The organism is Cellulomonas sp. P2_F12 (assembly GCF_056403775.1).
On the sequence record NZ_JBFUEV010000010.1, the window covers coordinates 56,599 to 112,705 of the forward strand.

At 73.9% G+C, this 56,107-nt stretch carries 53 protein-coding genes and 1 tRNA gene (2 of these 54 running past the window's edge); 34 read left to right on the forward strand and 20 right to left on the reverse strand.

Annotated features, from left to right (window positions below):
* From AC1DWH_RS17750 to AC1DWH_RS17770, 5 genes are all read right to left on the reverse strand, one after another.
* A protein-coding gene (locus tag AC1DWH_RS17750) for an alpha/beta hydrolase (protein ID WP_477094801.1) crosses the window boundary here: on the reverse strand, positions 1-712 show its 5' portion. It extends 227 nt beyond the left edge of the window; the window shows 712 of its 939 coding nt (coding positions 1-712); it begins with the start codon at positions 710-712; its stop codon lies beyond the left edge, outside the window.
* 9 nt (positions 713-721) lie between these two features.
* Entirely contained in the window at positions 722-2,029 is a 1,308-nt protein-coding gene (locus AC1DWH_RS17755) for a Fic family protein (RefSeq protein WP_477094802.1), read from the reverse strand.
* Positions 2,030-2,096: 67 nt separating this feature from the next.
* Entirely contained in the window at positions 2,097-2,660 is a 564-nt protein-coding gene (locus tag AC1DWH_RS17760; protein ID WP_477094803.1) for a YbaK/EbsC family protein, read from the reverse strand.
* Complete coding sequence (locus AC1DWH_RS17765) at positions 2,657-3,181, reverse strand: YbhB/YbcL family Raf kinase inhibitor-like protein (protein WP_477094804.1); 525 nt, start codon at positions 3,179-3,181, stop codon at positions 2,657-2,659. The genes AC1DWH_RS17760 and AC1DWH_RS17765 overlap by 4 nt, the downstream gene beginning before the upstream one ends.
* 7 nt (positions 3,182-3,188) lie before the next feature.
* Positions 3,189-3,857: a Pr6Pr family membrane protein gene (locus AC1DWH_RS17770; RefSeq protein WP_477094805.1), complete on the reverse strand. Its 669-nt coding sequence runs from the start codon at positions 3,855-3,857 to the stop codon at positions 3,189-3,191.
* Positions 3,858-4,130: 273 nt separating this feature from the next.
* Here AC1DWH_RS17770 and AC1DWH_RS17775 point away from each other — a divergent pair, with 273 nt between their 5' ends.
* From AC1DWH_RS17775 to AC1DWH_RS17785, 3 genes are read left to right on the forward strand one after another with little or no spacing between them, the layout of a single operon-like run.
* Positions 4,131-4,934, forward strand: coding sequence for a hypothetical protein (locus tag AC1DWH_RS17775; protein WP_477094806.1), 804 nt, complete (start codon positions 4,131-4,133; stop codon positions 4,932-4,934).
* A complete protein-coding gene (locus tag AC1DWH_RS17780) occupies positions 4,931-6,712 on the forward strand; it encodes a DNA polymerase Y family protein (RefSeq protein ID WP_477094807.1) in 1,782 nt (593 codons plus the stop codon). The genes AC1DWH_RS17775 and AC1DWH_RS17780 overlap by 4 nt, the downstream gene beginning before the upstream one ends.
* Entirely contained in the window at positions 6,705-10,286 is a 3,582-nt protein-coding gene (locus tag AC1DWH_RS17785; RefSeq protein ID WP_477094808.1) for a PHP domain-containing protein, read from the forward strand. The genes AC1DWH_RS17780 and AC1DWH_RS17785 overlap by 8 nt, the downstream gene beginning before the upstream one ends.
* 3 nt (positions 10,287-10,289) lie before the next feature.
* Here AC1DWH_RS17785 and AC1DWH_RS17790 read toward each other — a convergent pair whose 3' ends face one another.
* Positions 10,290-11,495, reverse strand: a complete 1,206-nt coding sequence (locus tag AC1DWH_RS17790; protein ID WP_456847217.1) for an AI-2E family transporter — start codon at positions 11,493-11,495, stop codon at positions 10,290-10,292.
* A gap of 146 nt (positions 11,496-11,641) precedes the next feature.
* Between AC1DWH_RS17790 and AC1DWH_RS17795 the strand changes: the two genes are divergently transcribed.
* The 3 genes from AC1DWH_RS17795 to AC1DWH_RS17805 all read left to right on the forward strand — a co-directional run bounded on the left by AC1DWH_RS17795 (position 11,642) and on the right by AC1DWH_RS17805 (position 13,322).
* Positions 11,642-11,724 (forward strand) — tRNA-Leu (locus tag AC1DWH_RS17795).
* Positions 11,725-11,890: 166 nt separating this feature from the next.
* Positions 11,891-12,379: a flavodoxin domain-containing protein gene (locus AC1DWH_RS17800; protein ID WP_477094809.1), complete on the forward strand. Its 489-nt coding sequence runs from the start codon at positions 11,891-11,893 to the stop codon at positions 12,377-12,379.
* Between the two features lie 58 nt (positions 12,380-12,437).
* A complete protein-coding gene (locus AC1DWH_RS17805) occupies positions 12,438-13,322 on the forward strand; it encodes a sialate O-acetylesterase (protein ID WP_477094810.1) in 885 nt (294 codons plus the stop codon).
* On the opposite strand, the gene AC1DWH_RS17810 is transcribed toward AC1DWH_RS17805, so the two are convergent.
* The 3 genes from AC1DWH_RS17810 to AC1DWH_RS17820 all read right to left on the reverse strand — a co-directional run bounded on the left by AC1DWH_RS17810 (position 13,319) and on the right by AC1DWH_RS17820 (position 15,376).
* On the reverse strand, positions 13,319-13,516 hold the full coding sequence (locus tag AC1DWH_RS17810) for a hypothetical protein (protein WP_477094811.1): 198 nt from the start codon (positions 13,514-13,516) through the stop codon (positions 13,319-13,321). The genes AC1DWH_RS17805 and AC1DWH_RS17810 overlap by 4 nt on opposite strands.
* A 137-nt stretch (positions 13,517-13,653) precedes the next feature.
* Entirely contained in the window at positions 13,654-14,745 is a 1,092-nt protein-coding gene (locus AC1DWH_RS17815; RefSeq protein WP_477094812.1) for a DNA glycosylase AlkZ-like family protein, read from the reverse strand.
* Between the two features lie 10 nt (positions 14,746-14,755).
* Complete coding sequence (locus AC1DWH_RS17820; RefSeq protein WP_477094813.1) at positions 14,756-15,376, reverse strand: dihydrofolate reductase family protein; 621 nt, start codon at positions 15,374-15,376, stop codon at positions 14,756-14,758.
* Positions 15,377-15,619: 243 nt separating this feature from the next.
* Between AC1DWH_RS17820 and AC1DWH_RS17825 the strand changes: the two genes are divergently transcribed.
* The 6 genes from AC1DWH_RS17825 (at position 15,620) to AC1DWH_RS17850 (ending at position 22,436) form a co-directional block, all read left to right on the forward strand.
* Positions 15,620-18,334, forward strand: a complete 2,715-nt coding sequence (locus tag AC1DWH_RS17825) for an MMPL family transporter (protein WP_477094814.1) — start codon at positions 15,620-15,622, stop codon at positions 18,332-18,334.
* The gene (locus tag AC1DWH_RS17830; RefSeq protein ID WP_477094815.1) at positions 18,334-20,136 is read left to right on the forward strand and encodes a YhgE/Pip domain-containing protein; all 1,803 of its coding nucleotides are present in this window, start codon (positions 18,334-18,336) and stop codon (positions 20,134-20,136) included. Before AC1DWH_RS17825 ends, AC1DWH_RS17830 begins: the two co-directional genes overlap by 1 nt.
* 127 nt (positions 20,137-20,263) lie before the next feature.
* Complete coding sequence (locus AC1DWH_RS17835; RefSeq protein ID WP_477094816.1) at positions 20,264-20,815, forward strand: DUF1269 domain-containing protein; 552 nt, start codon at positions 20,264-20,266, stop codon at positions 20,813-20,815.
* A gap of 41 nt (positions 20,816-20,856) precedes the next feature.
* Complete coding sequence (locus AC1DWH_RS17840; RefSeq protein WP_477094817.1) at positions 20,857-21,279, forward strand: ChaB family protein; 423 nt, start codon at positions 20,857-20,859, stop codon at positions 21,277-21,279.
* Positions 21,280-21,287: 8 nt separating this feature from the next.
* Complete coding sequence (locus AC1DWH_RS17845; protein WP_477094818.1) at positions 21,288-22,109, forward strand: alpha/beta fold hydrolase; 822 nt, start codon at positions 21,288-21,290, stop codon at positions 22,107-22,109.
* A gap of 33 nt (positions 22,110-22,142) precedes the next feature.
* Entirely contained in the window at positions 22,143-22,436 is a 294-nt protein-coding gene (locus AC1DWH_RS17850) for a YciI family protein (protein WP_477094819.1), read from the forward strand.
* Here the strand turns inward: AC1DWH_RS17850 and AC1DWH_RS17855 are convergent.
* The 4 genes from AC1DWH_RS17855 to AC1DWH_RS17870 all read right to left on the reverse strand — a co-directional run bounded on the left by AC1DWH_RS17855 (position 22,399) and on the right by AC1DWH_RS17870 (position 25,893).
* Positions 22,399-22,791, reverse strand: a complete 393-nt coding sequence (locus AC1DWH_RS17855) for a cupin domain-containing protein (RefSeq protein ID WP_477094820.1) — start codon at positions 22,789-22,791, stop codon at positions 22,399-22,401. The genes AC1DWH_RS17850 and AC1DWH_RS17855 overlap by 38 nt on opposite strands.
* A complete protein-coding gene (locus tag AC1DWH_RS17860; protein WP_477094821.1) occupies positions 22,788-24,143 on the reverse strand; it encodes a DNA polymerase IV in 1,356 nt (451 codons plus the stop codon). Before AC1DWH_RS17860 ends, AC1DWH_RS17855 begins: the two co-directional genes overlap by 4 nt.
* 84 nt (positions 24,144-24,227) lie before the next feature.
* Positions 24,228-24,935, reverse strand: coding sequence for an alpha/beta fold hydrolase (locus AC1DWH_RS17865; RefSeq protein WP_477094822.1), 708 nt, complete (start codon positions 24,933-24,935; stop codon positions 24,228-24,230).
* Positions 24,936-24,987: 52 nt separating this feature from the next.
* Positions 24,988-25,893, reverse strand: a complete 906-nt coding sequence (locus AC1DWH_RS17870) for a matrixin family metalloprotease (protein WP_477094823.1) — start codon at positions 25,891-25,893, stop codon at positions 24,988-24,990.
* 135 nt (positions 25,894-26,028) lie between these two features.
* Here AC1DWH_RS17870 and AC1DWH_RS17875 point away from each other — a divergent pair, with 135 nt between their 5' ends.
* Entirely contained in the window at positions 26,029-26,931 is a 903-nt protein-coding gene (locus AC1DWH_RS17875) for an aminoglycoside phosphotransferase family protein (protein WP_477094824.1), read from the forward strand.
* On the opposite strand, the gene AC1DWH_RS17880 is transcribed toward AC1DWH_RS17875, so the two are convergent.
* A complete protein-coding gene (locus AC1DWH_RS17880) occupies positions 26,932-27,390 on the reverse strand; it encodes an Lrp/AsnC family transcriptional regulator (RefSeq protein WP_456844866.1) in 459 nt (152 codons plus the stop codon).
* Positions 27,391-27,560: 170 nt separating this feature from the next.
* On the opposite strand from AC1DWH_RS17880, the gene ald reads away from it, so the two are divergent.
* The 4 genes from ald to AC1DWH_RS17900 are packed head-to-tail and all read left to right on the forward strand — an operon-like array spanning position 27,561 to position 33,201.
* Positions 27,561-28,679: an alanine dehydrogenase gene (gene ald, locus AC1DWH_RS17885; protein ID WP_477094825.1), complete on the forward strand. Its 1,119-nt coding sequence runs from the start codon at positions 27,561-27,563 to the stop codon at positions 28,677-28,679.
* Between the two features lie 10 nt (positions 28,680-28,689).
* Positions 28,690-29,694, forward strand: a complete 1,005-nt coding sequence (locus AC1DWH_RS17890) for an NAD-dependent epimerase/dehydratase family protein (RefSeq protein WP_477094826.1) — start codon at positions 28,690-28,692, stop codon at positions 29,692-29,694.
* Positions 29,695-29,731: 37 nt separating this feature from the next.
* A complete protein-coding gene (locus AC1DWH_RS17895; RefSeq protein WP_477094827.1) occupies positions 29,732-31,816 on the forward strand; it encodes a M3 family metallopeptidase in 2,085 nt (694 codons plus the stop codon).
* Between the two features lie 38 nt (positions 31,817-31,854).
* Positions 31,855-33,201 (forward strand): M20/M25/M40 family metallo-hydrolase, encoded by a 1,347-nt coding sequence (locus AC1DWH_RS17900; RefSeq protein ID WP_477094828.1) that lies wholly within the window; start codon positions 31,855-31,857, stop codon positions 33,199-33,201.
* Between the two features lie 3 nt (positions 33,202-33,204).
* On the opposite strand, the gene AC1DWH_RS17905 is transcribed toward AC1DWH_RS17900, so the two are convergent.
* Entirely contained in the window at positions 33,205-33,459 is a 255-nt protein-coding gene (locus AC1DWH_RS17905) for a DUF5703 family protein (protein ID WP_456844871.1), read from the reverse strand.
* A 101-nt stretch (positions 33,460-33,560) separates the two neighbouring features.
* Here AC1DWH_RS17905 and AC1DWH_RS17910 point away from each other — a divergent pair, with 101 nt between their 5' ends.
* Positions 33,561-33,857, forward strand: coding sequence for a primosomal protein (locus tag AC1DWH_RS17910; RefSeq protein ID WP_456844872.1), 297 nt, complete (start codon positions 33,561-33,563; stop codon positions 33,855-33,857).
* Here AC1DWH_RS17910 and AC1DWH_RS17915 read toward each other — a convergent pair.
* On the reverse strand, positions 33,854-34,813 hold the full coding sequence (locus AC1DWH_RS17915; RefSeq protein ID WP_477094829.1) for an aldo/keto reductase: 960 nt from the start codon (positions 34,811-34,813) through the stop codon (positions 33,854-33,856). The two genes, AC1DWH_RS17910 and AC1DWH_RS17915, sit on opposite strands and share 4 nt — an antisense overlap.
* Before the next feature lie 78 nt (positions 34,814-34,891).
* On the opposite strand from AC1DWH_RS17915, the gene AC1DWH_RS17920 reads away from it, so the two are divergent.
* The gene (locus AC1DWH_RS17920; RefSeq protein ID WP_477094877.1) at positions 34,892-35,782 is read left to right on the forward strand and encodes an undecaprenyl-diphosphate phosphatase; all 891 of its coding nucleotides are present in this window, start codon (positions 34,892-34,894) and stop codon (positions 35,780-35,782) included.
* Between the two features lie 13 nt (positions 35,783-35,795).
* On the opposite strand, the gene AC1DWH_RS17925 is transcribed toward AC1DWH_RS17920, so the two are convergent.
* Positions 35,796-36,800 carry a CorA family divalent cation transporter gene (locus AC1DWH_RS17925; protein WP_456844874.1) on the reverse strand — a complete coding sequence of 335 codons (1,005 nt, stop codon included), beginning with the start codon at positions 36,798-36,800 and terminating at the stop codon, positions 35,796-35,798.
* 56 nt (positions 36,801-36,856) lie between these two features.
* On the opposite strand from AC1DWH_RS17925, the gene mshC reads away from it, so the two are divergent.
* Positions 36,857-38,116 carry a cysteine--1-D-myo-inosityl 2-amino-2-deoxy-alpha-D-glucopyranoside ligase gene (gene mshC / locus AC1DWH_RS17930; protein ID WP_477094830.1) on the forward strand — a complete coding sequence of 420 codons (1,260 nt, stop codon included), beginning with the start codon at positions 36,857-36,859 and terminating at the stop codon, positions 38,114-38,116.
* Between the two features lie 107 nt (positions 38,117-38,223).
* On the opposite strand, the gene AC1DWH_RS17935 is transcribed toward mshC, so the two are convergent.
* Complete coding sequence (locus tag AC1DWH_RS17935) at positions 38,224-39,081, reverse strand: PAC2 family protein (protein WP_456844876.1); 858 nt, start codon at positions 39,079-39,081, stop codon at positions 38,224-38,226.
* 92 nt (positions 39,082-39,173) lie between these two features.
* Here AC1DWH_RS17935 and AC1DWH_RS17940 point away from each other — a divergent pair, with 92 nt between their 5' ends.
* Entirely contained in the window at positions 39,174-39,866 is a 693-nt protein-coding gene (locus AC1DWH_RS17940) for an HAD family hydrolase (protein ID WP_456844877.1), read from the forward strand.
* Positions 39,867-39,884: 18 nt separating this feature from the next.
* Here AC1DWH_RS17940 and AC1DWH_RS17945 read toward each other — a convergent pair whose 3' ends face one another.
* The gene (locus AC1DWH_RS17945) at positions 39,885-40,754 is read right to left on the reverse strand and encodes a RecB family exonuclease (protein ID WP_477094878.1); all 870 of its coding nucleotides are present in this window, start codon (positions 40,752-40,754) and stop codon (positions 39,885-39,887) included.
* 164 nt (positions 40,755-40,918) lie between these two features.
* On the opposite strand from AC1DWH_RS17945, the gene AC1DWH_RS17950 reads away from it, so the two are divergent.
* The 9 genes from AC1DWH_RS17950 to AC1DWH_RS17990 all read left to right on the forward strand — a co-directional run bounded on the left by AC1DWH_RS17950 (position 40,919) and on the right by AC1DWH_RS17990 (position 50,809).
* On the forward strand, positions 40,919-42,052 hold the full coding sequence (locus AC1DWH_RS17950; protein WP_477094831.1) for a site-2 protease family protein: 1,134 nt from the start codon (positions 40,919-40,921) through the stop codon (positions 42,050-42,052).
* A gap of 11 nt (positions 42,053-42,063) precedes the next feature.
* Positions 42,064-43,077, forward strand: a complete 1,014-nt coding sequence (locus tag AC1DWH_RS17955) for a tRNA (adenine-N1)-methyltransferase (protein WP_456844879.1) — start codon at positions 42,064-42,066, stop codon at positions 43,075-43,077.
* Between the two features lie 149 nt (positions 43,078-43,226).
* Positions 43,227-44,861 carry a proteasome ATPase gene (gene arc / locus AC1DWH_RS17960; protein ID WP_477094832.1) on the forward strand — a complete coding sequence of 545 codons (1,635 nt, stop codon included), beginning with the start codon at positions 43,227-43,229 and terminating at the stop codon, positions 44,859-44,861.
* A gap of 46 nt (positions 44,862-44,907) precedes the next feature.
* Positions 44,908-46,515, forward strand: coding sequence for a depupylase/deamidase Dop (dop, locus tag AC1DWH_RS17965; RefSeq protein ID WP_477094833.1), 1,608 nt, complete (start codon positions 44,908-44,910; stop codon positions 46,513-46,515).
* 167 nt (positions 46,516-46,682) lie between these two features.
* On the forward strand, positions 46,683-46,880 hold the full coding sequence (locus AC1DWH_RS17970; RefSeq protein WP_456844882.1) for a ubiquitin-like protein Pup: 198 nt from the start codon (positions 46,683-46,685) through the stop codon (positions 46,878-46,880).
* A 6-nt stretch (positions 46,881-46,886) separates the two neighbouring features.
* Positions 46,887-47,720 (forward strand): proteasome subunit beta, encoded by an 834-nt coding sequence (prcB, locus tag AC1DWH_RS17975; RefSeq protein ID WP_477094834.1) that lies wholly within the window; start codon positions 46,887-46,889, stop codon positions 47,718-47,720.
* Complete coding sequence (prcA, locus tag AC1DWH_RS17980; protein WP_477094835.1) at positions 47,717-48,418, forward strand: proteasome subunit alpha; 702 nt, start codon at positions 47,717-47,719, stop codon at positions 48,416-48,418. Before prcB ends, prcA begins: the two co-directional genes overlap by 4 nt.
* A gap of 35 nt (positions 48,419-48,453) precedes the next feature.
* Entirely contained in the window at positions 48,454-49,815 is a 1,362-nt protein-coding gene (gene pafA / locus AC1DWH_RS17985) for a Pup--protein ligase (protein ID WP_477094836.1), read from the forward strand.
* Between the two features lie 112 nt (positions 49,816-49,927).
* Positions 49,928-50,809, forward strand: a complete 882-nt coding sequence (locus tag AC1DWH_RS17990) for an FKBP-type peptidyl-prolyl cis-trans isomerase (RefSeq protein ID WP_477094837.1) — start codon at positions 49,928-49,930, stop codon at positions 50,807-50,809.
* Here AC1DWH_RS17990 and AC1DWH_RS17995 read toward each other — a convergent pair.
* Positions 50,806-51,453, reverse strand: a complete 648-nt coding sequence (locus tag AC1DWH_RS17995; protein ID WP_477094838.1) for a TIGR03085 family metal-binding protein — start codon at positions 51,451-51,453, stop codon at positions 50,806-50,808. The two genes, AC1DWH_RS17990 and AC1DWH_RS17995, sit on opposite strands and share 4 nt — an antisense overlap.
* A gap of 188 nt (positions 51,454-51,641) precedes the next feature.
* Between AC1DWH_RS17995 and AC1DWH_RS18000 the strand changes: the two genes are divergently transcribed.
* The 4 genes in view from AC1DWH_RS18000 to AC1DWH_RS18015 are tightly spaced (at most 50 nt apart) and all read left to right on the forward strand, a layout consistent with a single transcriptional unit that may run on beyond the window.
* On the forward strand, positions 51,642-53,438 hold the full coding sequence (locus AC1DWH_RS18000; protein ID WP_477094839.1) for an ABC transporter ATP-binding protein: 1,797 nt from the start codon (positions 51,642-51,644) through the stop codon (positions 53,436-53,438).
* A complete protein-coding gene (locus AC1DWH_RS18005; protein WP_477094840.1) occupies positions 53,435-55,246 on the forward strand; it encodes an ABC transporter ATP-binding protein in 1,812 nt (603 codons plus the stop codon). Before AC1DWH_RS18000 ends, AC1DWH_RS18005 begins: the two co-directional genes overlap by 4 nt.
* 50 nt (positions 55,247-55,296) lie before the next feature.
* The gene (gene hisI / locus AC1DWH_RS18010) at positions 55,297-55,698 is read left to right on the forward strand and encodes a phosphoribosyl-AMP cyclohydrolase (protein WP_456844696.1); all 402 of its coding nucleotides are present in this window, start codon (positions 55,297-55,299) and stop codon (positions 55,696-55,698) included.
* On the forward strand, positions 55,695-56,107 hold the beginning of the coding sequence (locus AC1DWH_RS18015) for an anthranilate synthase component I (RefSeq protein ID WP_477094841.1). 1,156 nt of this gene lie beyond the right edge of the window; 413 of the gene's 1,569 nt are visible here — the first part of the coding sequence; it begins with the start codon at positions 55,695-55,697; the stop codon falls past the right edge of the window. The genes hisI and AC1DWH_RS18015 overlap by 4 nt, the downstream gene beginning before the upstream one ends.

Sequence of the window (56,107 nt, forward strand, 5' to 3'; positions counted from 1 at the left end):
GGCGGTCGGCGGCGACCCGGTGGTAGGCGGCCGAGTCCCACATCTGGTCGTCGCCGGCGGCCACGAGCAGGACGCCGCCGCGGATCCGCTCGACCGGGATGCTCACGCGGTCGAGCGCGTCGTCGTCCGTCGGCAGCGCGGCGAAGCCGTCGCGCAGCGCGACCGGTTCGCCACGCTCGATGGTCTCGACCAGCTCGGCCGTGACCTCGTAGGGCAGGAAGGGCAGCGGCTCTCCGTCGGCGGTCCAGGCGGGGCCTGACGTCCGGAGGATCGCGTCCAGCCGCCCGGCCCGGTAGTCGATGCCCTGCGTGACGACCCCGCTGCCGGCGACGCTGACCACCGAGCCGACGCGCACGTCGCGGCTCCCCACGAGCAGCGCCGCCTCGCCGCCGCGGGAGCCACCCAGCAGCCCGATCGAGCCGGGTGCGAAGCCCTCGGCCTCGAGCAGGTCGATCGCGCGGGTGACGTACTCCAGGGGCACGTCGACGAGGACGGGCGGGACCCCCGGCGCCCCGAAGTAGGCGAGGGCGAGCGCGGCGAAGCCCTCCTCCGCCAGGGCGACGGCGTCCCGCTCGTGCAGCCCGCCCTCGGACCCGCCGAGCACGACGACGGCCCGCTCGGCCCCCGCGGCGGGCCGGGCCAGCACGCCCACGATCCCGTGCGCGCGGCAGCCGGCACGGTCCCGGATGACGCGGTGCGTGGTCCGGCTCATGCCGCGCGCTCAGCGGTGCTGGCCACGGTGGTCCCGAGGGAGGCGGCAGGTGCGTCCGGCGCGGGGGAGCCAGGCGCCGCATGCCGCCTCGGGCTCGAGGGCGGTCGCGGTCACGGGGATGTCGACGGCCGACGACGTCTCGGGGTCGGTCGTCGCGCCGGGTTCCGCGACGAGGTCCAGCAGCTCCGTGGCGACGTAGACCGTGCGGGTCCGGTCCGCCTTCCGGTCGGGCCGGAGCGCCCCTGCCGAGACCACGGAGTCGAGCGCGTTGCGGGCGGCGACCTCCGTGACCCCGTACCTGGCAGCGACCGACGACGCGTCGAGCACGGGATGGCTCGGCAGGTCGGCGATCAGGCGGTGCGCGACCCCTCGCCGGACCCGGCCCGTCGGCGACCGGTCGCGCAGGAACGCGTCCAGCGCGCCGGTCTGTCGGTGCTCCCAGTCCGTCACCTGGCGCGACAGCCGGACCGCGTCATCGGCGGCGCCGGCGACCGCCTCCGCGATCACGGTGACGATCGCGATGCCCTGGTCGCCCTGGCGGAACGTGTCCAGCGCCGCGTAGTAGCGCTCGCGGTCCCGGAACAGCGCGGTGCTGACCGGCAGGGTGATCTGCGGTGCGAGACCGTAGCGGGCCAGGACGGTCCCGAGCAGCACGCGGCCCGCGCGGCCGTTGCCGTCGGCGAACGGGTGGATGGTCTCCAGCTGTGCGTGGGCGAGGGCCGCGGCGAGGACCGGGCCGTGCCGCCGGGACGCGAGGTAGGCGTCGAGGTCGTCGAGGAGCCCCGGCACGAGGTCGTGGGGCGGCGCGTTGTAGTGCGCCTCGAGCGGTGTCCGTCCGCCGATCCACACCGGCTCGGTGCGGACGCCCGCATGCCGGGGCGCGATCAGCCGCTGGAGCTCGACGACGTCCCACACCAGCGACACCGTGGGGTCGAGTGCGCGCTCCACGGACTGGCGTACGGCGTGCAGGTTGCGCGCAACGGTCACGGCGGACTCGCGACCGCGTGCGACGAAGTCGGCGACGGCGACGGCGCGAGGAGTGGGCTCGTAGCCCTCGATCAGTGACGACGCGGCGGCCTCGGAGCGGACCAGCAGGTCGCCGACCTGCCCGAGGCCCGCCGGCTCGACGAGCACGGCGGCTTCTCGGGTACGGCTCTCCGCCTCGTGCAGGAGCGCCCCGAGCGCGGCGTCGACGGCGATCTCGTGGTCGAGGAGCGAGTCCGGGACGAACGCCTGGTACGTGCCGGAGCGCGTGAAGCGGCGCGGCACGCCGTCGGTCGCGCGAGGCGCCCACTGCTGCGCGACGTAGCGACCCATGAGCACCTCCCCGGTAGCGTCGTAAAGTTGCCTCGCGTGCTACTGGAGGAAAGTTTATCGGTCCGCGTCAGCCCAGCGCGAGCCCGTCGATGACCTCGACCCCCGGCGCCCGCGCCAGCAGCGCGCCGGGCAGCGCGATCTTCGACCGTCGCACCCCGCTGCCGATGATGACGGTCGGTCCGGCGGGGTCGTCCGCCGCGACGCGCGCGTCGACCAGCACCCGGTAGCGGCCGGGCAGACCGATCGGCGTGATCCCGCCGTACTCCATGCCCGACTCCTCGACCGCGCGGTCCATCGGCAGGAACGACGCCTTGCGCACGTCGAGCAGCCGCTTGACCGCGTTGTTGACGTCGGCGCGCGTGGTGGCGCGGACGACGGCCGCGGCGACGCGTTCGTCGCCCTCGCGCCGGCCGGCGACGAGCACGCAGTTGGCGGACGCCGCGGGCGGCAGAGCGTACGCCTCGGTGAGCGCCGCCGTGTCGGCGAGGTCGGGGTCGATCTCCGTGACGAGCACGGCGTCGGCGACCGACGGGTCCTGCGCGACCCACAGCTCGATGGCGACCCTGGTCGATGCGGCGAGCAGGTCGGGGCGGTCGAGCGCGCGCACCCAGGTCAGCGTGCCGAGGCTCACCGCTGGTAGGTCCCGACGAGGATCGCCCGCGCGAGCGTGTGGAAGACGACCGCGGTGTTCGCGGCGCCCGGCATCGTGTCCGGGCCGAACCCGAGGGACGGCACGTCGAGCGCGTGCACGACGAAGAAGTACCGGTGCACCTGGTCGCCGGGCGGGGGAGCGGCACCGACGTAGCGGGCCTCGCCGTCGTCGCCGCGCAGCGCGAACGCCCCCGCGGGCAGGTCCGCGCCGGTGGCCAGCGACGTCGTGGTCGCCGGGACGTCGACCACGGTCCAGTGCCACCAGCCGGCGGGGCCGGGGGCGTCGGGGTCGAAGCAGCTGAGCAGGAACGACTGCGTGCCGGCCGGGAAGCCCTCCCAGGACAGCTGCGGCGAGACGTTGCGGCCGGCGTCGGTGTTCGTGTGGACGTCGGGGAGGCGCTCGCCGTGGCGGACGTCGTCGCTGGTCAGCGTGAAGTCGGGGACCGGCGGGAGCAACGAGTACGGGTCGGGGGCGACGGGACGGGTGAGGTTCACGGCCATGGCGACATCATTCCGCGGGGACGAGCGTCACGCGCGGGGTCGGCTCGGGCTCGCGCCGGCCGATGATCGCCCGCGCGGGCAGGAGGCGGTCGATGCCGACGAGGGCGAGGCCGAGGACGAAGAAGCCGATGCCGTAGATCAGCACGTTGAGCAGCAGCCCCCCGTAGCCCAGCTCCGAGACGTCGATGAACCCGTACGGGTAGGGGCTGCCGGGGCTCACGATGCCGCGGATCGTGGTGAACGCGCAGTACGCCACCGGGTAGAGCAGCCACCAGGCGGCGTTCCGGATGCGCAGGCGACGGTGCGGGACCATCAGCAGGTAGTGCACGAACGCCGCGATGGGCGTCAGCCGGTGGACGAGCTGGTCGTGGGTGAGGCCGAGGGCGATGACCTCCTCGCCGGGCGGGGCGGGGTCGAGGATGACGTAGGAGACCAGCCCGGTGATGAGGATGAAGAGCGTCACCGCGCCGAACAGCCAGGGGGCCGGCTCGGTCCGCCGGGCGAGCACGGCGACGCCGCCCCAGAGCATGACGACGGCCAGCAGCAGGTTCGACTGGTTGGTGAAGTAGACGTAGTCCCCGATGTCGAACGTCACGCCCGTGCTCGGTGCCCAGAACAGGGCGACGAACGTGATCGCCGCCAGCGCGAGGCGGTAGATCCCGACGACGACTCCCATGACGTGCCTCCTGATCCGACGCCGGCCACGCTGCCGGGCGACGAGAACATAGCCGAGACCTGCGACGTCGCGCCCGCTGGCACGCCGACCCTCGGCCAGGTGGGCGACGGCGGATTGACACCGTCGGGGATGTCAGCGTGTACTGAGATACTTCGAACAGATGTTCGATGAAGGTCTCGAGAGCACCCTCTCATCGGCCGATCGAGGGGCGGTGTAGGCGTGGGCACAGCGGTGGAGACGGCGGCGGGGACGATGTCACGTGAGGACCGGGTCATGCTCGCTCGGGCCGCCCTCGCGCGCGCCGAGCAGCGCACCGGTGCCCGCAGCATCCTCCCGCTGGGAGGCCTCGCGGCGGTGGAGGCGGAGCCGCACCGGGTCCCCGAGGCCGTCGTCGCCCCGGCACCGGTCGCGCTGGTGCCGGACCTGCCCGACGGACCCCTGGAGCAGCCGGGCACCGGGATCATCACCAGCGAGCGCCCGCCGATGGCCGTCCCGCCGCCGCTGGCCCCGATCCTGCCCGAGGGCCTGCGCCGCGGGGGCACCACGGTGGTCACGGGGTCGGCGTCCCTGGTGCTCGCCATGCTCGCGCACGCGTGCGCCGGCGGGGCGTGGGCCGCGGTCGTCGGTCAGCCGACCATCGGGCTGCTCGCGGCCGCCCAGGCGGGGGTGTCGCTCGACCGGCTGGCGGTGGTGCCGCGGCCCGGTCTCGAGGCGCCGACCGTGGTGGCGGCGCTGCTCGACGGGGTGGACGTCGTGGTCGTCGGCCCCGAGGTCGCCCTGACCGACGCGGACCGGCGCAAGCTGTCCGCACGGGCCAGGGACCGCGGGTCCGTGCTGCTGTCGACCGCCGACTGGCCGGGCGCGGGCGTGGTGCTCACGGTCGAGTCGGGCCGCTGGACCGGGATCGACGCCGGCGAGGGGCGCCTGCGGACCCACGAGATCCGGCTGGTCCGCACGGGCCGGGGGAGCGCAGCCGTGCCGCGCACGCTCGAGCTGACCCTGCCCCTCGGCTCGACCGCACCCGTGGTGAGGGAGACGGCGGCGCCCCCGACCACCGGCCTGAGGCTGGTGGGATGAGCACGCGCACGACCGTCCTGTGGGTCCCCGACTGGCCGGTGGTGGCCGCGGCGACGTCCGAGGACGTGCCGCTGCACCAGCCCACCGCCGTGCACGACGGCCGGCAGCTCACCGCCGTGTCCGCCCTCGCGCGGGCGGAGGGCGTGCGCCGGGGGATGCGACGTCGGCAGGCGCAGGGGGTCTGCCCCGAGCTGGTGCTGCTGCCCGCGGACGACGCCCGCGACGTGCGGCTGTTCGAGCCGGTCGCCGCCGCGGCCGAGACGGTGGTGGCCGGCATCGAGGTGGTCCGCGCCGGTTTGCTGCTGCTGCCCGCGGGCGGCGCGAGCCGGTACCACGGCTCGGAGGAGGCCCTCGCGGAGAAGCTCATCGACGCCGTCGCGGCCGGGTCGGGGCACGAGTGCGCGGTCGGCACGGCGGACGGGCTGCTCGCGGCGGTGCTGGCCACCCGCACCGGCGCCGTGGTGCCGCCGGGGGCGTCGGCGGCGTACCTGGCCCCGCGCGGCATGGGCGAGCTGGTGCACGCGACGGTCACGGACGAGGCGGCCTCCGCGGTGGCCGAGCTGGTGGACCTGCTGCACCGGCTGGGCCTGCGGACGCTCGGGCAGCTCGCGGCGCTGCCGCCCACGGACGTGCACGCCCGGTTCGGGCGGCTCGGCGCGTGGGCGCAGATGCTCGCGCGCGGCGACGACGAGCGCCCGCCCGCGCGTCGTCGGCCCGAGGCGGACCTCGAGGTGGGCACGGACCTCGACCCGCCGCTCGACCGGGTCGACTCGGCGACGTTCGCCGGGCGCCGGCTGGCCGAGGAGCTGCACGCCCTGCTGGTGCAGCACTCCGTCACGTGCGGACGCCTGCAGATCGCCGCGCGCACCGACGAGGGCACCGACCTGGTCCGGACCTGGCGCACCGACCTGGGCGGATGGGGCGGGCTGACGCCGGCCCGGATCACCGACCGGATCCGCTGGCAGCTGGAGGGCTGGCTGGCGTCGAGCGCGGTCGAGACGGCGCGGTCGCGGGCGGCGGACGACCCGGCGGCCCGGGCACGCGCGCGGTCGGCCCGGGACGCGGTCGCGTCGGGCAGGGACCCGTGGGCGCACGACGACCTGCCGACGAACCCGTGGCCCGACGAGGACACGCGGTCGGTCACGCTGGTCCACCTCGCGGTCACCGCGCTCGACGTCGCGCCGGCCGGGGCCGAGCAGGGCCGGCTGTGGGGCGGTCCGTCCGGCGGTGACCTGCGCGCGCACCGGGCGCTCGACCGCGTGCAGGGGATCGTCGGCGGGGCGGGGATCCTCGTCGCCACCCTGCAAGGCGGCCGCGACGTGCGGGACCAGGTGCACCTGCGGCCGTGGGGGGAGCAGACGGAGCCGGCGCGGCCCGTCGACCGGCCCTGGCCCGGGCGGCTGCCCGATCCTGCCCCGGCGACGGTGCTGGACCCGCCCGAGCGGGTCGACGTGCGCGACGCCGCCGGGGTGCCGGTGGTGCTCGACGTGCGCAGCGGGATGCGCGGGGAGCCGGCGTGGGTGCGGTGGCTGCCGCGGGTGCGCGACGAGGACGGTCCGACGGCCCGCGAGCAGCCGCGCAGCCGCCGCAGGGACGTCGGCGACGGGCGTGCGGTGGTCGGCTGGGCCGGGCCGTGGCTGCTCAGCGAGCGCTGGTGGGTGGCCGCCGACGACCGCCCCGGACTGCGGGCGCACCTGCAGGTGACGTTCGACGACGGCCGGGCGGTGCTCCTGGCGTGCACGGCGAGCGGCTGGACCTGCGAGGCCACCTATGACTGAGCGATCGGCACACTTCCCCCCGCGCTACGCCGAGCTGCACGCGCACTCCGCCTTCAGCTTCCTCGACGGCGCCAGCCAGCCCGAGGAGCTCGCCGCGGAGGCGTCCCGGCTCGGGCTGCGGGCGCTCGCGCTGACCGACCACGACGGGCTGTACGGCGTGGTGCGGTTCGCGCAGGCGGCCAAGGCGGTCGACCTGCCCACGGTGTTCGGCGCGGAGCTGCACCTGCCCGCGCCGGACGGTCGTCGGCACCCGCGCGAGAAGGGCCGTGTCACCCCGGGGCCGCCGGTGCTCGACCTGCCGACGGGCATCCCGGACCCGCGGGCGTCGCACCTGCTCGTGCTCGCGCGCGGACCGGACGGCTACCGCGCCCTGTCCCGCGCGATCGCGGAGGCGCACCTGCGGACGGGGCAGAAGGGTGCGGCCGACTACCGGCTGGACGAGCTCGCGGCGACCGCCGCCGGGCAGTGGCTGGTGCTCACGGGCTGCCGCAAGGGGTCGGTGCGGCGCGCGCTCGCCGGCGGGGACCCGTCGGGCGTCGCCGGGGTGAGCCCGTCCGGGATCGACGCCGCGCGGACCGAGCTCGACCGGCTGGTGGCGCTGTTCGGGCGGGACAACGTGGCCGTCGAGATCACCGCGGCGGGCGACCCCTACGACTCCGACCGTGCCGACGCCCTCGCGCGCCTGGCGGCCGACGCCGGGCTCCCGCTCGTCGCCACCGGCAACGTGCACTACGCCACCCCGCGCGACGCCGACCTCGCCGCCGCGCTCGCCGCGGTCCGCGCCCGGTCGTCGCTGGAGGACCTGGACGGCTGGCTGCCCGGGGGGCCGATGGCGCACCTGCGGTCGGCCACCGAGATGCTCGCGCTGCACCGCCGGCACCCCTCCGCGGTGGCGACCGCGGCGGACCTGGCCGACGAGTGCGCGTTCGACCTGTCGCTCGTCGCGCCGCAGCTGCCGCCGTACCCGGTGCCGCCGGGGCACACCGAGGCGACGTGGCTGCGCGAGCTGGTCCGTCGCGGCGCGCTCGAGCTGTACGGACCGCCGGAGAAGGAGAAGGTGCCGGGCGCGTACGCGCAGCTGGCGCACGAGCTGCGCGTCATCGAGGACCTCGGGTTCCCCGGGTACTTCCTGGTGGTCTACGACCTGGTCGACTTCTGCCGCCGCAACGGGATCATGGCGCAGGGCCGCGGCTCGGCCGCCAACTCGGCCGTCTGCTACGCGCTGCGGGTCACCGCCGTCGACGCCGTCCGGCACGGCCTGCTCTTCGAGCGGTTCCTCGCCCCCGAGCGCGACGGGCCGCCGGACATCGACGTCGACATCGAGTCCGCGCGGCGCGAGGAGGTCATCCAGTACGTCTACGAGAAGCACGGACGTACACATGCCGCGCAGGTGGCCAACGTCATCTCCTACCGGCCCCGGTCGGCGGTCCGGGACGCCGCGAGGGCGCTCGGGTACGACGCCGGGCAGCAGGACGCGTGGGCGTCGTCGATCGAGCGGTGGGGGAGCCTGCGCTCGACCACGCCGACCCCTCCGCCCGAGAAGCCGTCCGCCGGACCAGGTCGGCGTGCGCGCCCGCACGTCGGCCACACGGGACCGGTGCCCACCACCGCGCGCGAGGACCGCCGGCGCACGCAGGCCTCGATGTGGGGCAACACGTGGGAGCCCCCGTCGGTGCTGCGCGCGGCGAGGGGGGTGGAGACGCCGGGGCTGGCCACGGCCGACGGGCACGACGTGGTCCCGGCGGTCCGGCCACCGTCGGCGGACGACCTCGACGAGATCCCCGCGCAGGTCATCGACCTGGCGGATCGGTTCCTGCGCCTGCCGCGGCACCTCGGCATCCACTCGGGCGGCATGGTCATGTGCGACCGCCCGGTCATCGAGGTGTGCCCGGTGGAGTGGGCGCGGATGCCCGGCCGGACCGTGCTGCAGTGGGACAAGGAGGACTGCGCTGACGCGGGACTGGTGAAGTTCGACCTGCTCGGGCTCGGCATGCTCACCGCGCTGCGCATCGGGTTCGGGTTCGTGCACGAGCACGAGGGCCAGGAGCTCGACCTGCACGGGCTGCCGGCCGAGGACACGCGCGTGTACGACCTGCTCAGCGCGGCGGACACGGTCGGGGTGTTCCAGGTGGAGTCGCGCGCGCAGATGGGCACGCTGCCGCGCCTGCAGCCGCGGACGTTCTACGACATCGTCATCGAGGTGGCGCTCATCCGCCCCGGTCCCATCCAGGGCGGCTCGGTGCACCCGTACATCGAGCGCGCGCACGGCCGTCAGCCCGTGACGTACCTGCACCCGCTGCTGGAGAAGTCGCTGGCCAAGACCAAGGGCGTCCCGCTGTTCCAGGAACAGCTCATGCAGATGGCCATCGACGTCGCCGACTTCACGCCGGCGGAGGCCGACCAGCTGCGGCGGGCGATGGGCTCGAAGCGGTCGACCGAGCGCATGGAGGCGATGCGCGACCGGTTGATGTCCGGCATGGCCGGGCACGGGATCGACGCGGAGACGGGCGGGCAGATCTTCGACAAGCTCAAGGCGTTCGCCGACTTCGGGTTCCCCGAGTCCCACGCCTACTCGTTCGCGTTCCTGGTGTACGCCAGCGCGTGGCTGAAGGTGTACCACCCGGCCGCGTTCTACGCGGGGCTGCTGGCAGCACAGCCGATGGGCTTCTACTCGCCGCAGAGCCTGGCCGCCGACGCCCGCCGGCACGGGTTGGAGGTGCTGCGCCCGGACGTGCAGCTGTCCGAGGTGCTGGCGCGCGTCGAGCGGCTGGGTCCGACGCCGGACGGTGGCGAGCCGCTCCTCGTCCCCACGCCGAGCGGCACCGGTCCGGTCACCGCGCCGGGCGTGCGCACGGGGGACGGGACGCGTTCGCTCGCGGTCCGCCTCGGGTTGTCGTCGGTCCGGTCGGTGGGGGAGGACGTCGCGCAACGGGTGGTCGACGAGCGCCGCGCGCACGGGCCGTTCGCCGACCTGCGTCAGCTGGTCCGGCGCGTGCAGCTGTCGACCGCGCAGCTCGAGGCCCTCGCCACCGCCGGAGCGCTCGACAGCCTCGACGTGACGCGTCGGGAGGCGCTCTGGGCCGCCGGCGCGCTCGCCCAGGAGGGGCCGGACACGCTGCCGGGGGTCTCGGTGGGGGTGAGCGCACCGATGCTGCCGGGGCTCAGCGACGTCGAGATCGCGACCGCCGACGTGTGGGCGACGGGGGTCTCGGTCGACTCCTACCCGACGCAGTTCGTCCGCGACGGGCTCGACGCGGCGGGGGTGCTCCGGGTCGAGCAGGCGTACACCCACGAGATCGGGCGGCGGGTGGCCGTCGCGGGCGTCGTCACGCACCGGCAGCGGCCCGGGACGGCGGGCGGGATCACGTTCCTGTCGCTCGAGGACGAGACCGGACTGCTCAATATCATCTGCTCGGCGGGGCTGTGGCAGAAGTTCCGCAAGGTCGCCCGGACGTCACGCGCGATGGTGGTCCGTGGCCGGCTGGAGCGGTCGGACGGCGCGACCAACCTGGTGGCGGAGCACCTGAGCGCGATGTCGCTCAAGGTCCGGACCGCGTCGCGGGACTTCCGGTGAGCCTCAGCCCTGCGCGACGGGCGCGTCGTCGTCGATCTGCGCCGCCTCGTCGACGGGCTCGACCGTGTCCGACGCCTCGGACTCCTCCATCGGCGGGTCCAGCGTCCGCAGCCGCGAGAAGATCGCCCACACCACCGCGACCAGCGGCACGGCGATGACGGCGCCGAGGATGCCCGCCGTGATCGTGCCCGCCGTCACCGCCAGGGCGATCGCCACGGGGTGCAGCCGGACCTGACGGCCCATCACGAACGGCTGCAGGATGTGCCCCTCGAGCTGCCCGATGGCCGCGATGCCGATGCCGACGAACGCCGCCGACCACAGCCCGTTGGCCGCGAGGGCGACGATCATCGCCACGACCATGGCCGCCGGTGCGCCCACCAGCGGGATGAACGCGCCGATCATGACGAGCACGGCCAGCGGTGCCGCCAGCGGAACCTGCAGGACCAGCAGCAGGATGAACGCGAGGAGCCCATCGGTCACCGCGATGATCACGGTGCCGCGCGTGTACCCGGAGAACGTGTACCAGCCGGCGCCCGCGGCGGTCTTCCACGAGTCCCGGTTCCGCGTCGGCAGCTGGTTGAGGAACCAGGTCCACATCTCCCGACCGCGGGCCAGGAAGAACACCGTGCAGAAGATCGCGAGCGCGATGGCCGTGAACACCTCGACCACGGACCCGGCACCGGCGGCGGCCTGACCAGCAAGATCACCGGCGTGGTCCTGGACCCACTTCTGCCCGTTGCTGATCCACACGGCGATCTGGTCGTTGGTGATCGTGAACGGCAGCGGACCGTTCTCCAGGAAGTCGGTGATCTGCTTGATGCCCTGGCTGAACTGCTTCGCCAGGTCGGTCCACTGGTTCGCGATCGAGTACCCGACGTAGGTGAGCAGCCCCAGGAAGAAGATGATCCCGCCGAGGATCGACAGAGCCGTCGCCAGCCCGCGTGCCATGAAGCGGTCCAGGAAGTCCACGGCAGGCCGCAGCACGGCGGTGAACACGAACGCGATGAACAGCGCGATGAAGAGCAGCTGCACCTTGGCGGTCGCGTAGAAGATCAGCGCGACCATGAGGATGACGATCAACAGCCGCCACGACATGCCCGCGGCGTTGCGCAACCAGCGCGGCGCCGTCTGCTCGGCCCCGTACACGCTGGGGTTGCGCCGGGCACCCGCGACCTTCCGCGCGGTCGGGCTGTTGCTGCTGTCAGTCATGGGGCTCCCTGCATCACCGCTGGTCGCGCCTGGGCTCGGCGTCTGCGGCCAGTCTGCCCCGGGGGGCCGATGCGTGCCGCCCCGCAACGCCGTGCTATCTTTTCTGCCGCACCTGAGGGAGCCTACGGGCGCCCTGCGGTCCACCTGTCCGGGTGGCGGAATGGCAGACGCGCTAGCTTGAGGTGCTAGTGCCCGAAAGGGCGTGGGGGTTCAAGTCCCCCTCCGGACACTCGTTGAGACAGCGACGAACAAGGCCCTGACCAGCAGAGATGCCGGTCGGGGCCTTCTTCGTGCGGCGACTCGGGACCTCTGGCCCTGGTGACCGGCTGCGGCGCGACGACGATCGAGACGTGAGTCGCCGACGAGGGTGACCACGTCGATCGCTGGAGGGCATCATGACGCGCGTGCTGGTCGCCTACGGGAGCACCCGAGGCGGCACCGAGGGTGTGGCGGAGATGATCGGCGAGGACCTGCGCGAGCACGGTCACGATGCGGTCGTCCGGCCTGCCGCCGAGGTCGAGGGGCTCGCCGACGTCGACGCGGTGGTCGTCGCGGGTGCGCTGTATGCCGGCCGTTGGCACAAGGACGCGCGACGGTTCGTCCACCGGAACGAGCAGAGACTGTCCCAGCTCCCGGTCTGGCTGGTCGCCACCGGTCCGCTCGACGGGTCCGCGACGAGCACGACCATCGGGCCCGTCGGTCAGGTGCGGTCCGCCGCGCAGCGGATCGATGCGCGCGGGACGGTGACGTTCGGCGGGCGGCTCCTCCCGGATGCCACGGGCTTCCCGGCCTCCGCCATGGCGAAGAAGATGTCCGGCGACTGGCGTGACCCGCAGCAGATCGCCCGGTGGGTGGACACCATCGAGGGGCAGATCGGGGCATAGCGCGACGACGCCGCGGCCCCGCGTTGCCCGCACGCCGTCCGCCCGCCAGGCTGCGGGCATGCGCATCGGCCGGCGGGCACTCCTGACCGTGCTGCTCGTCGCGCTCGCCGGCTGCGCGGCGCCGTCCGAGACCCCGTCGGCGTCGCCCTCGGCCCCGGCGGTGGTGGCGTCGCCGGCGGCGGCGAGCCCGACCAGCACCCCGCCGGCGGACGGGTTCGACGTGGTCGCGATCCTCGGCCAGTCCAACGCCCTCGGCTGGGGCAAGGGTGCCGACGAGCCGTCGGCGGACGTGCCCGACCCGCGGATCTGGCAGTGGCCCGGGTCGGGGCCGGACATGGACACGGTCGTGCCGGCCTCGGACCCGCTCGTCGGGCCGTTCACGGCGTCCGGGATCGGCCCGGCGATGTCGTTCGCCCGCGCGTACGTCGCGGGGCAGGACCGGGAGGTGCTGCTGGTGCAGGCGGCCGTCAACGGGACCGGGTTCACGCCGCTGCAGGGGATGACGTGGGACCCCGACCTGCACGGGTCGGTGCGCAACCTCTACGACGAGGCCGTGACGCAGATCCGCGGCGCGCTCGACCAGGCGCCGGGCAACCGGCTCGTCGCCGTGCTCTGGGTGCAGGGCGAGAGCGACGTGGCCGTGCTGACCCCGCAGGAGTACGCCCAGAAGCTCGACGGGTTGGTCGCGCGGCTGCGTGCGGACGTGGGGCCGGCGCCGCTCGTCATCGGGCAGATGGTCCCCGAGTGGATCGCCGGCAACAAGGCGCGCGCGGCGATCGACGCCGTGCACCGACAGACGCCGGACCGCGTGGGGGATGCCGTCTTCGTGCCCGGGCCGTCGGCCATGAACAACGGGCCGGACGACGACATCCACTACGACGCGATGGGGCAGCGCGAGCAGGGGCGACGGATGTACACCGCGTGGGTGGGGCTGACGGGCTAGCGGCGCGCGGCGCGACGCTCCCAGCGGCCGGCCAGGGCGTACAGCGCGGCGGCGACGAGCGCGAAGCCGCCGAACCGGATCGCGGCGCCGGGCCACGAGGTCCAGAGGGGCTCGCGCGAGGCCACGAGCACGACGAGCAGCGCGAAGGCCGCAGCGGGCGCCGCCCACAGCGCGATCAGTCGCGGGTTCGTCATCGTCGACCGCCCAGGTCAGGTCCGGCGACGGTGCCGGCCCCACGCCGGCCTCGGTGCCGTCGTGCCGCCATCGTGCGGCAGGCCGCGGAGATGCACACCCCCGGTCTTGCCATGCGGACAAAACGGACGAAGCCGGGTCAGACCAGGCGCAGGGGGGTGTCGACCACGCCCGCGACGCGCTCGACCTCGTCCCGGAGGTCCGCCCGGGTGGCGGGAGGCGGGTCGGCGAACCACGTCACGTCGATGTCGTCGCCTGTGCGCGACCACGTCCCGCTCACCACGCCGCCGACGATCACGACGTTCGCGCCGCGGCTGACGACGCCCCGCACGGAGGGCGGGACGACGTGCTGGTCGGCGGTGCCGGGACCGAGCACCCACTGGTCGTACCGGGGGAGCAGGCGCACGGTGGTCGTCGGTGACGACGAGCCCAGGTCGTCGAGGTCCTCGCGCAGGACCAGGGTGGGTGCGCCGCCGACGTCGACCGTCGCCAGGCGGTCGCCGAACCCGTCGACCCAGGCCCGGATCCGCTTGCGTCCGGCGCCGAGGCCCTCGCCCAGCCAGTACTGGAGGCGGTCGGGCGTGGTCGGCCCGTACGCGCGGACGTAGGCCTCGACCGCGTGCCGCCCGGCGTCGTCGAGCTCGAGCAGCCCGGTCCAGCGCGGGTTCGTGTCGAGGCGCTGGAAGGTCGCCTCACCGCCGCGGGACGGTCCGAAGCAGAGGTCGCCCTGCCACGCGAGCGGCTTGAGCAGCGTCCACGCGCCGTCGGCGAACCGCTCCCGGAGGTGCCGGTACGCGCTGTGCGCGGTCAGGGCGGCGCCCAGCTCGTCGTGGGTCAGCGGTCCGTCCGCCAGCGCCTCGCGGGCCGCCTCCCGGAAGGCCGGCCAGTCCGCGGGCGTCAGACCGTAGAAGTCCTGCCAGCTGGGCAGCTCCCACATCCGGCTGGCTGCCCGCAGCGCGAGGTACGCGCCGGCGTCCTGCGGCGTCATCACGTGGGTGGCGCCGCGGAAGGCGAACGTGGTGAGGAGCTCGCCGTCCGCCAGGGCCCCCGCGAGGTCGCCGGGTCGCGACCGTCGGCGCCGGCCGTTCACCGCGAGCTCGGCCGCGGCGTCGTGCTGGGCCGGGATCGCCCCCAGCGTGCGCACGACGTCCACGGCCGAGCAGCTGCTCACCGGGTCGAGCAGCTGTCGGCGCATCCGCCAGGCGAGCGCCTGCGCCCAGGTGACGGTCACGGGTGGACGGTCAGCCAATGTCGGCGCCCGGCAGCTTGTCGGTCGCCTCCTCGTACCCCGCGGCGCCGGGCAGAGCGCTCGGCGCGTAGACCAGGCGGACGACGCCCGTCGGGAAGACGTCGGAGCGCAGCAGCGTGAGCGGGTAGATCGGTTCGCCCTCGTCGAAGAGCCGCTCGCCGCTGCGGGCGGCCACGGGGTGCACCAGGAGCCGCAGCTCGTCGAGCACGCCGGCGGCCAGCAGCTGCCGGACCACCGAGATCGAGCCGGGGACGAGGATCTTGCCGACGCCCGGCTCGGCCTTGAGCGCGGTCACCGCCTCGACGAGGTCGCCCTGCAGCGCCTCGGCGTTGCGCCAGCCGAGGTCCTGGCTCCCGCGGGTCGCGACGAGCTTGCGCGTGTCGCCCAGCTGCGCCGCGAAGGTGGCGTCGACGCCCCCGGCGGCCTCCCGGTCAGGCCACGCGCCGGCAAAGCTGTCGTAGGTCACGCGCCCGATGAGCAGCACGTCCGTGTCCTCGTAGTCCTCGCCGACGGCAGCACCCATGTGCTCGTCGAAGTACGGGAAGTGCCACGCGGGGTCGATCTCGACGACTCCGTCGAGCGAGGTGAACAGGGTGGAGACGATCGTCGCCATCGGGGTCCTCCAGGGGTGGGGCGCCGCGCCCCGCGCGCGGCCGCTCGACATGATCAGATCGCATCTCGGACGGGCGCGCGACCCTGGACGCTCGGCCGACGAGCACGGAAGCTGGCGCCGGGACCGGCCTCTCCGAGGCGATCCGGTGCGCCGGTGCGCACCTTGTGCCCGATATGTCCACCGCCCTACGGTGAATGACACCGCCGCCGGCAGTCCGACCGGGGCTGCAGCGAAGTGGGCCGCATGTCCTCCGCGCTCTCCACTCTTGGCCGATGGGCGTTCCGCGCCCGGCGCCTGGTGCTGACGCTGTGGATCGTGGCGCTCGCGGCGCTGGTCGCGGCCGCGGGGTTGCTGGGGACGGGCACCGACAACACCTACCGGATCCCCGGGACCGAGTCGCAGGACGCCCTGGACGCGCTGGCGCGCACATTCCCGCAGTTCAGCGGCACGTCTGCGCAGCTGATCGCGGTCGCGCCGGACGGGGGAGACGTCACGACCGCGGAGTTCCAGGCGGCCGTCGAGAGCGCGGTGACGGCGATCACCGCGATCCCGCAGGTCTCCGGCGCGACGAGTCCGTACGGGTCGGCGTCGAGCCCGAACATCGCGTCCGACGACTCCGCGGTCCTGGTGCCGATCCAGCTGTCGGTGGGCACCACGTCGGTCCTGCCGTCGACGGCGCAGGCATTGCAGGTCGCCGGCGCCTCGCTGCAGGAGGCTCTGCCGGCGGGATCCGAGGTGGCCGTCGGAGGTCAGCTCTTCGCGCAGAGCGCCGCCGGCATCGGCGTCACCGAGCTCATCGGCATCGCGGTGGCGTTCGGGGTCCTGCTGCTGACGTTCGCGTCGTTCGCCGCGGCCGGCATGCCGCTGGTGACGGCGCTCATCGGCGCGGGCGCCTCGCTGGCGATCGTCTTCGTCGGCACCCGGTCGCACACGATCACGTCGACGACGCCACTGCTCGCGCTCATGCTCGGGCTGGCGGTCGGCATCGACTACGCGCTGTTCATCATGTCCCGCCACCAGGACCAGCTGAAGCAGGGCCTCGAGCCCGAGGAGTCGGCGTCGCGCGCGGTCGCCACGGCCGGCTCGGCGGTCGTGTTCGCCGCGACGACCGTGATCATCGCGCTGCTGGGGCTCAGCGTGGCGGGCATCCCGTTCCTCACGACGATGGGCGTGGCGGCCGCGCTGGCGGTGTCGATGGCCGTACTGGTGTCGACCACGCTCACGCCGGCGCTGCTCGGCTTCGCGGGCTGGCGCGTCGCGCCCAAGACGTTCCGTCCCGGGGCTGTGGCCGCCGCCGAGCACGACGACGAGCCCGAGAAGGCGAAGACGCGCCCGCGGACGCGCACGGCCCTGCGCTGGGTGCGGCTGGTGACGCGCCGGCCGATCGTGACGGTCCTCGTCGTCGTGGCGACCCTCGGGGTCGCCGCGATCCCCGTGACGGTGCTGAGGCTCGCGCTCCCCGACGCGGGCTCCCTCGAGGAGTCCGCACCCGCCCGTATCACCTACGACCTCGTCGCCGAGCACTTCGGCCCCGGGTACAACGGGCCGCTCGTCGTGACCGGCCTGGTCATCCAGAGCACCGATCCCGTCGGCCTGGTGAACGACGTCGCGGCCGAGATCACCGCGCTGCCCGGGGTCGCCTCGGTGCCGCTGGCCACGCCGAACGAGGACGGCGACACGGGCGTGATCCAGGTGATCCCCGAGGGCGGTCCGGACTCCGAGGCGACCAAGGCCCTCGTCGGCGAGCTGCGGTCCCAGCACGACCACTTCCAGCAGGCGTACGGGGTGGACCTCGCAGTGACCGGCTACACCGCGGCCGGCATCGACATCTCCGCGCAGCTCGCCGAGGCGCTCCTGCCGTTCGGCCTGCTCATCGTCGGGCTGTCGCTGGCGCTGCTCGCGATGGTCTTCCGCTCGGTCGTCGTGCCCGTGACCGCCGCGCTCGGGTACGTCCTGTCGCTGCTGGCGGCCCTCGGGCTGACGGCGCTGGTGTTCGTCGACGGCGTGCTGGCGGGGCCGCTCAACGTGGCGTCCGTCGGCGCGGTGATCAGCTTCATGCCGATCATCCTCATGGGCGTCCTGTTCGGCCTGGCCATGGACTACGAGGTCTTCCTGGTCAGCCGGATGCGGGAGGACTACGTGCACCACGGCGACCACGAGCAGGCGATCGAGCACGGCTTCGTCGGCTCCGCCCGCGTGGTCACCGCCGCGGCGATCATCATGGTCGCCGTCTTCGCCGCGTTCATCCCGGAGGGCGACGCCTCGATCCAGCCGATCGCGTTCGGGCTGGCGGTCGGGGTGGCCATCGACGCCTTCGTCGTCCGGATGACGTTCATCCCCGCCGTGCTCGCCCTGTTCGGTGACCGGGCCTGGTGGATCCCCGCGTGGCTGGACCGCGTCCTACCGCGCTTCGACGTCGAGGGGGAGGGGCTCGCCCAGGAGCTCGCGCTGGTCGGCTGGCCCGAGGGACCGGAGCCGGCGATCGCGGCGGAGGGCCTGCGTGTCGCCGCCCTGCCCGGGGCCGTCGACGTCCTGGTCCCGCCCGGGGACGTGCTGGTGGTGCGGGGCGGCACGGCGAGCGAGCGGCGCGCGCTCCTCCTCGGGCTGGGCGGACGCGTGCCGGTGGTCGAGGGGCGCGTGCGGGTGGCGGGGCTCGTGCTGCCGCCGCGGGCCGGCGAGGTCCGTCGACGGACCTCCTACGTGGACGTCATGCGGTCGACGGATCTGCGGGCGGCCCTGCGCGGCCCGGCGTCCGTGGTTCTGGTCGACGGGGCGGACGGGCCGGCCGACCCCGACGTCCGCGACACCGTCCGCCAGGCCCTGGCCGACGCCGTGGCCGACCGGGCCGTCACGCTGGTCGTCGCGTGCCGTGCCGACGCGGTGGTCGACGACCTCCTGCCGCCCGATCGAGCCGTGCACACCCTCGTGCTCGCCCCGGCGCCCGCGGCAGTGCCGTGATGAGGCCCGTCGACCGCCTCGGCGCGCTCGCGGTGGTCGGTCTGGTGCTGCTCCCGCTCGCGATCGCCGGACTGCTGACCTGGGCGCTGTCCACGCCGACGCAGCACCTCGCCCGCGTCACGGCGGCGATCGTCAACGATGACGTCCCCGCCACGCTGAACGGCAAGACTCTCCCGGTCGGCCGCCAGCTCGCCGCCGGCCTGATCGAGCAGGGTGGGTACGACTGGGTGCTGACCAACGACGACGAGGCCGCCGACGGGCTGGCCGGCGGCCGCTACGTCGCCGTCGTCACCATCCCGACCTCGTTCTCGGCGTCCGCGACCTCGTTCTCGGGCCCGGCGCAGGACGCGCAGCAGGCCGACATCCGGGTGACGACGGCGCCGTCGTCGGCCCTGCTCGACCCCGCGTTCACCCAGGCGATCACCGATGCCGCCGTCGCGGCGGTGAACAAGCAGCTGATCGCTCAGTACCTCGACCAGCTGCTCACCGGCTACAGCACCCTCAACCAGCAGATCGGGCAGGCGGCTGCCGGGGCGGACGAGGTCGCCGCCGGAGCGGCGTCCCTCGCCGGGGGTGCCCAGCAGCTGGCCACAGGAGCGGACCAGCTGTCCGCGGGTCTGCAGAGCCTCGACGCGGGGGCCGGCGCCCTGTCGGACGGCCTGGCCGAGCTCGACTCCGGCGTGCAGGACCTGCCGGGGCAGTCCGCCCAGCTGGCCAAGGGCTCGGCCGCGGTCGCCGGCGGGCTCGACGCGGTGGCCTCGGGCCTGGACGACGCGATCGCCCAGCTCACGGCCGTCCAGGCGACGGTGTGCGCCAGCCCCGGACCGGCGTGCGACGGCGTCACCCGTGCCCTGCAGAAGTTGCAGGCGCAGGCGCCGACGGTCGAGACGCTCACCGGCGGCGCCGACGCCGTCGCCGCCGGGAACAAGAAGCTGGCCGCCGGCATGCCGCCGCTGGTCGACGGCATCGACTCGGCCGCAGCGGGTGCCGCGCAGGTCGCCGACGGTGCGGGGCAAGCCGTCGGGGGCGCCGAGGCGCTGGACACGGGCAGCCAGAGCCTGGCCTCCGGAGCCGACCAGGTGGACACCGGCGCCGCGCAGCTGTCGGACGGGCTCACGCAGGCCGTCGCCCAGATCCCCGCTTACTCCGCCGACGACGTCGGGATCCTCTCCACCGTCGCCTCCCAGCCCGTGCGGGCCGACCAGCTCACCCCTGCGCCAGGCATGCAGGCTGTCCCGTTCTTCGCGGCGATCGCCCTCTGGATCGGCGCCGTCGTCGTCGCGGCGACCCGGGCGGCCGTGCCGGGCGCTGCCCTGCTCACCGCGGAGACCTCGGTGTCGATCACCCGCCGCGCCGCGCTCCCCGGGGCCGCGATCGGCGCGCTGCAGGGTGTCGTCACCGCCGTCGCCGTGCTGTTCGCCGTGCAGGTCGACGCGTCCGCCCGGGTGGCGTTCGTCGTCGCGAGCGCGGTCGTCGGGCTCGTCTTCGTGGTCGTGAACCAAGGGCTCGCGGCTGCCTTCGGCGGCGTCGGCCGGTTCGTGGCCGTGCTCGTCGCGGTGGTCGCGCTGGTCGTCGGGCTGACCTCGACGGTGCCGCCGACGGTCGCGGGTCTCTCGAACCTGCTGCCGACGGCGCCCGGCTTCGGGGCGCTGCTGGGCGCGTTGACCGGCGACCCCGCGACCGCTCGGACCGCGGTCGTCGGGCTCGTGCTCTTCGGGGTCCTGGGCGTGCTGCTGGTGCTCGCCGGTGTCGCCCTGCGCCGCCGCTCGCGGGCCCGTGACCTGGCCGGTTCGGTGGCCTGACGCGCGCGGAGGCCGCGCCCACCTGCGCAGTCGCCCGAGATTCACACGCAGGGGCCCGCCCACGGAGCCCATCGCTGGGTTACGGTCGAATTGCAGTAATCCAGACATCACACCGAAGGAGCACTCCATGTCGGACGACCAGTCCACCGATGTCGTCGCCGCTGTCAGCGACGGCGCGTACACCCTCCTCGTGGCCGATTTCGCGGACACCGACACGGCGTGGGGGGCGTACGAGAGCCTCAAGGAGGTCGCGGACGGCAAGACGCTGGACATCGAGGGCGTCATCGTCGTCAAGCGCGGCGCCGACGGCGGCCTCGAGGTCCAGAAGGCGACCGACCACAGCACGCGTCGCGGACTCGGCTGGGGCGTCGTCGGGGGTGTCGCGCTGGGCATCATCTTCCCGCCGTCCATCATCGGCAGCGCCGCCGTGCTGGGCGCGGTCGGCGCCGCGACGGGCAAGGCCCGCGAGCTGCACCACCGCAAGGAGCTGACCGAGGAGCTCCAGGACGCCATCGCCCCCGGACACTCGGGCATCGTCGCCCTCGTGTCCAACCCGAGCGTGGTCGAGATCCGCAAGGCGCTGGACAAGGCGGAGGCGATCGTCGAGAAGGCGCTCGACAAGGCCGAGGCCGAGGAGATCAAGGCCGCAGCCGACGAGATCCAGGCCGAGACGAAGTAGCTGCACTGGCGGCGTCCGGGTCGGCGGGTGACCATCGAAGGGTGCCCAAGACAACCCGATCCGGCGCCGCCAAGCAGAGCGAGCTGCCCAGCACGCTGCAGCGTTCCGACGAGTGGGCGCAGCGCACCTACGCGCACGCCTACGACGCGGCGATCGAGCAGTACGACGGCGACGAGGAGCGGGCGCACCGTGTCGCGTTCGCCGCGCTGAAGCACACGCACGAGAAGGTCGGCGACAGCTGGCGGCCGAAGCAGGAGCCCGGACCGTCCGACCGGCACGCCGAGGAGGGCTACGGGTCGACCGCGCCCACGGCGGGTGGCGTCGACGCCAACGCCGGCAAGGCGCACCTGTACGAGGTCGCGAAGGAGCTCGAGATCGACGGGCGCTCGCGGATGAGCAAGGACGAGCTCGTCGCGGCGATCGAGAAGGAGAACGACCGGCGCAGCCGGCAGGCGCTGCAGTGACGGAGCGCATGGTCGACGTCGGCGACGGCGTGCAGCTGTGCGTCGACGTCCAGGGTGCGGGCCGGCCGCTCGTCCTGGTGCACGGTGCCGGTTGCGGGCTCGTCGCCTGGCCGGACGGGCTGGTCGAGCTGCTCGCGCGCGAGCACCGGGTGCTGCGCTACGACGCGCGCGACCAGGGCCGGTCCACCACCTGGCCGGTGGGCGAACCGGGCTACGGCATGGCGGACACCGTGGCGGACGTGCTCGCGCTCCTGGACGACGAAGGGTTCGAGCGGGCGCACGTGCTCGGGGTCTCCGGCGGCGGCGTCGAGGCGCAGCTCCTCGCGCTCGACCATCCGGAGCGGGTCGCGACGCTCACGCTGGTCAGCAGCACGCCCGGGTCGGACGGGCTACCGGGCATGTCGGACGAGCTGCGGGAGCTGTTCAGCGGCGGAGCGCCCGAGCCCGACTGGGACGACCGCGATGCCGCCGTCGCGCACCTCACCGAACTCGAGCGGCCCTTCCAGCGGGGCGGCTACGACGAGGCCCTCGAGCGGCAGATCGCCGAGCGCACGGTCGACCGGGCGCGGGACCTGCGGGCGAGCGTGACCAACCCCTACCTCGTCGACCCGGGCCCGCCCTGGAGACACCGGCTCGCCGATATCACCGCGCCCACCCTCGTGGTGCACGGCGACGACGACCCGCTCTTCCCGCTCGCCCACGCCGCGGCGCTGGCGCGCGAGATCCCGCACGCCGAGCTGCTCGTGATCCCCGGCGCCGGGCACGGCGTCCCCCCGGAGTGGGCGTGGCCCGAGCTGGTCGCGCGGGTCGAGGCACTCACCCGCGCGTAGACCGTCGACCCGGATTTCGCGGTACAACGGGACATGGCGATGTTCCTGGTGGTGCTCACGCGGACCGGATCCTCGTGGGACCCGTCCCGGCCGATGGAGGCGCAGGCGGGCTGGACCGAGCACGCGGCGTTCATGGACGGGCTCGTCGAGCAGGGCTTCCTCGTGCTCGGGGGGCCGCTGGTCGACGAGATCCGGGTGGTGCACGCCGTCGAGGCGGAGTCCCTGGACCACGTGCGCTCGACCCTGGCCGCCGACCCGTGGAGCGGCTCCCACCTCGTCGTGGAGTCGGTCACCCCGTGGACGATCCGCCTGGACGCTCGGGACTGAGCTCGCGCAGGGCGGAGGTGCGGTCCCCGCCCGCGTCGCCGGTGTTCACGGTCCCCTTCGGCTCGACGAGCAGCGCGCACACCTCGGCGTCGGCCCTGGGGCAGTGCTCGACCCCCTTCGGCACGACGAACACGTCCTGCGGACCCAGCACGACGTCGCCGTCGCGCAGCTGGATGGTCAACGTGCCGGACACCACGAGGAACAGCTCGTCCGTGTCCGGGTGGCTGTGCCAGACGAACTCCCCGAAGAGCTTGACCACCTTGAGGTCGTAGTCGTTCACGCTGGCGAGCCGGTGCGGCTGCCACGGCTCGGGGAGCAGGTCGAGCGCGGCCAGGACGTTGCGCGTGGTCGTCATGCGTCGAGCGTAGGCATCAGCGGCGACACCAGCCGCAGCGGGTCGGCGTCGAGATCGAGCACCTGCGACCGGGCGGGCGGGGTGTCGACCGACTCGAACCGGACCGTCGCCTCCCGCCCCCGCACGTGCACCACCCAGCCGCGTCCGAGGGTGTCGTGCTCGACGTCCAGACCCGGCCGGGCGTTCTCCGCGGAGAGCAGCCCGCGGGTGGCGGGGGTGTCGTCGGGCTCGTCGAGGACCGCCGGCGCGGGTTCGTCGTCGCCGTCCCACGGGAACGTCAGCTGGGCGTGCGCGGAGAGGTTGTGGAACGAGACGCCGAGCAGCCGGACCGAGTCGCTGATGCCCGCGGCCCGCGCCGCCTGGTGCGCGGCGGCGCGGAGCTCGGTCGCCTCCGCGGACGGCTGGGCGAGCGTGACCGAGCGGGTCAGCGTGGTGAAGTCGGCGAACCGCACCTTCGCGACGACGGTCCGCGCCCCGCCGCCGTGCGCGGTGAGGCGCCGCAGGGCCTCGTCCGTCACGCGGTCGACGGCCTCGGCGATGCGGTCGGCGCCGAAGATGTCCTCGGCGAAGGTGCGCTCGGCGCCGACGGACTTGCGCTCGCCGCCGGGCGCGACGGGGCGGGGGTCGATGCCCCGGGCCAGCCGGTAGAGATTGGCGCCGGAGGACTCGCCCACGGTCATGGTGAGCACGTCGAGCTCCTGGCGACGCAGGTCGGCCACCGTGCGGACGTCGAGGCGCTCCAGGGCGGCGGCCGTCGCGGGACCGATGCCTGGGACGGCGCGCACGGGCAGGGGCAGCAGGAAGTCGTCCTCGTCGGCGGGCTCGACCACCAGCAGCCCGTCGGGCTTGCCGGCGTCCGACGCGAGCTTGGCGATGAGCTTGGTCCGGCCGATGCCGACGGACACCGCGAGGCCGGTGAGCTCGCGGATCCGGGCCCGGACGTCGGTGGCTGCGTCGGCGGGGTCGTCGCCGAACGGGCCCGCCTCGAGATCGACGAACGCCTCGTCGATGCTCAACGGCTCGACCAGCTCGGACAGGGTGCCGAGCGTCGCCATGATGACCCGCGAGTACGCCGAGTACGCCTCGAACCGGGGGAAGAGCACCGCGGCCGCGGGGGTGAGCCGCCGGGCGCGGCTCATCGGCATCGCGGAGCGCGCGCCCGCCTGCCGTGCCTCGTAGGACGCGGTGGAGACGACGCCGCGTGGCCCGGTGCCGCCGACCAGCACGGGCTTGCCCCGCAACGACGGCTTGTCGCGCTGCTCGACGGCCGCGAAGAATGAGTCGGCGTCGGCGTGCAGGACGGTCGCCCGGGTGCGCAGCCGCGAGGCGTCGGCGAGCTGCGCGGGGTCCACGGACCTACTGTGCCCGGGACCAGCGACAGGACGGGCGCCGACACGGGCCGGCGCCCGTCCCGACGTTCAGCCCGGCCGCGAGGTTCAGGCGATGGCGAGGGTCCCGCGGTTCCGCAGCTCGTGCAGGGCATCGAGGAGGATGCGGTTGAACGCGACCGGCGCGTGCGCGTTGACGTCGTGCCCGGCGCGCGGCACGACGGTGAGGCGGGTGCCGGGCCGGGCGTCGAGGTAGCGACGCTCGTCCAGCCGGAGCGGGTCGCGGCTCCCGTTGACCAGCCACACGGGCAGGGCGGTGCGCCGCAGGTCTGCCAGCGGCGAGTACCCGGACATCGCCGCGAGCATGTCGGTGACCACGTGCCAGTCGCCGCCGCCCAGCCGCAGCGCCCGCGTGACCATCCCGGACGCACGCCGGTACATGCCGAGCGGCTTGCCCTTGATCTCGGTCGAGCAGCCCGCCAGCACGACACCGGCGACCTTGGCCTCGTGCCGGCGCGCGTACGCGAGGCTGGTGTAGCCGCCGAGGGAGAGCCCGACCAGCAGGGGAGGGACGGAGCAGGAGTCGACGGCCTCGTCGATCGCGGCCAGCGCACCCTCGAGGCTGAAGCGCTCGCCGGACCGTCGTCCGTGCCCGGGCAGGTCCAGCGCCACCGTCACGTGACCGGAGCGCTCGAGCGCCTCCACCTGTCGCCGCCAGATGACGGACGACGTACGGGTGCCGTGCACGAGCACGATCGGTCGACGGTGGATGGCGGTCTCCTCAGGTCTGGCTAGGTCCGCCGCGAGGGTATCCACCCGACCTGGGAGTTCTGTGAGAGAGCGTGCGGCGCCGGTGTGAAGAGTTCGGTCAGACGTTCGGCGCGCACTCGCCGGAGCCCAGCGCCGCGAGGCCGGCGAGGTCGCCGGTGCCGAAGGCCGAGACGCTCGGGTTGGTGGTCGGGTACATCAGCTGCGTCGGGTCGTCGACGTGGTCCAGCCCGACGAGGTGGCCGAACTCGTGGGTGACGATGGCGAGCGCGGTCGTCCGGGTCCCGGGGGCGCCGAGCAGGCCGGCGACGGTTGCGCTGTCCAGGGTGACGGAGCCGGTGACGTAGGTCGTGTGCCCGGCGCGGGTCACCGAGGCCGACCCGGCGATCCCGGCGACGTCGCCGGCGAGCTCGGGGGTCTCGACGGCGGTCGACCACGACACGAGGACCGGCGCCCAGCGGCGGCCGTAGGCGCCGGGCTGGTAGGCCGCACGGTCCGCGCTCGGGGGCTCGTGCGTCGCGCCGTCGTCGATGAACTGCAGCCCGGTGGCCGCGGACACGCTGGCGATCGCCGCGCCGATGAACTCGGCCCCGCCCTCAGGTGCTCCGTCGGGCCGGACCACGTAGTGGATCGGTCGGCACGGGCTGTAGGTGACGGGTCCGCTGCCGTCCGGCTGCAGCATCGTGAAGGCGTAGGCACCCGCCGCGGGCACCCCCGCCGGGGGAGCGCCCAGCGGGAGGGTCGACTCCTCGAGCCCGGCCGGCGGCCCGAACGCCGACGAGGTCGACACCCACCAGCGCCCGCCCACCAGCAACGAGCCGGCGAGGGCGAGGACGAGGACGAGGAACCCGATGCGGGGTCCGCGGCGCACGCGGACGGCCGGCCCGAGGAAGCGCACGACCCGGTCCTCGAGAGGTCCGCGAGGGCGCGGCAGCATCGGGGGGAACGGCTCGTCGCCGCGCGCGTCGACCCAGGGATTGAGTCCCTGCTGGTCCCCAGCGCTCACCCCGGGTGCCTCCCTGTCCGCTGCTCGTCGGTGGGCGCAGGATCGCACACACGGGTGTCGTGCGCGTGGGTCGAGCGGGGGCGTGACGCGCCCCGTTCACCCGCGAGGCGCAGTGGGCCTCGCTAGCCTCGCTGCGTGCCGGTTCCCGAGATCCCCGCGATCCTGCGCGACGGCGTGGGCCGCACGCCCGCGGGTCGCGAGTGGATCGGGCGGCTGCCCGCGCTGGTCGAGCGGGCCGCCCGGCGCTGGGACCTGACCATCGGCGAGCCCTTCACCAGCGGCGCGGCGTCGTGGTGCGCGCCCGCCCTGCGCGCGGACGGGTCGCCCGCGGTGCTCAAGGTCTCCTTCCCGCACGACGAGGCGCGCGACGAGGCGGCCGCGCTGCGCGCCTGGCACGGGCACGGTGCCCCCGAGCTGCTCGGCGCGGACGCCGACGACTGGGCGCTGCTCCTGGAGCGTGTCGTGCCGGGCACCCCGTTGGCGGTGGCGCCGGGCGCACCGGCGGGACGCCTGACCGTGGCCTGCGGCGTGCTGCGGTCGTTGTGGGCGTCGGACGCCGACCTGACCGTGCCCGAGATGCGCGACGTCTGCGGGGCGTGGGCGGGGATGCTGGAGCAGCGCGCGGCCCGGCACGACGCCGACCCGGGTCTGGTCGGCGCGGCGGCCGGGCTGCTGCGCACGCTGCCGGGGCCCGGCGGCGTCCTGGTCCACGGCGACCTCAACCCGGGCAACCTCCTGCACGGGGGCGGCGATCGGTGGCTCGCGATCGACCCCAAGCCGATGCGCGGGGACCCGGCCTACGACCTGTGGCCGCTGCTCGAGCAGGTCGACGACCCGTTCGCGCACGCCGACCCGGTCCGGGTGCTGCGGGAACGCGTGCGGCTCGTGGAGGGCGAGCTCGCCGTCGACCGCGTCGCCGCGTGGGGGCTCGCACGCTGCACCGAGTCGGCGCTGTGGATCTGGGACGTGCTGGGCGACGAGGACGCGGCCAGGCGTTCCCTGGCGCAGGCAGCGGTGTGGGCGCGCCTGGCCGGCTGATCAGATCGAGGCCGTGCCGGGGGCGTGCACGTGCTCGAAGACCAGGCTCGTCTGCGTGTGGGCCACCTCGGGACGGGTGCTGAGGTGCTCGAGCACGAACGCCCGCAGCTCCCGGGAGTCACGGACCGCGACGTGCACGAGGACGTCGTCGACACCCGCGAGCAGGTAGACGTCGCGCACCTCGGGGCGCTGGACGAGCCGGTGCGCCACCTCCGCCAGCCGGGCGCGGGCGGCCGCCTGGAGCCGCACCGCGATCATCGCCTGCAGGCCGCGCCCGACGGCCTCGGGGTCCACCTGGGCGTGGAAGCCGCGAAGCACGCCGGACTCGCGCAGGGCGCGGACCCGGGCGTGGCAGGTGGACGGCGCGATGCCCGCCGCGGCCGCCAGCTCCTTGTTGGAGATGCGTCCGTCGCGCTCGAGCTCGCTGAGCAGACGCCGGTCCACGTCATCGAGCTCCACGGCGCCGAACGTCGTTCGGCGTGCTCCGATGGAGGGCGCTTTCGACGAATCCTGAACTGACATGGGCACAATCTAGCGAATCATCGGCGTTCGTCATCCGTTTGCAACACAGGAAGTTCAGAATGCAGTGAATCTGCTGGCTGACACGACACCCCCGGACGGAGCCCATCATGAAGGTCGGCATCCCCAGCGAGGTCAAGAACCGCGAGTACCGCGTCGCCCTCACGCCCGCGGGAGTGCACCAGCTCGTGTCCTCGGGCCACGAGGTGCTCGTGCAGGCGGGGGCCGGCGACGGCTCGGCCATCACGGACCTGCAGTACGCCGCCGCGGGCGCGCAGATCGTCGAGGACGCCGCTGACGTCTGGGCGCGCGCGGACCTCGTCTGCAAGGTCAAGGAGCCCGTGCCGTCCGAGTACGGCTACCTGCGCGACGACCTCGTGCTCTTCACGTACCTGCACCTGGCCGCCGACCGCCCCGCGACGGACGCGCTCCTGGCCGCCGGCACCACGTCGATCGCCTACGAGACCGTGCAGCTGCCGGACGGGTCCCTCCCGCTGCTGGCGCCCATGAGCGAGGTGGCGGGTCGGCTGTCCACCCAGGTGGGCGCGTACCACCTGATGAAGAACGAGGGCGGCTCGGGCGTGCTCCTCGGCGGCGTGCCGGGTGTCGACGCCGCCAAGGTCGTCGTGCTCGGCGGGGGTGTGGTCGGTCGGCACGCGGCGGAGATCGCCGTGGGCATGCGCGCCGACGTCGCCGTGCTCGACCTGTCGATGCCGCGGCTCCGGGACACCGACTCGGCGTTCGGCGGGCGGGTCCGCACCGTCGCGTCGAGCGCCTACGCCATCGAGCGCGAGCTCCTCGACGCGGACCTGGTGATCGGCGCCGTCCTGGTCCCCGGGGCCCGCGCCCCCCGGCTGGTCACCAACGAGCTGGTCTCCCGCATGAAGCCGGGTTCCGTGCTCGTGGACGTCGCGGTCGACCAGGGCGGCTGCTTCGAGGACACGCACGCGACCACGCACGACGACCCGACGTACGCGGTGCACGGGTCCGTCTTCTACTGCGTCGCCAACATGCCCGGGGCCGTCCCGGTGACCTCCACGCGCGCGCTGACCAACGTCACGCTGCCCTACCTCGGCGCGCTCGCGGACCTGGGCTGGCACGGTGCGGTCGACGCCGACCCGTCGCTGGGCGCCGGCCTGACCACCCACGCGGGCCGGTTGTACAACGCCGCGGTCGGCCAGGCGCACGGGTACCCGACGTACCAGGACCTGGCGGGCGCGCTCGCGTAGCCTCGGGCCCATGGCGACGGCGCTGGTCATCGGCGGCACGGGGCAGATCGGCCGGGCCGTCGTGCCCGCGCTGCTGGGGGACGGCTGGGACGTGCGGGTGCTCGCGCGTCACCCCGCCGACCTGGACGGGGCCGAGGTGCTGGTGGGCGACCGCGCCGACCCGGCCGTGCTCGACGCCGCGCTCGGGTCGGGCGTGGACGTGCTCGTCGACGTCGTCGCGTACGACGACCGGCACGCCGAACCGCTGGTGGCGCGGGCCGACCGGATCGGGTCGGCGGTCATCGTCTCCAGCGGCGCGGTCTACGTCGACGCCGCCGGGAACGGGTTCGAGTCCGACGAGTTCGGCGACTACCCCGTGCCGGTCGACGAGGACCAACCCACCGTCGCGCCCGGGCGCGACAGCTACGCGACGGGCAAGGTCGCCCTCGAGCAGGCGTGGGCGCGGTCGGCGGTCGCGGCGACGATCCTGCGGCCGGGGGCGATCCACGGGCCTCGCAGCCGGCAGGCGCGCGAGTGGACCTTCGTCAAGCGCGCGCTCGACGGCCGCGACGTGCGGGTCCTCGCGTACGACGGGGAGAGCCGGTTCCACTCGACGGCGACGTCGGTGCTCGGGGAGCTGACGCGGCTCGCGGCCGCCCGACCGGGCGACCGGGTGCTGAACGCCGTCGACCCGCGGGCCCTGACCGTCGCCGAGATCTCTGCGACGATCGACGCCGCCATGGGGGTCAGCCCCAGCTACGTGATGCTGCCCGGCGCGCCGGACGGGAACCTCGGCAGCACCCCGTGGACGGTCCCGCACCCGGTCGTCCTCAGCATGCACCGCGCGGGTGTGGAGCTCGGCTACGTCGCGCCCGGCCGGTACGAGCAGACCGTGGGGGCCTGCATCGAGTGGCTCGTCGACTCCGCGTCGCGCGGGGACTGGCGCGAGGCGTTCCCCGGCTTCGTGCGGATGGACCCCGAGGACACCTTCTTCGCCTACGACGCGGAAGACGCCTTCCTCGCCCGCACGTCGTGACGGGCGGACCGCGCAACCGTCGGGGATGATGTCCGCCATGAATCCGACCGCCCTGCCTGCCGACAACCCCTTCGGCACGCCGTCCACCCTCCCGTACGGGCTTCCCGACCACGCGCGGATCCGCGAGGAGCACTACCTCCCCGCCCTGCTGGCCGGCATGGCGCAGCATCGCGCGGAGATCGAGGCGATCGCGACCGACCCGGCTGCGCCGACCGTCGAGAACACGCTCGAGGCGTTCGAGCGCTCCGGCCGCCTGCTGCACCGCGCGGCGACCAGCTTCTACAACCAGTCCAGCGCGGACTCCACGCCCGGGCTCGAGGCCGTCGAGGAGGAGGTCGCGCCGCTGTTCGCGGCCCACCACGACGCGATCTACCTGGACGCGCGGCTGTTCGCGCGGGTGGCCGCGCTGCAGGCGGACGTGGACTCGGGGGCGCTCGAGCTCGAGCCCGACACCGCCTGGCTGCTGCACCGCACCCACACGCAGTTCGTGCGCGCGGGCGTGGGGCTGGACGCGGCGGCGCAGGACCGGCTCCGCGCCCTGAACGCCGAGATCGGGAGCCTCGAGACCGCCTTCGGTCGCGACCTGCTGGCCGCGACGAACGCGGCGGGCGTGCTGCTCACCGACGAGGACGAGCTGGACGGGCTCGCCGAGGACGCCCGCGCGGCGGCCCGGAAGGCCGCACAGGACCGCGGGCACGAGCACGGCTGGTTCCTCGAGCTCGTCCTGCCCACCCAGCAGGCGCCGCTCGCGGTGCTGCGGGACCGGGCCGTGCGCGAACGGGTGTTCCGGGCGTCGGTCGGACGCGGCGCGGGCGGCCCGAACGACACCCGGCCCTCCCTCCTGGGTCTGGCCCGCACGCGCGCCGAGCGCGCCCAGCTGCTGGGCTACCCCCACCACGCGGCCTACGTCGCCGAGGACGCGACCGCGAAGACCGCCGAGGCCGTCTCGGACATCCTCGAGCGGCTCGCGCCGGTCGCCGTCGCCAACGCCCGCGCGGAGGGCACCGACCTGCAGGAGGCGCTCGAGCGCGACGAGCCGGGCGCGACGCTCGAGGCCTGGGACTGGTCGTTCTACGCCGAGCAGGTCAAGAAGGAGCGCCGGTCGCTGGACGACTCGCTCCTACGCCCGTACCTCGAGCTCGAGCGCGTGCTGGCCGACGGGGTGTTCCGGGCCGCGAACGCGCTCTACGGGCTGACGTTCGCCGAGCGCCACGACCTCGTGGGCTACCACCCGGACGTGCGCGTGTTCGAGGTGTTCGACGCCGACGGCAGCGGGCTCGGCCTGTTCCTGGGCGACTACTGGACCCGCGAGTCCAAGCGTGGCGGCGCCTGGATGAACAACCTGGTGGACCAGTCGACGCTGTTCGGCGAGCAGCCGGTCGTGGTCAACAACCTCAACATCCCGAAGCCGCCGCCGGGGGAGCCCACGCTGCTCGCGTGGGACGAGGTCATCACGCTGTTCCACGAGTTCGGTCACGCCCTGCACGGCCTGTTCTCGGCCGTGCGCTGGCCCTCGCAGTCCGGCACGGACGTGCCGCGCGACTTCGTCGAGTACCCGTCGCAGGTCAACGAGATGTGGGCGTGGGAGCCGTCGATCGTCCGGGCGTTCGCGCGGCACCACGAGACCGGTGACCCGATGCCGGCCGAGTGGGTGGACACCCTGCTCGCCGCCCGGCAGGACGGCGAGGGCTTCGCCACCACGGAGTACCTGTCCGCGGCCCTGCTCGACCAGGCCTGGTACCGGCTCTCTCCCGACGAGGTGCCGACCGACGTCGACGAGGTCGAGGCGTTCGAGGCGGCGGCGCTGCGACGCGCCGGAGTCGACTACGCGCCCGTCCCGCCGCGCTACCGCACCACGTACTTCAACCACGTCTTCGGCGGCGGCTATTCGGCCGGCTACTACTCGTACATCTGGTCCGAGGTGCTCGACGCCGACACGGTCGAGTGGTTCAGGGAGAACGGCGGGCTCGAGCGGGCGAACGGCGACACGTTCCGGGCCCGGCTGCTCTCGCGCGGCGGCTCGCTCGACCCGATGCAGGCGTTCCGTGACCTGCGCGGCCGCGACCCGCTGATCGACCCGCTGCTGGCCCGTCGTGGGCTGCTCGGGGCCGCCACGCACTGAGCCTGAGCGGGGCGTCGGAGGCCGGTACGGTGGAGGGCATGCCCGTCACCCACCCGGCCTCCGGCACGCCCACCAGCACAGTCACCGCCCAGGACGAGGTCGTGCAGATCTGCCGCGACCTCATCCGCTTCGACACCTCGAACTACGGCGACGACTCCGGACCGGGGGAGCGCGCGGCCGCCGAGCACGTGATGGGGCTGCTCACCGAGGTCGGCCTGGACCCCGAGCTGTTCGAGAGCGCACCGGGCCGGGCCAGCGTCGTCGTGCGGCTCGAGGGCTCGGACCGATCGCGGCCCGCGCTCGTCCTGCACGGCCACCTCGACGTGGTGCCCGCGCGTGCCGACGACTGGACCGTGGACCCGTTCGGCGCCGAGGAGGTCGACGGCCTGGTCTGGGGCCGCGGCGCCGTCGACATGAAGGACATGGACGCGATGATCCTGTCCGTGGTCCGGCAGATGGCCCGCGAGGGCCGCAAGCCGGCGCGGGACGTCGTCGTCGCGATGTTCGCCGACGAGGAGGCGGGCGGCTCCATGGGGGCGCGCTGGGCCGTCGACCACCGGCCGGAGCTGTTCGAGGGCGCCACCGAGGCGATCAGCGAGGTCGGCGGCTTCTCCGTCGACGTCGACGGCCGCCGGGCGTACCTGCTGCAGACCGCGGAGAAGGGCCTGTCCTGGATGCGGCTCATCGCCGACGGTCGCGCCGGCCACGGCAGCCAGGTCAACGCCGACAACGCGGTCACGCACCTTGCCGAGGCCGTCGCCCGGCTCGGCCGGCACCCGTGGCCCCTGCAGCTGACGCCCACCGTGCACGCGCTGCTCGAGGGCGTCGCCCAGCTCACGGGGCTTCCGTTCGACCCGGAGGACCCGGACGGCGTCGACCGGCTCGTCGCCGCGCTGGGCCCCGCCTCGAAGTTCGTCGGCGCCACCCTGCGCCACACCACCAACCCCACGCAGCTGACCGCCGGCTACAAGGCGAACGTGATCCCCGGCTCCGCGGAGGCGACCGTCGACGGCCGGTTCCTGCCCGGCCTCGAGGACCAGTTCGCGCAGACGGTGGCCGACCTCGCGGGCGAGCACGTGCGGATCGAGCGGCTCCACCACGACACGGCGCTCGAGGTCCCGTTCTCGGGCGACCTGGTGGACCGCATGGTCGAGTCGCTGCTGGCGGAGGACCCCGACGCGACCGTGCTGCCGTACACGCTGTCCGGCGGCACCGACAACAAGTCGCTCTCGCGCCTGGGCATCCGCGGCTATGGCTTCGCGCCCCTGCGCCTGCCGGCCGACCTCGACTTCGCGGGCATGTTCCACGGCGTCGACGAGCGCGTGCCGACCGACGCCCTACGCTTCGGTACCCGCGTGCTGGACCGCCTGCTGCGGACCTGCTGAGCCCTAGTCGGGGAAGCTCGTCTCGGCGAGGGTGCTGCGCACGCGGATGACCTTGCGCCGCAGCCAGACCTTGCGCTCACCACCCGCGAACAGCAGCGTGCGGGAGAGCTCCCAGCGGCCCAGCTCGGCCTGTTCGGTGAGCATCCGGCGCGCCTCGTTCCGCGAGGTCGTGGCGGGTATCCGGAGCACCCGGTACTCGTACTGACCGCCCTGGGCGATCCAGTCCGGGCGCTTCGTCCTCGTCTGTCCATCTGCCATCGACCACCCCGTCCCGCGCGTTGCCGCGCCTACGTCCCGATGCTGGTGCCGAAGAACCTTACGCGCTGCCATTGTGCCTCGCGGGAGGCTACGGTCGTCGCATGACCGTCGACCCGCGTGCCGCGCTGGACCGCCTGATCGCAGCCCTCGAGGCCCACTACACCGCCGTCGCCGCGCCGCACGGCGAGGACGACCCGGCGGTCGACGACGCGTACGACATCCTGGCCGACGCCTTCGAGGTGTACGACGACGCCCTGGGCACCGTGCACGGCGAGGCCACGCCGTTCTACCTCGCCGAGGAGGACGACGACGAGGACGACGAGGACGGCGACGACGTCGACGAGGACGACTACGACGACGCGGACGTCGACGACCTCGCCGACGAGGCCTCCCGCTAGAACCGCTCCGGGTATCCGAGGCTCGGCGCGCTGACCTCGTCGAGGGCCCGCCGCAGCTCCTCCGGGAGCACCAGGTCCTGGGCCGCGATCGACGCCCGCAGCTGGCTGGCCGTGCGCGCCCCGACGATCGCCGACGCGACACCCCGGCTCTGCACCCACGCCAGCGCGACCTCCAGCGGCGTCCGCTCGAGGCCGTCCGCCGCGGTGGCCACGGCCTCGACGATGGTTGCCGAGGCCCGCGCCAGGTAGGGCTCGACGAAGCCGGCGAGGTGCGGCGACGCCGCCCGCGAGTCCGCGGGGATGGTGCGCCGGTACTTGCCGGTGAGCACCCCGCGGCCCAGAGGGGACCAGGCGAGCACCCCGACGCCCAGCGCGACGGCGGCGGGTACCACCTCGCGCTCGATCCCGCGCTGCAGCAGCGAGTACTCCGCCTCGACCGCCGTCAGCCCGACCTCGCCCTCGAGCAGGCTCGCCGCACGGGCCACCTGCCACCCGGCGTGGTTGGACAGCCCGACGTACCGGGCGCGCCCGCTGGTCACGGCGAGGCGCAGCGCCGAGACCGTCTCGTCGAGCGGGGTGCGGGGGTCGGGCGTCTGCACCAGCCAGAGGTCGACGTGGTCCGTGCGCAGCCGGCGCAGCGAGCCGTCCAGCGAGGCGAGCAGGCCGCCTCGCGACGCGTCGACCACGCCGCCGTTGCTGGTGCGCCGGATCCCGGCCTTGGTGCAGAGCACCACCTCGTCGCGGGGGACCACGTCGTCGAGCAGCTCGCCCAGCAGCTCCTCCGCGCCGCCGTCGGCGTACGACGCCGACGTGTCGATGAGCGTGCCGCCGGCGTCGGTGAAGTCGCGGAGCTGCTCCGTCGCGTCGTGCTCGTCGGTGTCGCGGCTCCACGTCATCGTGCCGAGCCCGAGCCGGGAGACCCGCAGACCGGTGCGGCCCAGGTGGCGCTGTTCCATGAGGCGCAACACTAATCGGCGCGCGCGTGTCATCTGCGGCAACGCACCCCCGCTATCGTTCCGCTCGTGACGGACGCGATGGGACTGGGTGAAGCGATCCTCTTGGGGCTCGTGCAGGGTCTGACCGAGTTCCTGCCGGTCTCCTCGAGCGCGCACCTGCGCATCGTCGGGGAGCTCATCGGCTCGAGCGATCCCGGGGCGGCGTTCACGGCGATCACGCAGCTGGGCACCGAGACCGCCGTGCTCCTGTACTTCCGGCGGGACATCGCGCGGATCCTCACCTCGTGGTGGCGGGCGCTGCGCGGTGACCTCGGCACCGACTGGCGGTCGCGCGCCGGTGCACCGCCCGGGCAGCCGGCCGACCACGACGCCCTCATGGCGTGGTTCATCGCCCTCGGCTCGCTGCCGATCATCGTGCTCGGCCTCGCGTTCCAGGACGCGATCGAGCAGACGTTCCGCAACCTGTGGCTGATCGCGCTGACGCTCGCCGGCTTCGGCCTGGTGCTCGGCTGGGCCGACAAGAGGGGCGCCAAGCAGCGCGAGCTCACGGAGCTCACCGGTCGGCACGCGGTCCAGTTCGGCTTCTGGCAGGCCCTCGCGCTGATCCCCGGCGTGTCGCGCTCGGGCGGCACCATCACCGGCGGGCTGCTCATGGGCTACACCCGCAGCGCCGCCGCGCGGTACTCGTTCCTGCTGGCCATCCCCGCGGTGTTCGGGTCGGGGCTGTTCCAGCTGGCCAAGAGCGTGGACGACTTCGGCAAGGGCGGCACACCCGGGTTCTTCCCGACCCTCGTCGCGACGCTCGTCGCGTTCGTCGTCGGCTACCTCGTGATCATCGTGTTCCTGAAGATCGTCTCGACGTTCAGCTACAAGCCGTTCGTCTACTACCGGCTCGGGCTCGCCGCGCTCGTGGTGATCCTGCTGCTCACGGGCGTGCTCGACGCGAACAGCGCCCCCGTCACGCCGTAGCGCGGACCAGGGATCACAGCCAGCCGGACCGCCGGAACAGCCGGTAGAGCGTGAAGCAGACAGCGCCCATCGCGAGGATGGCCAGCGGGTACCCGTAGGTCCAGTCGAGCTCGGGCATGTGCTCGAAGTTCATGCCGTAGATGCTGGCGACGAGGGTCGGCGCCGCGGCGATAGCGGCCCACGACGAGATCTTGCGGACGTCCTCGTTCTGCCGCACGGACACCTGCGACAGGTGGACCGAGAGCATGTCGCTGAGCAGGTCGTCGTAGCCGTCGAGGTGCTTGTCGAGGCGGTCCACCCAGGCCTCCGCCCGGCGCAGCCACGGCTGGGACTGGCGCTGGCCGGGTGCCTCCTCGGCCTCGGCGATCAGCTCGGGCAGCACCGACGTGACCGGGCTGAGCGCGCGGCGCGCCTCGGCGATCTCGCGCTTGAGGTCGTAGATCGTCTCGAGCGGGTTGTGGTGCCGGGCGGTGGAGAACACGAGGCGCTCCGCGTCCGCGACGGCGTCGCCCAGGCCGATCTCGACGTCCGACGCCTCCGCGACGAGCGTCAGGACGACGACGGCGAGGACCTGGTGGACGCCCTCGTCGGGCACCGGGAACCCACCGGTCAGCTTGGCCAGGGCGCGGTCGAGGACGCCCGCGCCGCCCAGCTCGGCCATGATCACGACGTCCTTGCCGACGATGCTCGTGAGCGCACCGGTGTGCACGTCGTGCGTCGACTCGACGTAGGACAGCGTGGGCGTGGTCAGGAGGAGCTCCCCGTCCGGCGAGCGGTCGAGTCGGGCGCGCTGGGCGTGGTTCGGGACCGGCGGGTGGGTGCCCGGCATGCGGTGCTCCAGGAGCGCGATCGCCTGCTCGCTGATGCCGTACCGGCGCGCCGCGTCCGTCAGGTCGTCCATCGGGACGATCACCCAGCGCGCCCCTCGGGTGCGGGCGCCCGTCTCGGCGCGCTGCCAGCCGCCCGGCGTCTCCACGCACACTCGCTCGTCGGGCTGGGTCAGGGGCTCGGTACTCACCTCGGCATTGTGGACCCGCGCGCTGTCAGGTGCCGGGACGCGGTTAGGCTTCCGCCGTGCTCACCTGGCCGCCCCCGTTCATCCCGCAGCTCCCCGGACGTGGCCTCCCGGTCCAGGTGCGCGACTCCTCGACCGACCGGCTGGTCGTCGCCGCCGCCGGACCGGACGCCACGCTGTACGTCTGCGGCATCACCCCGTACGACGCGACGCACCTCGGCCACGCCGCCACCTACGTGGCGTTCGACGTCCTGGGACGCGCATGGCGGGACTCGGGGTACCGCGTGCGGTACGCCTCGAACGTCACCGACGTCGACGACCCGCTGCTCGAGCGCGCCGCGGCCACGGGCGTCGACTGGCGCGACCTGGCCGCCGAGCAGACCGCCCTGTACGCCGAGGACATGACCGCGCTGGCCGTCATCCCGCCCGACGTGTACTCCGGCGTGGTCGAAGTCATCCCGGCGGTCGTGGAGGCCGTCGAGGTCCTGCTCACGGCCGGCGCCGCCTACCGCGTCCCGACGCCCGACGCCCTCGCCGACGACGGCCTCGGGGACGTCTACGCGGACCTCTCGGCGGACATCGACTTCGGCGCCGTCGCCGGGCTCGACGACGACACGATGCGCACCCTGTCCCAGGAGCGTGGCGGGGACCCCGAGCGCCCCGGCAAGCGCGCGCCCCTCGACCCGTTGCTGTGGCGCCGTGAGCGGGCCGGTGAGCCCGCCTGGGACGGCGGCTCGCTCGGGCGTGGCCGGCCCGGCTGGCACATCGAGTGCGCCGTCATCGCCCGTGACGCCCTCGGTCTGCCCTTCGACGTCGAGGGCGGCGGCTCGGACCTGCTGTTCCCGCACCACGAGATGAGCACGTCGCACGCCCGTCTGCTCGACGCGGGCCGGGGCGCCCGGGTCCACCTGCACACCGGCATGGTCGGGCTCGACGGCCACAAGATGAGCAAGTCCCGCGGCAACCTCGTGCTGGTCTCCCGCCTGCGCGAGGACGGCGTGGACCCGATGGCCGTGCGGCTGGCCATCCTGGCGCACCGCTACCGCGACGACTGGGACTGGACCGACGACGGCCTGCACGCCGCCCAGGAGCGGCTGGAGCACTGGCGCCGGGCCGTCTCCGGCAACGGCGGCCCCGACGCCGACGCCACCCTCACCGCCGTGCGCGTCGCACTCGCGGACGACCTCGACACCCCCTCGGCCCTCGCGGCAGTCGACGCCTGGGCCGACCTCGCGCTCGCCGGCACCGCCGAGCCCGTCGAGGGCGCCCCCGGCATCATCGGCCGGCTGCTCGACGCGCTGCTGGGCGTCCGCCTCTAGCCGGCCAGACCGCAGCGTCCGCACGTTCGAGCGCCGGGGCGACCGGATGTACGGACGTCCCGGGTCTTCCCACCCCGTTGCGTCTGCACGGGGTCGGAGTGGGTCGGTCAGCCGCCGGTGCCCTTGTCGCGGCGGCGCAGGTAGCGCTCGAACTCCTGGGCGATCGCCTCGCCGCTGGCCTCGGGCAGGTCGGCCGTGTCCTTGGCCTCCTCGAGCTGGTGCACGTACTCGCCGATCTCCGAGTCCTCGGCCGCCAGCTCGTCGACCCCGTGCTGCCACGCGGCGGAGTCGTCGGGCAGCTCGCCCAGCGGGACCGGCTCGCCCAGCAGCTGCTCGATCCGGTGCAGGATCGCGAGCGTGGCTTTGGGGGACGGCGGGTGCGCGACGTAGTGCGGCACGGCGGCCCACAGCGACATCGCCCGCAGGCCTCGGGCCGCGGCCTCGTGCTGCAGGACGCCGACGATGCCGGTGGGCCCCTCGTACGTGTTGGGCTCCAGGCCGAAGATGTCACGCACGTCCGCGTCCTCGCTGGTCGCGTTGACCGGGATCGGCCGCGTGTGCGGCACGTCCGCCAGCAGGGCACCCACCGTGACGACGGCGTCGACGCCCAGACCCGCCGCGATGTCGAGCAGCTCGGTGCAGTACCGGCGCCAGCGCATCGACGGCTCGATGCCGTGCACGAGGACCACCCGCCGGCCGGTCAAAGGGGCCGTGGCGACGGCGACGGCCGTGGTCGGCCACGTGATCTCGCGGCGACCGTCCGGGCCGGGGCCGACGACCGGCCGGTTCACCTGGAAGTCGTGGTACTCCTCCGGGTCGAGCTCGTCCACCTGCTCGGCGTCCCAGACCTCGTGCAGGTGCTCGAGCGCCTGGGTGGCCGCCGACCCGGCGTCGTTCCACCCCTCGAACGCAGCGAGGAGCACGGTCTCGCGGACGGGGAGGTCGGCCGGCGGGGTCTCGCTCATCGGATCAGCCTAGAGCGCGGGGGAGCGCCCGCCGCGGACGGACCGCCCGCGCGCGTCGGAAGCGGCGCGTCGTCGCCTCGTACGATGGACCGATGCCCCGCACCTCCGCCGACCTCGCCGCGCCGTCTGCCGTCCTCTGGGACATGGACGGCACCCTGATCGACACCGAGCCGTTCTGGATCGCCGCCGAGATCGAGCTGGTCGAGGCCCACGGCGGCGTCTGGACGCACGAGGACGGGCTGTCCCTGGTGGGGAACCCGATGCTGGTCAGCGCGCAGGCGCTGCGGGACCGGGGGGTCGACCTGCCTCCCGAGGAGATCGTCGACTTCCTCAACTCCCGGGTCGCCGCCGGTGTCGCCGCTGGCATCCCGTGGCAGCCCGGCGCCCGCGAGCTGCTCGAGCAGGTGGCCGCCGCCGGGGTGCCGATGGCGCTGGTCACCTCGTCGTTCGCGGTCCTGGCTCAGCCGTTCGCCGCGGCGGTCGGCCTGTTCGACGTCGTGGTCAGCGGCGACGAGGTGAGCCGCCCCAAGCCGGACCCGGAACCGTACGTGCTGGCGGCCGAGCGCCTCGGGGTCGACGTCGCGACCTGCGTGGCCGTCGAGGACTCCCGGTCGGGCGTCGCCTCGGCCGTGGCCTCGGGTGCGCGGGTGCTCGCCGTCGAGGTGATGCAGGCCGTCGTCGCCCGGCCCGGGCTCAGCAGGGTCTCCACGCTGACCGACCTGACGGTGGACGACCTGACGCGGATCGCGCAGGGGGACGTGCTCGACCGGCTGCACGCGGGCTGACCGTCCCCGGCCGTCCGCTCAGGCGGCGGGGACGACGCCGATCGACCGCTCGACCGCCCCGGCGGGGATCTCCGGCGGTGTCCCGCCGAACGCCGGGCACAGCGCCTTGAACGAGCACCAGTCGCACAGCTTCGAGGTCCGCGGACGCCAGTCGCCCGACCGGGCAGCGTCCTCGATGCCGGCCCAGATGGACCGCACGCGGGCCTCGATGGTGGCCATCTCCTGCTCGGTGGGCTCGTGCGTGAGGATGACGCCGTCGCCGAGGTACTCGAGCTGGAGGCGCTTGGGCAGCACCCCGCGGGTGCGCCAGATGACGTAGGCGTAGAAGCGCATCTGGAACAGCGCCGAGCTCTCGAACCCTGCGCGCGGGGACCGGCCGGTCTTGTAGTCGACCACCCGGACCCACCCGTTGGGCGCGACGTCGACGCGGTCCACGATGCCCCGCAGCAGGGGGCCGCCCTCCTCGAGCTCCGTCGACACCAGGAGCTCGCGCTCGCGCGGCTCGATGCGCGTCGGGTCCTCGAGCGTGAAGTACGTCGCCAGCAGGGCCTCGGCGCTGGTCAGCCACTCGGCCAGGTCGGCCGGCTCCGCGAACATCTCGCCGACGTCCGGGTTGCTCTCGAGCAGCGCGGCCCACTGCTCCGGCAGCAGCCCGTGCGCGGCGGCGAGGGTGCGCTCGGTGGCGGGGAGGTCGAAGAGGTGCTCGAGCACGGCGTGCACGAGCGTGCCGCGCGCCGCGGCCGAGCTGGGCGGCTCGGGCAGGCGGTCGATCACGCGGAACCGGAAGAGCTGGGGGCACTGCAGGAAGTCGTTGGCGCGGGACGGCGACAGCCCGGGGCGCGACGGCGGACGCGGCGACGCGGCCTCCTCGACGGCCGCCTCGACCAGCTCCTCGACGGCGTCGTCGGCACCCGCCACGGCGTCGGGCGCGGGGTCGGGGGCGGCGTCGGAGGCGTCTTGGTCGAGGTGCTGCACGGTCACGGGTCGAGCGTAGGCGCCGCCACCGACACACCGGCCCGTCGACCCACCGACCCGACACCTACGCTGGACCGGTGAGCACCCCGCGACCCCCGGCACGACGGACGTCCGGCTGGGTGATCGGCCGGGTGGTCGGCGCCCCGATCATCCTGGCGCCCAGCTGGCTGATCGCCGCCGTCGTGCTCACGCTCATCTTCGCGCCGAGCGTGCGCGCGCGGTCGGAGAACCTCGGGGCGCTCGTCTACCTGGTGGCGCTCGGGTTCGTCGTCCTGCTGTTCGCTTCCGTTCTCGTGCACGAGCTCGCCCACGGGCTGATGGCCCGGGCGCGCGGGCAGCAGCCGCGGGAGTTCGTCCTCACGCTCTGGGGCGGGCACACGGCCTTCGGCGGCGCGACGCCGACCCCGGCCAGCAGCGCGCTCATCGCCGTCGTCGGCCCGATCGCGAACCTCGTGCTGGCTGCCGGCTTCTACGCGGTGGCGCGGCCGACCGACGCGGTGAGCCTCGTCGGCCTGCTGCTGTGGTCCGGCTGCGTCACCAACGCGTTCGTCGGGCTGTTCAACCTGGTCCCCGGCCTGCCGCTCGACGGCGGGTACCTGCTCGAGGCTGCCGTGTGGGCGGTGACCAAGAACCGGCACACGGGGACGGTCGCGGCCGGCTGGGTCGGGCGCGGCGTGGCGGTCGCGTTCTTCGCGTGGGCGCTGGTGCTGCCCCTGATGCAGGGCCGCCAGCCGAGCCTGCCCGACGTGGTCTGGGCGGCCCTCATCGGCGCGTTCCTGTGGTCGGGGGCGTCCGCGGCGGTGCGCGGAGGGCGGTCGCAGAAGGCCGTCGGGCAGCTCACGGTGGCGTCCGTCGGCCGGCGGGCGGTGGGCGTCGGGTACACGGAGTCGATCGCGCACGCCGGCGCTCTCGCGGCAGCAGCGGGGGCCGACGAGGTCGTCATCCTGTCTCCGGACGGCCGACCCTCGGCGTACGTCGACCGCGCCGCGGCGGCCTCGGTCCCCACCGACGTCGCCGGGACCACCGCCGTGACCAGCGTGGCCGTCCCGCTCCCCGTCGGCGCCGTCGTCGACGGCACCCTCTCCGGGCAGGACCTGGTCACGGCCGTCGGGCGTGCCACGGAGCACTCGCCCGTCGTGGCGGCGGTCGTGGACGGTCGCGTGGTCGGCCTGATCCGCGCGATGGACGTCGTGGCCGCCATCCGCTCCTAGACTCGGGGACCGTGAACCCCGACCAGACGTCCACCGGGGCCGCGCAGCGTCGCGGCCTCTTCCGCGCGGGCGACCGCGTGCAGCTCACCGACCCGCGCGGCCGGCTGCACACGATCACGCTGGCCGAGGGAGCCTCGTTCCACACCCACCGCGGCTACCTGAGCCACGACCTGCTGCTCGGTGCGCCCGAGGGGTCCGTCGTCCGCAACACCGCCGGCATCGAGTACCTCGCCGTGCGCCCCCTGCTCGCGGACTACGTGCTGTCGATGCCGCGCGGCGCGGCCGTCGTCTATCCCAAGGACTCCGGCCAGATCGTCGCGATGGCGGACATCTACCCGGGCGCCCGCGTCATCGAGGCCGGTGTCGGCTCCGGTGCGCTCACGATGTCGCTCCTGCGTGCGGTCGGCGACGGCGGCTCGCTGCACTCGATCGAGCGTCGCGAGGACTTCGCAGCGATCGCGCGGGGCAACGTCGAGGGCTTCTTCGGCGGTCCGCACCCGGCGTGGGAGCTGTCGGTCGGCGACCTGTCCGACGTCCTGCCGACCGTGGCCGAGCCCGGCAGCGTCGACCGCGTCGTGCTCGACATGCTGGCGCCGTGGGAGAACCTCGACGCGGTCGCGACCGCGCTCGCGCCCGGCGGCGTGTTCATCTCGTACGTCGCCACGACGACGCAGCTGTCGCGGCTGGCCGAGGACATCCGCACCGACGGCCGCTACACGGAGCCGGAGGCGTGGGAGTCGATGGTCCGCGGCTGGCACCTCGAGGGGCTGGCCGTCCGACCCCAGCACCGGATGATCGGGCACACCGGCTTCCTGCTGACCACGCGGCGTCTCGCGGACGGCGTGGACGCCCCGCAGCGTCGTCGTCGACCCGCCAAGGGCGCGTACCCGGTGGCTGCCGACGGCGCTCCCGCGGTGGACGACTCCGAGCTCTGGTCGCCGGAGGCCATGGGGGAGCGGCTGGTCTCGGACAAGAAGCTGCGCCGCGCGCGCCGCGACGTCGGCCAGGCGCCCCCCACCCCGTGACCGGGATGTCCGCCCGTCGAGAACTCTGAGCGCGTCGGGCCCGTGAGTGTTGACACTGGTGGTTAGGGTCGTCGGACCAGCAGGCACAGCGCGGTGCACGGTGGGAACGGAGTGACGACCACGCGCGACGCGGAACGGAGGCCGACGAGATGACCGATCCGGCTGCCCCTGGGCGGGACCTGCACCGAGAGCTGAGCGTGCTGGCGGCGAAGAACGAGCGTCTCAGCGACGCTCTCGTCGCAGCCCGCGAGCAGATCATCGACCTCAAGAAGCAGGTCGACGACCTGGCCAAGCCCCCCGGCACGTACGCCACGTTCCTCGGCGCCCGCGCCGACGGCACGGTGGACATCGTGTCGTCGGGCCGCAAGATGCACGTCGGCGCCAGCCCGTCGCTGGACGTCGCCCGCCTGCTTCCCGGGCAGGAGGTCATGCTCAACGAGGCCCTGACGGTGGTCGAGGCCGGCGGGTACGAGCAGGTCGGCGAGCTGGTCACGGTCAAGGAGCTGCTCGGCCCGGACCGCGCGCTCGTCGTCGGGCGCGGGGACGAGGAGCGCGTCGTGCGCTTCGCCGGCCAGGTGCTGGACACCGGCGTGCGGATCGGCGACGCGCTGACGATCGACTCGCGCAGCGGCTTCGTGTTCGAGGTGATCCCGCGCGCCGAGGTCGAGGAGCTGGTGCTCGAAGAGGTCCCGGACATCGACTACGCCGACATCGGTGGCCTCGGCCCGCAGATCGAGGCGATCCGCGACGCCGTCGAGCTGCCGTTCCTGCACCCTGAGCTGTTCCTCGAGCACGGGCTCAAGCCGCCGAAGGGCGTGCTGCTCTACGGCCCGCCCGGGTGCGGCAAGACGCTCATCGCGAAGGCGGTCGCGCACTCGCTCGCGGCCACGGCCGCGGCGGCCCGCGGGGAGTCCACGGCGGACACCAAGAGCTTCTTCCTCAACGTCAAGGGCCCGGAGCTGCTCAACAAGTACGTCGGCGAGACCGAGCGGCACATCCGGCTGATCTTCGCCCGGGCGCGCGAGAAGGCGTCGCAGGGGCACCCGGTCGTCGTGTTCTTCGACGAGATGGAGTCGCTGTTCCGCACCCGCGGCACGGGGGTCTCCAGCGACGTCGAGACGACGATCGTGCCGCAGCTGCTGAGCGAGATCGACGGCGTCGAGCGGCTCGAGAACGTCATCGTCATCGGCGCCTCGAACCGCGAGGACATGATCGACCCGGCCATCCTGCGGCCGGGCCGGCTCGACGTGAAGATCAAGATCGAGCGGCCCGACGCGGAGGGCGCTCGCGAGATCTTCGGCAAGTACCTGGTGCCGACGCTGCCGATCCACCCGGACGACATCGCGGAGCACGGCGGGTCGGCCACGGCCGCCGTCGAGGCGATGATCACCCGTGTCGTCGAGCGGATGTACACCGAGAGCGACGAGAACCGGTTCCTCGAGGTCACCTACGCCAGCGGTGACAAGGAGGTCCTGTACTTCAAGGACTTCAACTCGGGCGCCATGATCCAGAACGTCGTCGACCGCGCGAAGAAGTCGGCCATCAAGGACTTCCTGAGCACCGGCCAGCGCGGCATCCGCGTCGACCACCTGCTCACGGCCTGCGTCGACGAGTTCCGCGAGAACGAGGACCTGCCCAACACGACCAACCCGGACGACTGGGCGCGCATCTCCGGCAAGAAGGGCGAGCGCATCGTCTTCATCCGGACGATCGTGCAGGGCAAGAAGGGTGCCGAGGGCTCGCGCACCATCGAGACGGTCACCAGCACGGGGCAGTACCTCTGACGGACGCGCGACACGGCGCACGGTCGCACCGCCCTAGGGTGGACACGTGACCGTGCGCCGCGTGATGGGGATCGAGACCGAGTACGGGATCCTCCAGCCCGGACGCCCCCTGGCCAACCCGATGCTGCTGTCCAGCCACGTGGTCGCGGTGCACGCCGCCGCGCGCGAGGGCGCCCGCACGAAGGCCCGCTGGGACTACGACGACGAGGACCCGCTGCACGACGCCCGCGGCTTCCACCTGCAGCGCGCCTCGGCGCACCCGTCGCTGCTCACGGACGACCCCGAGAAGCCGGCGCCGTCGGGCGACGGGCCTCAGCCCCTGCCGCGTGCGGCGACCGAGGAGTACGAGGACCCGGGCGCCGCCAACGTGATCCTCACCAACGGCGCGCGCCTGTACGTCGACCACGCCCACCCCGAGTACTCGTCGCCGGAGGTCACCAACCCGCTCGACGCGGTCCGGTGGGACCGCGCGGGCGAGCGCGTCATGCTCGCGTCGGTGCGTGCGCTGGCGTCCACCGCGGCGCTGCCCGACGTCGCGCTCTACAAGAACAACGTGGACGGCAAGGGCGCCACCTACGGCATGCACGAGAACTACCTGGTCGACCGCGCGGTCCCGTTCAGCGACCTCGCCGCCCGGCTCATCCCGTTCTTCGTCACGCGCCAGGTGTTCACCGGTGCGGGCCGCGTCGGGCTCGGCCAGCGCGGCGAGGAGCCCGGCTTCCAGCTGTCGCAGCGTGCGGACTACATGGAGGCCGAGGTCGGGCTGGAGACGACGCTGCGCCGCCCGATCATCAACACGCGCGACGAGCCGCACGCAGACCCGGACCGGTGGCGGCGCCTGCACGTGATCATCGGCGACGCGACGATGCTCGAGGTGGCCACCTACCTGCGGCTCGGCACCACGTCGCTGGTGCTCTGGCTCATCGAGCGCGCGGTCGCCGAGGGCGGCGCCGGGGGAGCCCTCGCCGCGATCGACCGCCTGACGCTGCGCGACCCGGTGCACGCGGTCCACCTGGTCAGCCACGACCTGACGCTGACCACCCGGATCGAGCTCGCGGACGGGCGCCGCCTGACGGCCCTCGAGGTGCAGTGCGAGTACCTGGACGCGGTGCGTGCGGCGCTCGCGCACGTCGGCGACGAGCCCGACCCGCAGACCACCGACGTGCTGGACCGGTGGGAGTCGGTGCTCGACCGGCTGGGCACCGATCCGGCCTCCTGCGCGCGCGAGGTCGAGTGGCTGGCCAAGCTGCGGCTGCTCGAGGGCATGAGGCGCCGGGACCGCCTGGCGTGGGACCACCCGCGGCTGGCGGCGATGGACCTGCAGTGGTCCGACGTCCGGCCCGAGCGCGGGCTCTACCACCGACTGGTCCAGGCGGGGGCGGTCGAGCTGCTGGTCAGCGCCGAGCAGGTGGCCGACGCGGTCCTGCACCCGCCGCGTGACACCCGGGCCTACTTCCGCGGCGAGGCCGTCGCGCGGTACGGCGGGGAGATCTCCGCGGCCAGCTGGGACTCGGTGGTGTTCGACGTGCCGGGCGCCGCCACGCTCCAGCGCGTGCCGATGCGCGACCCCTTGCGCGGGACGCACGCTCACGTGGGCGCCCTGCTCGACCGCAGCCCCGACGCCGCCACTCTGCTGGACGCACTGGGCGCGTAGGCGAGCACCGCCTCGCACGGGTCCCGGAGCCTCCGCCGACGGCCGAGCCCGAGCGGGCCCGACGTTCGCCCGTTCGCCCGTCCGCGCCTCGGCACGTGACCCGAGGACGTCGGAGGATGGGCCTAGGGTGGGCACCAGAACGTCGTCCGGAACTCCGGGAGGTCACCATGGCTGGTCAGGAACACGTACGCCCGCGCCGCGAGGACGAGGAGCCGGACGACGCGCCGGACACTCCCGCCCCGGCCGCGCCGAGCGCGCAGGCCCGCGATGCCGAGGTCGACGCGCTCCTGGACGAGATCGACGACGTCCTGGAGTCCAACGCCGAGCAGTTCGTGCGCGGGTTCGTCCAGAAGGGCGGGCAGTGAGCGCCGATGAGTTCTCACGACACGTCCGCCTCCGGGCGGCTGCCGCACGCGTTCACGACGCCGGGCTCGTCGTCGTTCGTGGAGTTCCTCTCCAGCCACGCCCCGCAGCTGCTGCCCGGTAACCGGCCTTCCGGGGACGTGCAGGCGCCGCACGGCACCACGATCCTGGCGCTCGCGTTCGACGGCGGGATCGTCATGGCGGGCGACCGTCGGGCGACCATGGGCTCGATGATCGCGAGCCGGGAGATCGAGAAGGTCTTCCCGGCCGACGAGTACTCCGCGGTCGGCATCGCCGGCACCGCGGGCCTCGCGGTCGAGCTCGTGCGCCTGTTCCAGCTCGAGCTCGAGCACTACGAGAAGATCGAGGGCAGCCTCCTCTCGCTCGACGGCAAGGCGAACCGCCTGGCCACGATGATCCGCGGGAACCTTGGCCTGGCCATGCAGGGGCTCGCGGTCGTCCCGCTGTTCGGCGGCTTCGACCTCGACCGGCGCATCGGCCGGATCTTCTCCTACGACGTCACCGGCGGCCGGTACGAGGAGCACGACCACCACGCGGTGGGCTCGGGCTCGGTGTTCGCGCGCGGCTCGCTCAAGAAGCTCTGGCGGCCGGGTCTCGACGCCGCCGCGGCCGTGCGGGTGGCGGTCGAGGCGCTGGTCGACGCGGCCGACGACGACTCGGCGACCGGCGGTCCGGACCACACCCGGGGCATCTGGCCGGTCGTCGCGACCGTGACGGAGTCCGGCTACCTGCGGGTCGGCGACGCCGACCTGGCCGCGGTGGCCGAGCAGGTCGAGCGGGAACGCCGACGCTCGCACGAGGGCCGCGGAGGTGCGCGATGAGCATGCCGTTCTACGTCTCGCCCGAGCAGCTCATGAAGGACCGGGCCGACTACGCGCGCAAGGGCATCGCGCGCGGCCGTTCGGTCGTGGTCCTGCAGTACGACGACGGGATCGCGTTCGCCACGGAGAACGCGTCGCGCGCGCTGCACAAGATCTCGGAGATCTACGACCGCATCGGCTTCGCGGCCGTCGGCAAGTACAACGAGTTCGAGAACCTGCGGGTGGCGGGCGTGCGCTACGCCGACCTGCGGGGCTACTCCTACGACCGTGAGGACGTCACGGCGCGCGGGCTGGCCAACGCCTACGCCCAGACGCTGGGCACCACGTTCACCACGGAGTCGAAGCCCCTCGAGGTCGAGATCGTCGTGGCCGAGGTGGGACGCGCGGCCGCGGGCGACCAGATCTACCGGCTGGCCTACGACGGTTCCGTGACCGACGAGCACGGCTACGTGGTCATGGGTGGGCAGGCGGAGCGCCTCGGCGGGCTGCTGGCCACCGAGTGGCGGGCCGGCCTGACGCTGCCCGAGGTGCTGGCGCTGGCGGTGCGGACGCTCGGCTCCCCGACCGAGGACGGCGGCGAGGCCCGCACGATCCCGGCGGCGCAGCTCGAGGTCGCGGTGCTCGACCGGACGCGTCCACGCCGGACGTTCCGACGCCTGGCCGGGGCCTTGCTCGAGGACCTGCTGGGCGCAGACTGAGGGAAGCGGACCGGGCGACGGAAGGGAGCACGGCGATGGACAGGCGGATCTTCGGCCTGGAGACGGAGTACGGCGTCACCTGCGCCGCCCAGGACGGTCGCGGGCTGTCCGCCGACGAGGTCGCGCGGTATCTGTTCCGCAAGGTCGTCGCGTGGGGCCGCTCGTCCAACGTGTTCCTGCGCAACGGGTCGCGGCTCTACCTCGACGTCGGCTCGCACCCGGAGTACGCCACGGCCGAGTGCGACGACGTGCGCCAGCTGGTCACGCACGACCGCGCCGGGGAGCGCATCCTCGAGGGACTGGTGGCGGACGCGCAGCAGCGGCTCGAGCACGAGGGGCTGCCCGGCAAGATCCACCTGTTCAAGAACAACACCGACTCCGCGGGCAACTCCTACGGCTGCCACGAGAACTACCTGGTCCGTCGCCAGGGGGACTTCTCCCGGCTGTCGGACGTGCTGGTCCCGTTCCTGATCACGCGGCAGATCCTCACCGGTGCCGGCAAGGTCCTCACCACGCCGCGGGGCGCGCTCTACTGCCTGTCGCAGCGCGCCGACCACATCTGGGAGGCGGTCTCCAGCGCGACGACCCGGTCGCGCCCCATCATCAACACGCGCGACGAGCCGCACGCCGACGCCGAGCACTACCGCCGCCTGCACGTGATCGTCGGCGACTCGTCGATGTCCGAGACCACGACCATGCTCAAAGTGGGCACGACCGACCTGCTGCTGCGGATGATCGAGGCCGGCGTGCCCATGCGCGAGATGGCGCTGGAGAACCCGATCCGAGCCATCCGGGAGATCAGCCACGACATCACGGGCATGCACCCGGTCACCATGGCGAACGGGCGGACGGTCACCGCGATCGACCTGCAGGAGGAGTACCTCACCCGGGTCACCGACTTCCTGGCGTCGGAGGGCGGGCCGAGCCCGGAGAACAAGCAGGTGCTGGACCTCTGGGAGCGCGGGCTGCGCGCGATGCGCACGGGCGACCTGTCGCTGGTGGACCGCGAGCTGGACTGGGTGATCAAGTACCGGCTGATCGAGCGGTACCGCGCCAAGCACGACCTGGAGCTGTCCGACGTCCGCGTCCAGCGCCTCGACCTCGCGTACCACGACATCTCCCGCACCGAGGGGCTCTACAACCTGCTGGCGGCGAAGGGGCTGGTGGAGCGGGTGACCACCGACCTCGAGATCTTCGAGGCGACCGCCGTCCCGCCGCAGACCACCCGCGCCAAGCTCCGTGGCGACTTCGTGCGCGCCGCACAGGACGCGCGCCGCGACTACACGGTCGACTGGGTGCACCTCAAGCTCAACGACCAGGCCCAGCGCACGGTGCTGTGCAAGGACCCGTTCCGCAGCGTGGACGAGCGGGTGGACCGGCTCATCGAGTCGATGTAGCACGCTGCAGCAGGTCGGCCGTCCAGTATCAGGCCGTACAGTGTGGCGCTCCGGAGTGGGCCAGGACTGTGAGGGTGGTGCCCGCCAGGAACCGTGATCGGAGAGGAACGACGTGCGACGACTGCAGGGCCGCGCCCTGGCCGCCGGCCTGCTGACGGCACTGCTGGCCCTCGCCGGGTGCAGCACCCCGGTGACGGAGCCGGCCGCGGTGACGGTCTCGGGCGAGCCGGGCGAGGCGCCGACGATCACGTACGTGACGCCGCTGCAGGTCGACAAGTCCCGCACGGAGCAGATCTGGAAGGGCACCGGCGCCGACCTCGTCGAGGGGACCCCGGTGCTCATCGACTTCTGGCTCGAGGACGCCACCGACGCCACGCTGGTCAAGGAGAGCTACTCCACGAACCCGACGGCGATGCTGCTGACGGAGGAGGACCTCGGGGTCGACCTGTACAACACGCTCCGCGGCCAGAAGGTCGGCGCGCGGCTGCTGCAGGTGAGCCCGGGCACGGGCTCGGGTGCGACCGACTACCCGACGGTGACCGTCGTCGACGTGCTGCCGACGCGGGCCGACGGCCAGCCCGTCCCCACCCGCCCCGATCTCCCGGCCGTCACGCTCGACGCCTCGGGGGCCCCCTCCATCACCCCGACGGGCACGGACCCGCCGAGCGAGCTGGTCGCGCAGCCGCTCATCCGGGGCACGGGGGAGCAGGTGGGCGCCAGCGACGTGGTCACCGTGCAGTACACCGGCTTCGCGTGGACGACGGGGGAGCCGTTCGACTCCACCTGGACGCACGGGCTGCCGGTGTCGTTCTCCCTGCAGGACGTGCAGGCGTGGGCCGACGGCCTGGTCGACCAGCCCGTCGGCAGCCAGGTCATGCTCGTCGTGCCCCCCACCTACGCGCTGGGCGTCACGGACAGCGAGGAGCTCGCCGGCCAGACGGTCGTCTTCGTCGTCGACATCCTGGCCACCGGCCACCCGCAGGCCGCCGGCTAGGGCGAGGGCAGCACCCGCTCGATCAGCTCGACGTCGTCCGCGTCCCCTTCGACCCGGACGTCGGCGGCGGCTCCGCGCCCCAGGAGGTAGAGCACCAGCTCGCCGACGTCGCCGCGGACGACCACCGTGCCGTGATCGTCCTTGGGCGCCCGCAGCCGGTGACGGACGCCGTCGCTGCGGACCAGGACGACCCCGACCGGGACCTTGCGCAGCCGCGAGCCGCCCGAGCGGCGCAGCTGCACCCACAGGGCGGCGACGAGGTCGGGGTCGAGCTCGCGGGGCGGCACGGGCCCGGCGCCGCGGCGGACGTCCTCGGTGTGCACGAAGAACTCGATGACGTTGGTGGAGTCGGGCGCCCAGGTGCCCGGGTGCCAGCGCGCGGCCTTGTCGGCGACGCGCGCCACCAGGTCGCGGTAGGCGCCCTCGGTCGACGCGGTGTCCGCGAGCCGCTCGATGGCCGCCTCGGCGCGGGCCGAGAGCGCCGGCACCACGATCCCGGCACCGACCATGGGCGATCGCTCGCGCAGCACGATGTGGGCCGCGAGGTGGCGCGCCTGCCAGCCCTCGCAGAGGGTCGGCGCGTCCGGCGTGACGTCCAGGAGGGCCTGCGCCAGCTGCGCGCGCTCGATCTCGTGCCAGGTCATGCCCGCAGGATCGCACGCGGGCCCGCCGCTCGCGTGACGGGTAAGCGCTCGCTCTCCCGTGAGAGGATGGGTGCACCCCCTCGAGCTCCACGGAAGGTCCTGTCGTGCCCACGCGAGACGAGTCACCACGGTCGGTGGCCCTCACCGGATCGGTACCGCGACGGGCGTGCCAGCTGATCATCCGCGGCATGCGCGCGCACCCCGGCACGTACGCGCTGGCCGTCGGGACGTCCGCCGTGTTCGGCGTTCTCACGGTCGGGGTGAGTCGCGTCCTCGGTGTGGTGACGGACCAGGTCGTGGTCCCCGCCCTCGACGGCTCCACCGAGGCGCGCGGCCGGATCTGGCTCGCCGGGCTCGCGATCGCGCTCGTCGCCGTCAGCCTCGCCATCACGGTCGCCGGTCGCCGGATCTTCGCGGGCAAGGGGTTCGCGCTGATCCAGGAGGACCACCGGACCGCCGTGACCCGCCAGTACCTGCGGCTGCCGATGTCGTGGCACCGGCAGCACCCGACGGGTCAGCTGCTGTCGAACGCCAGCGCGGACGTCGAGGCGGCGACCTCGATCTTCAACCCGCTGCCGTTCGCGCTGGGTGTCGTCGTCATGCTCGTCGTCGCGGCGGTCGCGCTGTTCCGGACCGACGTGTGGCTGGCGCTGGCGGCGCTCCTCGTCCTGCCGCTCGCGGTCATCGCGAACCTGGTGTTCCAGCGCCGGATGTCGCCGGCGGCGATCCACGCGCAGCAGCTGCGTGCCGAGGTCGCGGACATCGCGCACGAGAGCTTCGAGGCCGCCGTGCTGGTCACCTCCCTGGGCACCGAGGCGCGCGAGGAGGCCCGGTTCGCGGCGCGGGCCGCGCAGCTGCGGGACGCCAACGTGCGGGTCGGCATCGTCCGGGCGATGTTCGACCCGGTCATCGACCTGCTGCCCAGCCTCGGCACGCTGCTCGTGCTGGTGGTCGGCACGGTGCAGGTCAGCGAGGGGCGGATCGAGACGGGCGACGTCGTGGCCGCGGCGTACCTGCTGACCCTGCTCGCCGTGCCGGTCCGGGCGTTCGGCTGGGTGCTGGGCGAGGTCCCGCGTGCCCTGGTCGGCTACGACCGGATCGCGCGCGTGATCGACTCGCACGGCGCCCTCAGCGAGGGCAGCACGCCGTGGGTGCCCGCCGGCGGCGCCCGCGTGGAGCTCCGCGACGTCGGTCGGTCCGTGGCGCTGCCGGGTGGGGGAGAGATCGAGCTGCTGCACGACGTCGACCTCGACGTCCCGGCGGGCCGCACCATCGCCGTCGTCGGTCCGACGGGTGCGGGCAAGACCACCCTGGTGTCGCTGGTCAGCCGGCTCGCCGACCCGTCGAAGGGCTCGGTGCACGTCGACGGCATCGACCTGCGGGACGTGCGCCCGGCCGACCTCAGCCGCCACGTGGCGCTCGTCGCCCAGTCGACGTTCATCTTCGAGGACACGGTCCGCTCCAACGTCACGCTCGCCGACGACGGCGAGGCGGGTTCCCCCGACGACGACGCGGTCTGGTCGGCGCTGCGTCTCGCGCGGGTCGACGACGTGGTCCGTGCGCTGCCGGGCGGCCTCGACGCGCCGCTGGGCGAGCGCGGCGCCAACCTCTCCGGCGGTCAGCGGCAGCGCCTCGCGCTCGCGCGAGCCCTGGTCCGGCGGCCCGCGGTCCTCGTGCTCGACGACGCGACGTCGGCGGTCGACCCGCGCATCGAGCAGGCGATCCTGCGCGGCCTGCGCGACGAGGCCGGCGCAGGCAGCCCGACGGTGCTGCTCGTCGCGTACCGGATGTCGTCGGTGCTCCTGGCCGACGAGGTCGTGCACGTCGAGGCCGGCCGCGTGGTCGACCGCGGCTCGCACGAGGAGCTGCTGGCGCGGGACGCCGGCTACCGCGAGCTGGCCACCGCGTACGAGCAGGAGACGGCTCGGCGCGCGTCGGAGGCCGCCGACGAGCAGGCCCTCGAGGTCGTGGAGGAGCCCGCATGAGCGACCCCACGCACCGCTTCGTCCCGGCCAGCACGCTCGGAGTGCTGGCGACGCTGCGCCGCGGCATCCAGGTCTCGCCCCAGCTGCTGGTCGGCTTGAAGGTCACCGTGCTGCTCGCGGTGATGGCCTCGATCGGGCGCGTGCTCGTGCCGATCGCGGTCCAGCAGACCGTCGACACCGGCATCCTGGCGCCCGGGGGCCCGGACGTGCACCGCGTCGCCGTCCTCGCCGGGCTCGCCGCGGTCGGCCTGCTGGTCGGCGCCGTCTGCTCCGCGTACGTCAACGTCCGGCTCTTCCGGTCGAGCGAGAGCGGGCTGCTGGCGCTGCGCACCCGGGCGTTCCGCCACGTGCACGACCTGTCGGTGCTCACCCAGAACACGGAGCGGCGCGGCTCGCTGGTCTCCCGGGTGACCTCGGACGTCGACACGATCTCGCTGTTCGTGCAGTGGGGCGGGATCATGCTGCTGGTCTCGGTGCTCCAGATCGCCGTCGCCACGGTGCTCATGACCGTGTACTCCTGGCAGCTCACGCTCATCGTGTGGGCCGGGTTCGTGCCCCTCTTTCTGCTCCTGCAGCCGCTGCAGAAGCGCGTCAACGCGCGCTACACGGCCGTGCGGGAACGGGTCGGCGGGATGCTGGGCGCAGTGTCCGAGGCCGTCGTCGGCGCGGAGACCATCCGGGCGTACGGCGTCGCCGGGCGGACGCAGCGCAAGATCGACGCGGCGGTCGCCGCCACCCGTGCGGCGATGGTGCGCGCACAGAACCTGGTCGCCCTCGTGTTCTCCAGCGGCGTGCTCGTCGCCAACCTCGTCCTCGCCGTCGTCGTGGTCGCGGGCACCTACCTCGGGATCGCCGGCGAGATGAGCGCGGGCCGCCTGCTCGCCTTCCTGTTCCTCGTGCAGCTGTTCACCGGGCCGGTCCAGATGGCCACCGAGATCCTCAACGAGCTCCAGAACGCGGTCGCGGGCTGGCGTCGGGTGCTCGGCGTGCTCGAGACCCCGGTCGAGGTGGTCGACGCCGGCCAGGACGGTGTCCCGAGCCCCCGTGGGCCGGCGCACGTCGAGCTGCGCGCCGTCGACTTCTCCTACCCCGACGGCCCGCCGGTGCTCCGCGAGGTCGACGTCGCGATCCCCGCGGGGGCGTCGGTGGCCGTGGTCGGCGCGACCGGCTCGGGCAAGACGACGATCGCCAAGCTCGTCGCGCGGTTCATGGACCCGACGCACGGCTCCGTGCTGCTGGACGGCGTGGACCTGCGCGACATCCCGGTCGCCGACCTGCGGCGCCGCGTGGTCCTGGTGCCGCAGGAGGGCTTCCTGTTCGACGGGACGCTGGCCGAGAACGTCGCGTACGGGCTGCGGCACGAGGACGGCACCACCGCGGCCTCGTCCGACGACACCCGCGTCCGGGGGGCCATCGAGGCGCTGGGGCTGGACGGCTGGGTCGACGAGCTGGCCGACGGCCTCGACACGCACGTCGGGCAGCGCGGCGAGTCCCTGTCGGCGGGGGAGCGGCAGCTGGTCGCGCTCGCCCGCGCCTACCTGGCCGAGGCGGACCTGCTCCTGCTCGACGAGGCGACGTCGGCGGTCGACCCCGCGACCGAGGTGCGGATCGCCCGCGCCCTGGACTCCCTGACCCGCGGCCGCAGCACCCTGACCATCGCGCACCGGCTGTCCACGGCGGAGGCGGCCGACACGGTCGTCGTCGTCGACGCGGGCCGGGTGGTCGAGGTCGGGCACCACGACGACCTCGTGTCGCGCGACGGCCACTACGCCGCGATGCACGCCGCCTGGGTGTCGCAGACCCGGTGATCGCTGGGACGGGTCCGCGGGCGTCCGTTGCCGCGTGGCAGGATCGGTCCGTGTCTTCCAGCCCCGCCGCACCGACCCTCGATCCCGCCGTCGCCGAGCGCCTGAAGCGTGACGACCACGGCCTGGTGGCGGCCATCGTGCAGCAGCACGACTCGCGCGAGGTCCTCATGCTCGGCTGGATGGACGACGAGGCGCTGCACCGCACCCTGACCACCGGCCGGGTCGTGTTCTGGAGCCGCTCGCGCCAGGAGTACTGGCGCAAGGGCGACACGTCCGGCCACGCCCAGTACGTCAAGGCCGTGAGCCTCGACTGCGACGGCGACGCCCTGCTGGTCGAGGTCGACCAGGTCGGCGCCGCCTGCCACACCGGAACCCGTACCTGCTTCGACGCCGGCGGCCCCCTGCCGGCCGTCGTCGGCACCCGTCCCACCGAGACCGGAGATCCTCGATGACCACGCCCACCCTGCCCACGGACGTCGCCGCGGCGGAGGTTCCCTGGGGTGGCACGTGGCCGTCGCTCGACCTGTTCCGCGGGCTCGCCCGGGACCGACGCGTCATCCCGGTGGTCCGGCGGCTGCTGGCCGACGACGTCACGCCGGTCGGCCTCTACCGCACCCTGGCCGCCGGCCGCCCCGGCACGTTCATCCTCGAGTCGGCCGAGGCCGACGGCAGCTGGGACCGGTACTCGTTCGTCGGCGTGCACTCGCGGGCGACGCTCACGGTGCGCGACGGCTCGGCCGTCTGGGTCGGCGACGTCCCGGTGGGGGTGCCGACGGACGGCGACGCGCTCGACGTGCTGGCCCGGACCCTCGACGCCCTGCGCACCCCCGCGATCTCCGGCCTGCCGCCGCTGACCAGCGG

Excerpts from the sequence above, each read along its gene's own strand:
- AC1DWH_RS17855 (WP_477094820.1), bottom strand. The coding sequence starts at position 22,791 with ATGACGACCACGCGCAACGTCCTGGCCGCGCTCGACCTGCTCCCCGAG.
- AC1DWH_RS17780 (WP_477094807.1), top strand. The coding sequence starts at position 4,931 with ATGAGCACGCGCACGACCGTCCTGTGGGTCCCCGACTGGCCGGTGGTG.
- AC1DWH_RS18000 (WP_477094839.1), top strand. The coding sequence starts at position 51,642 with ATGCGCGCGCACCCCGGCACGTACGCGCTGGCCGTCGGGACGTCCGCC.
- AC1DWH_RS17810 (WP_477094811.1), bottom strand. The coding sequence starts at position 13,516 with ATGACGAACCCGCGACTGATCGCGCTGTGGGCGGCGCCCGCTGCGGCC.
- AC1DWH_RS17940 (WP_456844877.1), top strand. The coding sequence starts at position 39,174 with ATGCCCCGCACCTCCGCCGACCTCGCCGCGCCGTCTGCCGTCCTCTGG.
- AC1DWH_RS17825 (WP_477094814.1), top strand. The coding sequence starts at position 15,620 with ATGTCCTCCGCGCTCTCCACTCTTGGCCGATGGGCGTTCCGCGCCCGG.
- AC1DWH_RS17790 (WP_456847217.1), bottom strand. The coding sequence starts at position 11,495 with ATGACTGACAGCAGCAACAGCCCGACCGCGCGGAAGGTCGCGGGTGCC.
- ald (WP_477094825.1), top strand. The coding sequence starts at position 27,561 with ATGAAGGTCGGCATCCCCAGCGAGGTCAAGAACCGCGAGTACCGCGTC.
- AC1DWH_RS17775 (WP_477094806.1), top strand. The coding sequence starts at position 4,131 with ATGCTCGCTCGGGCCGCCCTCGCGCGCGCCGAGCAGCGCACCGGTGCC.
- AC1DWH_RS17970 (WP_456844882.1), top strand. The coding sequence starts at position 46,683 with ATGGCTGGTCAGGAACACGTACGCCCGCGCCGCGAGGACGAGGAGCCG.
- AC1DWH_RS17845 (WP_477094818.1), top strand. The coding sequence starts at position 21,288 with ATGGTCGACGTCGGCGACGGCGTGCAGCTGTGCGTCGACGTCCAGGGT.
- AC1DWH_RS17805 (WP_477094810.1), top strand. The coding sequence starts at position 12,438 with ATGCGCATCGGCCGGCGGGCACTCCTGACCGTGCTGCTCGTCGCGCTC.
- AC1DWH_RS17755 (WP_477094802.1), bottom strand. The coding sequence starts at position 2,029 with ATGGGTCGCTACGTCGCGCAGCAGTGGGCGCCTCGCGCGACCGACGGC.
- AC1DWH_RS17910 (WP_456844872.1), top strand. The coding sequence starts at position 33,561 with ATGACCGTCGACCCGCGTGCCGCGCTGGACCGCCTGATCGCAGCCCTC.
- AC1DWH_RS17850 (WP_477094819.1), top strand. The coding sequence starts at position 22,143 with ATGGCGATGTTCCTGGTGGTGCTCACGCGGACCGGATCCTCGTGGGAC.
- AC1DWH_RS17905 (WP_456844871.1), bottom strand. The coding sequence starts at position 33,459 with ATGGCAGATGGACAGACGAGGACGAAGCGCCCGGACTGGATCGCCCAG.
- AC1DWH_RS17785 (WP_477094808.1), top strand. The coding sequence starts at position 6,705 with ATGACTGAGCGATCGGCACACTTCCCCCCGCGCTACGCCGAGCTGCAC.
- AC1DWH_RS17770 (WP_477094805.1), bottom strand. The coding sequence starts at position 3,857 with ATGGGAGTCGTCGTCGGGATCTACCGCCTCGCGCTGGCGGCGATCACG.
- arc (WP_477094832.1), top strand. The coding sequence starts at position 43,227 with ATGACCGATCCGGCTGCCCCTGGGCGGGACCTGCACCGAGAGCTGAGC.
- AC1DWH_RS17895 (WP_477094827.1), top strand. The coding sequence starts at position 29,732 with ATGAATCCGACCGCCCTGCCTGCCGACAACCCCTTCGGCACGCCGTCC.
- AC1DWH_RS17995 (WP_477094838.1), bottom strand. The coding sequence starts at position 51,453 with ATGACCTGGCACGAGATCGAGCGCGCGCAGCTGGCGCAGGCCCTCCTG.
- AC1DWH_RS17800 (WP_477094809.1), top strand. The coding sequence starts at position 11,891 with ATGACGCGCGTGCTGGTCGCCTACGGGAGCACCCGAGGCGGCACCGAG.
- AC1DWH_RS17890 (WP_477094826.1), top strand. The coding sequence starts at position 28,690 with ATGGCGACGGCGCTGGTCATCGGCGGCACGGGGCAGATCGGCCGGGCC.
- AC1DWH_RS17830 (WP_477094815.1), top strand. The coding sequence starts at position 18,334 with ATGAGGCCCGTCGACCGCCTCGGCGCGCTCGCGGTGGTCGGTCTGGTG.
- AC1DWH_RS17835 (WP_477094816.1), top strand. The coding sequence starts at position 20,264 with ATGTCGGACGACCAGTCCACCGATGTCGTCGCCGCTGTCAGCGACGGC.
- prcB (WP_477094834.1), top strand. The coding sequence starts at position 46,887 with ATGAGTTCTCACGACACGTCCGCCTCCGGGCGGCTGCCGCACGCGTTC.
- AC1DWH_RS18005 (WP_477094840.1), top strand. The coding sequence starts at position 53,435 with ATGAGCGACCCCACGCACCGCTTCGTCCCGGCCAGCACGCTCGGAGTG.
- AC1DWH_RS17915 (WP_477094829.1), bottom strand. The coding sequence starts at position 34,813 with ATGGAACAGCGCCACCTGGGCCGCACCGGTCTGCGGGTCTCCCGGCTC.
- AC1DWH_RS17920 (WP_477094877.1), top strand. The coding sequence starts at position 34,892 with ATGGGACTGGGTGAAGCGATCCTCTTGGGGCTCGTGCAGGGTCTGACC.
- pafA (WP_477094836.1), top strand. The coding sequence starts at position 48,454 with ATGGACAGGCGGATCTTCGGCCTGGAGACGGAGTACGGCGTCACCTGC.
- prcA (WP_477094835.1), top strand. The coding sequence starts at position 47,717 with ATGAGCATGCCGTTCTACGTCTCGCCCGAGCAGCTCATGAAGGACCGG.
- AC1DWH_RS17900 (WP_477094828.1), top strand. The coding sequence starts at position 31,855 with ATGCCCGTCACCCACCCGGCCTCCGGCACGCCCACCAGCACAGTCACC.
- AC1DWH_RS17765 (WP_477094804.1), bottom strand. The coding sequence starts at position 3,181 with ATGGCCGTGAACCTCACCCGTCCCGTCGCCCCCGACCCGTACTCGTTG.
- AC1DWH_RS17820 (WP_477094813.1), bottom strand. The coding sequence starts at position 15,376 with ATGGCGACGATCGTCTCCACCCTGTTCACCTCGCTCGACGGAGTCGTC.
- AC1DWH_RS17935 (WP_456844876.1), bottom strand. The coding sequence starts at position 39,081 with ATGAGCGAGACCCCGCCGGCCGACCTCCCCGTCCGCGAGACCGTGCTC.